The sequence below is a fragment of the Sphingopyxis sp. YF1 genome, assembly GCF_022701295.1.
Taxonomy (GTDB): domain Bacteria; phylum Pseudomonadota; class Alphaproteobacteria; order Sphingomonadales; family Sphingomonadaceae; genus Sphingopyxis.
Genome location: NZ_CP033204.1, coordinates 1466476 through 1522462, shown reverse-complemented (window position 1 = coordinate 1522462; position 55987 = coordinate 1466476). Strand labels below are relative to the sequence as shown.

The 55987-nt window shown below is 65.8% G+C and carries 55 protein-coding genes, 1 tRNA gene and 1 pseudogene (2 of these 57 running past the window's edge); 26 read left to right on the top strand and 31 right to left on the bottom strand.

Annotation, left to right across the window (positions count from 1 at the left end; all coding sequences use genetic code 11):
* The 6 genes in view from glmS to glmU are tightly spaced (at most 30 nt apart) and all read right to left on the bottom strand, a layout consistent with a single transcriptional unit that may run on beyond the window.
* Positions 1-209, bottom strand: partial view of a glutamine--fructose-6-phosphate transaminase (isomerizing) gene (gene glmS, locus EAO27_RS07395; RefSeq protein WP_242778968.1) — the 5' end (the start) only. The gene continues 1615 nt to the left of window position 1, outside the view; only the first 209 of its 1824 coding nucleotides appear in the window; its start codon is at positions 207-209; its stop codon lies beyond the left edge, outside the window.
* 14 nt (positions 210-223) lie between these two features.
* The gene (locus EAO27_RS07390) at positions 224-592 is read right to left on the bottom strand and encodes a PIN domain-containing protein (protein ID WP_242778964.1); all 369 of its coding nucleotides are present in this window, start codon (positions 590-592) and stop codon (positions 224-226) included.
* The gene (locus EAO27_RS07385) at positions 589-813 is read right to left on the bottom strand and encodes a ribbon-helix-helix domain-containing protein (RefSeq protein ID WP_242778961.1); all 225 of its coding nucleotides are present in this window, start codon (positions 811-813) and stop codon (positions 589-591) included. Before EAO27_RS07385 ends, EAO27_RS07390 begins: the two co-directional genes overlap by 4 nt.
* A 30-nt stretch (positions 814-843) precedes the next feature.
* Positions 844-1158, bottom strand: a complete 315-nt coding sequence (locus EAO27_RS07380; RefSeq protein WP_242778958.1) for a hypothetical protein — start codon at positions 1156-1158, stop codon at positions 844-846.
* The gene (locus EAO27_RS07375) at positions 1155-1694 is read right to left on the bottom strand and encodes a GNAT family N-acetyltransferase (protein WP_242778955.1); all 540 of its coding nucleotides are present in this window, start codon (positions 1692-1694) and stop codon (positions 1155-1157) included. Before EAO27_RS07375 ends, EAO27_RS07380 begins: the two co-directional genes overlap by 4 nt.
* 2 nt (positions 1695-1696) lie before the next feature.
* Positions 1697-3043, bottom strand: coding sequence for a bifunctional UDP-N-acetylglucosamine diphosphorylase/glucosamine-1-phosphate N-acetyltransferase GlmU (gene glmU / locus EAO27_RS07370; protein ID WP_242778952.1), 1347 nt, complete (start codon positions 3041-3043; stop codon positions 1697-1699).
* A gap of 161 nt (positions 3044-3204) precedes the next feature.
* On the opposite strand from glmU, the gene EAO27_RS07365 reads away from it, so the two are divergent.
* Positions 3205-3870: an HAD-IA family hydrolase gene (locus EAO27_RS07365; RefSeq protein ID WP_242778949.1), complete on the top strand. Its 666-nt coding sequence runs from the start codon at positions 3205-3207 to the stop codon at positions 3868-3870.
* Positions 3871-3910: 40 nt separating this feature from the next.
* On the opposite strand, the gene EAO27_RS07360 is transcribed toward EAO27_RS07365, so the two are convergent.
* The 8 genes from EAO27_RS07360 to EAO27_RS07325 are packed head-to-tail and all read right to left on the bottom strand — an operon-like array spanning position 3911 to position 11533.
* The gene (locus EAO27_RS07360; protein ID WP_242778946.1) at positions 3911-4924 is read right to left on the bottom strand and encodes a nucleotidyltransferase family protein; all 1014 of its coding nucleotides are present in this window, start codon (positions 4922-4924) and stop codon (positions 3911-3913) included.
* Complete coding sequence (locus EAO27_RS07355) at positions 4921-5787, bottom strand: HprK-related kinase A (protein WP_242778943.1); 867 nt, start codon at positions 5785-5787, stop codon at positions 4921-4923. Before EAO27_RS07355 ends, EAO27_RS07360 begins: the two co-directional genes overlap by 4 nt.
* Positions 5784-6065: an HPr-rel-A system PqqD family peptide chaperone gene (locus EAO27_RS07350; RefSeq protein ID WP_242778938.1), complete on the bottom strand. Its 282-nt coding sequence runs from the start codon at positions 6063-6065 to the stop codon at positions 5784-5786. The genes EAO27_RS07355 and EAO27_RS07350 overlap by 4 nt, the downstream gene beginning before the upstream one ends.
* A complete protein-coding gene (locus tag EAO27_RS07345) occupies positions 6058-6504 on the bottom strand; it encodes a MarR family transcriptional regulator (RefSeq protein ID WP_242778935.1) in 447 nt (148 codons plus the stop codon). Before EAO27_RS07345 ends, EAO27_RS07350 begins: the two co-directional genes overlap by 8 nt.
* A 52-nt stretch (positions 6505-6556) precedes the next feature.
* Positions 6557-8647: a TonB-dependent receptor gene (locus EAO27_RS07340; protein WP_242780487.1), complete on the bottom strand. Its 2091-nt coding sequence runs from the start codon at positions 8645-8647 to the stop codon at positions 6557-6559.
* Complete coding sequence (maiA, locus tag EAO27_RS07335; RefSeq protein ID WP_242778932.1) at positions 8647-9291, bottom strand: maleylacetoacetate isomerase; 645 nt, start codon at positions 9289-9291, stop codon at positions 8647-8649. Before maiA ends, EAO27_RS07340 begins: the two co-directional genes overlap by 1 nt.
* Positions 9292-9299: 8 nt before the next feature.
* Positions 9300-10328, bottom strand: a complete 1029-nt coding sequence (locus tag EAO27_RS07330; protein ID WP_242778929.1) for an SO2930 family diheme c-type cytochrome — start codon at positions 10326-10328, stop codon at positions 9300-9302.
* The gene (locus EAO27_RS07325; RefSeq protein WP_242778926.1) at positions 10325-11533 is read right to left on the bottom strand and encodes a parallel beta-helix domain-containing protein; all 1209 of its coding nucleotides are present in this window, start codon (positions 11531-11533) and stop codon (positions 10325-10327) included. The genes EAO27_RS07330 and EAO27_RS07325 overlap by 4 nt, the downstream gene beginning before the upstream one ends.
* A gap of 122 nt (positions 11534-11655) precedes the next feature.
* On the opposite strand from EAO27_RS07325, the gene EAO27_RS07320 reads away from it, so the two are divergent.
* The gene (locus EAO27_RS07320; protein ID WP_242778922.1) at positions 11656-12072 is read left to right on the top strand and encodes a DUF2147 domain-containing protein; all 417 of its coding nucleotides are present in this window, start codon (positions 11656-11658) and stop codon (positions 12070-12072) included.
* Between the two features lie 88 nt (positions 12073-12160).
* Positions 12161-12541, top strand: coding sequence for a hypothetical protein (locus EAO27_RS07315; RefSeq protein WP_242778919.1), 381 nt, complete (start codon positions 12161-12163; stop codon positions 12539-12541).
* Between the two features lie 464 nt (positions 12542-13005).
* Here EAO27_RS07315 and EAO27_RS07310 read toward each other — a convergent pair whose 3' ends face one another.
* The 3 genes from EAO27_RS07310 to cysD are packed head-to-tail and all read right to left on the bottom strand — an operon-like array spanning position 13006 to position 16582.
* On the bottom strand, positions 13006-13752 hold the full coding sequence (locus tag EAO27_RS07310) for a 3'(2'),5'-bisphosphate nucleotidase CysQ (RefSeq protein WP_278190157.1): 747 nt from the start codon (positions 13750-13752) through the stop codon (positions 13006-13008).
* A gap of 2 nt (positions 13753-13754) precedes the next feature.
* Positions 13755-15656, bottom strand: coding sequence for a sulfate adenylyltransferase subunit CysN (gene cysN, locus EAO27_RS07305; protein ID WP_242778913.1), 1902 nt, complete (start codon positions 15654-15656; stop codon positions 13755-13757).
* Complete coding sequence (gene cysD, locus EAO27_RS07300) at positions 15656-16582, bottom strand: sulfate adenylyltransferase subunit CysD (protein WP_278190136.1); 927 nt, start codon at positions 16580-16582, stop codon at positions 15656-15658. The genes cysN and cysD overlap by 1 nt, the downstream gene beginning before the upstream one ends.
* Positions 16583-16816: 234 nt before the next feature.
* Here cysD and EAO27_RS07295 point away from each other — a divergent pair, with 234 nt between their 5' ends.
* The 4 genes from EAO27_RS07295 to EAO27_RS07280 all read left to right on the top strand — a co-directional run bounded on the left by EAO27_RS07295 (position 16817) and on the right by EAO27_RS07280 (position 19639).
* Positions 16817-17986: an isovaleryl-CoA dehydrogenase gene (locus tag EAO27_RS07295; RefSeq protein WP_242778909.1), complete on the top strand. Its 1170-nt coding sequence runs from the start codon at positions 16817-16819 to the stop codon at positions 17984-17986.
* 28 nt (positions 17987-18014) lie between these two features.
* Positions 18015-18869 carry a hypothetical protein gene (locus EAO27_RS07290; protein ID WP_242778906.1) on the top strand — a complete coding sequence of 285 codons (855 nt, stop codon included), beginning with the start codon at positions 18015-18017 and terminating at the stop codon, positions 18867-18869.
* Between the two features lie 135 nt (positions 18870-19004).
* On the top strand, positions 19005-19355 hold the full coding sequence (locus tag EAO27_RS07285) for a hypothetical protein (RefSeq protein ID WP_242778903.1): 351 nt from the start codon (positions 19005-19007) through the stop codon (positions 19353-19355).
* Positions 19352-19639, top strand: a complete 288-nt coding sequence (locus EAO27_RS07280; RefSeq protein ID WP_242778900.1) for a hypothetical protein — start codon at positions 19352-19354, stop codon at positions 19637-19639. Before EAO27_RS07285 ends, EAO27_RS07280 begins: the two co-directional genes overlap by 4 nt.
* A gap of 15 nt (positions 19640-19654) precedes the next feature.
* On the opposite strand, the gene EAO27_RS07275 is transcribed toward EAO27_RS07280, so the two are convergent.
* Entirely contained in the window at positions 19655-21736 is a 2082-nt protein-coding gene (locus EAO27_RS07275) for a M13 family metallopeptidase (RefSeq protein ID WP_242778897.1), read from the bottom strand.
* Between the two features lie 217 nt (positions 21737-21953).
* Between EAO27_RS07275 and EAO27_RS07270 the strand changes: the two genes are divergently transcribed.
* The 6 genes from EAO27_RS07270 (at position 21954) to EAO27_RS07245 (ending at position 28865) form a co-directional block, all read left to right on the top strand.
* Positions 21954-23558 carry an AbgT family transporter gene (locus EAO27_RS07270; protein WP_242778894.1) on the top strand — a complete coding sequence of 535 codons (1605 nt, stop codon included), beginning with the start codon at positions 21954-21956 and terminating at the stop codon, positions 23556-23558.
* Positions 23558-25156: a carboxyl transferase domain-containing protein gene (locus tag EAO27_RS07265; RefSeq protein WP_242778891.1), complete on the top strand. Its 1599-nt coding sequence runs from the start codon at positions 23558-23560 to the stop codon at positions 25154-25156. Before EAO27_RS07270 ends, EAO27_RS07265 begins: the two co-directional genes overlap by 1 nt.
* Positions 25153-25602 (top strand): hypothetical protein, encoded by a 450-nt coding sequence (locus EAO27_RS07260; RefSeq protein WP_242778888.1) that lies wholly within the window; start codon positions 25153-25155, stop codon positions 25600-25602. The genes EAO27_RS07265 and EAO27_RS07260 overlap by 4 nt, the downstream gene beginning before the upstream one ends.
* 17 nt (positions 25603-25619) lie before the next feature.
* Positions 25620-27458, top strand: a complete 1839-nt coding sequence (locus EAO27_RS07255; RefSeq protein ID WP_242778885.1) for an acetyl/propionyl/methylcrotonyl-CoA carboxylase subunit alpha — start codon at positions 25620-25622, stop codon at positions 27456-27458.
* A gap of 103 nt (positions 27459-27561) precedes the next feature.
* Complete coding sequence (locus EAO27_RS07250) at positions 27562-28014, top strand: MaoC family dehydratase (RefSeq protein WP_242778882.1); 453 nt, start codon at positions 27562-27564, stop codon at positions 28012-28014.
* Entirely contained in the window at positions 28014-28865 is an 852-nt protein-coding gene (locus EAO27_RS07245) for a CoA ester lyase (protein ID WP_242778879.1), read from the top strand. Before EAO27_RS07250 ends, EAO27_RS07245 begins: the two co-directional genes overlap by 1 nt.
* A gap of 34 nt (positions 28866-28899) precedes the next feature.
* Here EAO27_RS07245 and EAO27_RS07240 read toward each other — a convergent pair whose 3' ends face one another.
* The 5 genes from EAO27_RS07240 to hisI form a co-directional block, all read right to left on the bottom strand.
* Positions 28900-30399, bottom strand: a complete 1500-nt coding sequence (locus tag EAO27_RS07240; RefSeq protein ID WP_242778876.1) for a phospholipase D-like domain-containing protein — start codon at positions 30397-30399, stop codon at positions 28900-28902.
* Between the two features lie 410 nt (positions 30400-30809).
* On the bottom strand, positions 30810-32612 hold the full coding sequence (locus EAO27_RS07235; RefSeq protein ID WP_242778873.1) for an acyl-CoA dehydrogenase C-terminal domain-containing protein: 1803 nt from the start codon (positions 32610-32612) through the stop codon (positions 30810-30812).
* Between the two features lie 55 nt (positions 32613-32667).
* Positions 32668-33099 (bottom strand): MerR family DNA-binding transcriptional regulator, encoded by a 432-nt coding sequence (locus tag EAO27_RS07230; protein ID WP_242778870.1) that lies wholly within the window; start codon positions 33097-33099, stop codon positions 32668-32670.
* Positions 33100-33165: 66 nt separating this feature from the next.
* Positions 33166-33693 carry a hypothetical protein gene (locus tag EAO27_RS07225; RefSeq protein WP_242778867.1) on the bottom strand — a complete coding sequence of 176 codons (528 nt, stop codon included), beginning with the start codon at positions 33691-33693 and terminating at the stop codon, positions 33166-33168.
* Positions 33680-34060: a phosphoribosyl-AMP cyclohydrolase gene (gene hisI, locus EAO27_RS07220; protein ID WP_242778864.1), complete on the bottom strand. Its 381-nt coding sequence runs from the start codon at positions 34058-34060 to the stop codon at positions 33680-33682. Before hisI ends, EAO27_RS07225 begins: the two co-directional genes overlap by 14 nt.
* Before the next feature lie 119 nt (positions 34061-34179).
* Between hisI and purF the strand changes: the two genes are divergently transcribed.
* The 3 genes from purF to EAO27_RS07205 all read left to right on the top strand — a co-directional run bounded on the left by purF (position 34180) and on the right by EAO27_RS07205 (position 36833).
* Complete coding sequence (gene purF, locus EAO27_RS07215) at positions 34180-35637, top strand: amidophosphoribosyltransferase (protein WP_242778861.1); 1458 nt, start codon at positions 34180-34182, stop codon at positions 35635-35637.
* A 4-nt stretch (positions 35638-35641) separates the two neighbouring features.
* Positions 35642-36376, top strand: a complete 735-nt coding sequence (locus EAO27_RS07210; RefSeq protein WP_242778857.1) for an SDR family NAD(P)-dependent oxidoreductase — start codon at positions 35642-35644, stop codon at positions 36374-36376.
* Between the two features lie 61 nt (positions 36377-36437).
* Complete coding sequence (locus EAO27_RS07205) at positions 36438-36833, top strand: hypothetical protein (protein WP_242778855.1); 396 nt, start codon at positions 36438-36440, stop codon at positions 36831-36833.
* A gap of 31 nt (positions 36834-36864) precedes the next feature.
* Here EAO27_RS07205 and EAO27_RS07200 read toward each other — a convergent pair whose 3' ends face one another.
* Together EAO27_RS07200 and EAO27_RS07195 are read right to left on the bottom strand one after the other, a co-directional pair.
* Positions 36865-37935 carry a serine hydrolase domain-containing protein gene (locus EAO27_RS07200; protein WP_242778852.1) on the bottom strand — a complete coding sequence of 357 codons (1071 nt, stop codon included), beginning with the start codon at positions 37933-37935 and terminating at the stop codon, positions 36865-36867.
* A gap of 119 nt (positions 37936-38054) precedes the next feature.
* A complete protein-coding gene (locus EAO27_RS07195; protein WP_242780483.1) occupies positions 38055-39335 on the bottom strand; it encodes a cyclopropane-fatty-acyl-phospholipid synthase family protein in 1281 nt (426 codons plus the stop codon).
* A gap of 97 nt (positions 39336-39432) precedes the next feature.
* Here EAO27_RS07195 and EAO27_RS07190 point away from each other — a divergent pair, with 97 nt between their 5' ends.
* Positions 39433-39846: a hypothetical protein gene (locus EAO27_RS07190; protein ID WP_242778849.1), complete on the top strand. Its 414-nt coding sequence runs from the start codon at positions 39433-39435 to the stop codon at positions 39844-39846.
* Here EAO27_RS07190 and EAO27_RS07185 read toward each other — a convergent pair.
* The 5 genes from EAO27_RS07185 to EAO27_RS07165 form a co-directional block, all read right to left on the bottom strand.
* On the bottom strand, positions 39836-41212 hold the full coding sequence (locus EAO27_RS07185) for a deoxyribodipyrimidine photo-lyase (protein WP_242778846.1): 1377 nt from the start codon (positions 41210-41212) through the stop codon (positions 39836-39838). The two genes, EAO27_RS07190 and EAO27_RS07185, sit on opposite strands and share 11 nt — an antisense overlap.
* Positions 41209-42165, bottom strand: coding sequence for a metal-dependent hydrolase (locus tag EAO27_RS07180; protein ID WP_242778843.1), 957 nt, complete (start codon positions 42163-42165; stop codon positions 41209-41211). The genes EAO27_RS07185 and EAO27_RS07180 overlap by 4 nt, the downstream gene beginning before the upstream one ends.
* An 81-nt stretch (positions 42166-42246) precedes the next feature.
* Positions 42247-42642, bottom strand: coding sequence for a GxxExxY protein (locus EAO27_RS07175; protein ID WP_242778840.1), 396 nt, complete (start codon positions 42640-42642; stop codon positions 42247-42249).
* Between the two features lie 65 nt (positions 42643-42707).
* The gene (locus tag EAO27_RS07170) at positions 42708-43745 is read right to left on the bottom strand and encodes a 2-oxoacid:ferredoxin oxidoreductase subunit beta (RefSeq protein ID WP_242778837.1); all 1038 of its coding nucleotides are present in this window, start codon (positions 43743-43745) and stop codon (positions 42708-42710) included.
* A 33-nt stretch (positions 43746-43778) separates the two neighbouring features.
* Complete coding sequence (locus EAO27_RS07165) at positions 43779-45641, bottom strand: 2-oxoacid:acceptor oxidoreductase subunit alpha (RefSeq protein ID WP_242778834.1); 1863 nt, start codon at positions 45639-45641, stop codon at positions 43779-43781.
* 185 nt (positions 45642-45826) lie between these two features.
* Between EAO27_RS07165 and EAO27_RS07160 the strand changes: the two genes are divergently transcribed.
* The gene (locus EAO27_RS07160; protein WP_242778831.1) at positions 45827-46774 is read left to right on the top strand and encodes an alpha/beta hydrolase; all 948 of its coding nucleotides are present in this window, start codon (positions 45827-45829) and stop codon (positions 46772-46774) included.
* Positions 46771-47247: an RNA pyrophosphohydrolase gene (locus EAO27_RS07155; RefSeq protein WP_242778828.1), complete on the top strand. Its 477-nt coding sequence runs from the start codon at positions 46771-46773 to the stop codon at positions 47245-47247. Before EAO27_RS07160 ends, EAO27_RS07155 begins: the two co-directional genes overlap by 4 nt.
* A gap of 43 nt (positions 47248-47290) precedes the next feature.
* Here EAO27_RS07155 and EAO27_RS07150 read toward each other — a convergent pair whose 3' ends face one another.
* A complete protein-coding gene (locus EAO27_RS07150; protein ID WP_278190156.1) occupies positions 47291-47947 on the bottom strand; it encodes a uracil-DNA glycosylase in 657 nt (218 codons plus the stop codon).
* 23 nt (positions 47948-47970) lie between these two features.
* On the opposite strand from EAO27_RS07150, the gene folK reads away from it, so the two are divergent.
* From folK to EAO27_RS07115, 7 genes and pseudogenes are all read left to right on the top strand, one after another.
* Positions 47971-48504: a 2-amino-4-hydroxy-6-hydroxymethyldihydropteridine diphosphokinase gene (gene folK, locus EAO27_RS07145; protein ID WP_242778822.1), complete on the top strand. Its 534-nt coding sequence runs from the start codon at positions 47971-47973 to the stop codon at positions 48502-48504.
* Positions 48505-48545: 41 nt separating this feature from the next.
* Positions 48546-48621 (top strand) — tRNA-Lys (locus tag EAO27_RS07140).
* A 281-nt stretch (positions 48622-48902) separates the two neighbouring features.
* Positions 48903-49007, top strand: a pseudogene (locus EAO27_RS07135) (arsenate reductase); the annotation flags it as partial.
* Positions 49008-49185: 178 nt separating this feature from the next.
* Positions 49186-49734: a sigma-70 family RNA polymerase sigma factor gene (locus EAO27_RS07130; protein WP_242778819.1), complete on the top strand. Its 549-nt coding sequence runs from the start codon at positions 49186-49188 to the stop codon at positions 49732-49734.
* Positions 49731-50687: a FecR domain-containing protein gene (locus tag EAO27_RS07125; RefSeq protein WP_242778816.1), complete on the top strand. Its 957-nt coding sequence runs from the start codon at positions 49731-49733 to the stop codon at positions 50685-50687. Before EAO27_RS07130 ends, EAO27_RS07125 begins: the two co-directional genes overlap by 4 nt.
* Positions 50688-50723: 36 nt before the next feature.
* Positions 50724-54239 carry a TonB-dependent receptor gene (locus EAO27_RS07120; RefSeq protein ID WP_242778813.1) on the top strand — a complete coding sequence of 1172 codons (3516 nt, stop codon included), beginning with the start codon at positions 50724-50726 and terminating at the stop codon, positions 54237-54239.
* A 486-nt stretch (positions 54240-54725) separates the two neighbouring features.
* Positions 54726-55987: the 5' portion of a heavy metal translocating P-type ATPase gene (locus tag EAO27_RS07115; RefSeq protein WP_278190135.1), read on the top strand. Its footprint extends 1066 nt past the window's final position; 1262 of the gene's 2328 nt are visible here — the first part of the coding sequence; the start codon lies at positions 54726-54728; its stop codon lies off the right edge, out of view.

Below are 55987 nucleotides of genomic sequence, written 5' to 3'. Positions count from 1 at the left end.
GCGATGCCGACAAGGCCCGGCGCGGGGTTGCCCGCAAGTTCCTTCACCAGATTGTTCAGCTTGCCCTCGGCGCGGCGGCGAACGAGCTGGCCGTCCTGCACCGTGCAGACGCCCGCCGAATCATAGCCGCGATATTCCATGCGCCTGAGGCCATCGACGAGGCGATCCGCGACCTGGTCCTTGCCGACGATTCCGATAATTCCGCACATGGATTCTGCTTTCTTTAGAGCGTGTAGGGAACGCGAATACCCGGCATCGCTGCCGGAAACACCTTGATATTGCGTGTAACGAGAATGCGCCCCGAAATCTGCGCCGTCGCGAGCACCAGCGCGTCGCAGAGCGTCAGCCCCTTGCGCTCGGCACGCAGCGCGGCGGCGCGGCGCGCGACGGCATCGCCGACCTCCTCGACCGCAAAGCAGCCGAGGAAGGCCTCGACCGCCTTCACCGACGCGGGGTCGGCGGCGGTCATCACCTCGGTCCAGCTGATCCGGCTGACGCTCTTGCGCCCCGCGCGTCGGATTTCGCTGCGCGCCGCCTCGACGCCGTTCAAGGCGTCGATGAGGATGTCGCTGTCGAACTGCGCGTCGATCATTCGCGCTTGCCCCGCAGGCGGCGCTGATATCTGAGGCCATCGCCGATGTCGGCGCGGTCACGCCAGATGCCGAAGGCATTGTCGATCGCACCGCCCGAGGCTTCGGCGCGATAGGATGCGACCGCGCGGCGCACGAGTTCGGCGCGCGAAACGCCCTGCTCGGCCGCGAGCGCGTCAAGCCATTCGACGTCGGAGTCGGGGATGTCGGCAAGGAAGCGCACGCAGCGTTGATATCATGCCATGATATCAAATCAAGCGTTGCCGAAATTCCGGTCGACGTAGATCATCGCGAACTGCACCGGATCGGCAGGCCTTCCGTTCGCCTGCTCGAAGCGTGCCTTGCCGTCTTCCCAGATCTTGCGGACCTGCGCGGGCAGGTCGGGGCCGAATTTCATCTGGCGCGCGACGATCGCCGGCCAGCTGCCGGTCGTGCCGAAGCTCTTGTGGAGTTGCGGCTCCATCGCCTTGCAATAGGTCGCGGTGGCCGCGTCGAGATGGCCGATCGCCTGAAGCACCCAGGCGTCGACGAAGCGCAGGAAGGGCTTGTCGGTATAACGGTCGGTCACGCGGGTTTCTCCATCGTCCATTCGTCGCGCAGCAGTCCGAAGATCAGCGAATCGCGAACGCCGATATGCGTTTCCCACTCGCCGCGCAGATGCCCTTCGCGCCGGAATCCCAGCCGTTCGAGCAGGCCAATCGAACCGCTGTTCTCGGGATCGGTGTCGGCGAAGATGCGGCGCAGGCCCTGTTCGGCAAAACCATAGTCGATCACGCGCGCCACTGCCTCGCGCGCGATACCGCTGCCCCAGCGATCGCGGTGCAAGATATAGCCGATCTCCTTCACGGCGGGTTTGCCGTCGACCAGGATCACCCAGCCGAGCGCGGCGTCGTTTTCCATCGTGATCGCCCAGCACAGAAAACCCTGCCCTTCGGCGGCGTTGCTCGCGACATAGGCTTCGGTCTCGGCGAGCGACACGTGCGGCCCGCTCGACCACCAGGTCATCAGTTCGGCGTCGGACAGCACGGGAAACAGCGCCGCGGCATCGTCGGCGCGGATCTGGCGCAATACCAGCCGCCCGGTGGTCAGCGTCGGTGCGGTCAAGGCTATTTCCCCGCCTTCTTCTTGCGCATCGTGTCGTGGAAGCGGTCGGCCCAGCCCGGCTTGATCAGCTGCTCGGCGCGGACCATGCGCAGGTCGCCGTCGCCGACGTCGCGCGACACCGCGCTGCCCGCGGCGACGATCGCGTCGCGGCCGATGGTGACGGGGGCGATCAGCGCGCTGTTCGATCCGATGAAGGCGTTTTCGCCGATCACCGTCTGATATTTGAAATAGCCGTCATAATTGCAGGTAATCGTGCCCGCGCCAATATTGGCGCCCGCGCCGACGATCGCATCGCCCAGATAGGTGAGATGGTTCGCCTTGGCGCCCTTGCCGAGCACCGCCTTCTTGGTTTCGACGAAATTGCCGATCTTGGCTTTCTCGCCGAGCACCGTTCCGGGGCGGAGGCGCGCGAAGGGACCGACCTCGCAGCCCGCACCGATGACCGCGCCCTCGATATGGCTGTTGGCGCGGATCTTGACATGGTCGGCGACGGTCACGCCGGGGCCGAAAAAGACATTGGGCTCGACGAGCACGTCGCGGCCGAGCACCGTATCCCACGCGAACCAGACGGTTTCGGGGGCGATCAGGCTGGCACCCTCGGCCATCGCGGCCACGCGCCGCCGCGCCTGCCACTCGCCCTCCATCGCCGCGAGCTCGCCGCGGCTGTTGATCCCGGCCACGTCGTAGGGATCGGTGACGACCACCGCGCAGTGCCGCCCGTCGGCATTGGCGATGTTGACGATGTCGACGAGGTAGAACTCCTTCGCCGCATTGGCATCGGTGACGCGCGCGAGCAGCGCGAACAGGTCGGCCGACTTTGCCGCCATCAGCCCCGAATTGCACAGCCGCACCGCGCGTTCCTCGGGCGTCGCATCCTTGTGCTCGACCATCCTGGTCACATAGTCGCCGTCGGTGATGACGCGGCCATATTGCTGCGCGTCGTCGGGTTCGAAGGCGAGCACGACGACCGCGGGGGCGTCGGGGGCGTTCAGCCGGTCGATCATCGCGCGCATCGTCGCAGCGGGAACGAAGGGCACGTCGCCATAGAGGATCAGCACGTCGCCATCGAAGCCGGTCAGCGCCCCCTCGGCCTGCTGCACGGCGTGGCCGGTCCCGAGCTGCGGCTCCTGCACCGCGAGGTCGGCGCTGCCCGCCAGCGCCTTTTCGAGCTGATTGGCCTTGTCGCCGACGATCACGACCTTCTTCGCGGGTTCCAGCTCGTCGACGCTCGCCATCAGGTGCATCAGCATCGGGCGCCCCGCGATCGGGTGCAGCACCTTGTGCAGATCGGACTTCATGCGGGTGCCCTTGCCCGCGGCGAGGATGACGGCGGCGATCGGATTACTCATGGCCAGCGCCATGCCAGCAAATCATTGCGGTTTCCAGCACATCGCGCCATGCGAGCCCTTCACACCCGTTCGCATCGAGCGAAGTCGAGATGCCCAGCGATCGCGCACGGCTTCGTGTGTCTCGACTTCGCTCGACACGAACGGAAAGAGAGGTTCGCCGCATGTCTTTCCCCTTCGCCATCGTCGGCTTCGATCTCGACGGCACGCTCGTCGACAGCCTCGACGACCTCACCGCCGCGCTCAACCATGCGCTGGAGCTTGCCGGCCGCGCACCGGTGCGCGCACCCGAGGTCCGTTCTATGATCGGACGCGGTGCGCGGCACATGCTCGACCGGGCGCTGGCGACGGGCGGCGGAGTCGCGGACGACGAATTTCAGCGGCTCTACGACGAGCTGATCGCTTATTATGAAGCGCATATCGCGGTGCACAGCACCCCTTACCCCGGCCTGACCGCCGCGCTCGACCGGCTCGACGCGCTCGGCGTCCGGACCGCCGTGGTCACCAACAAGAACGAGCGGCTTGCGCGCCTCCTGCTCGGCGAACTGGGCCTCGCCGACCGCATGGCGACGATCATCGGCGGCGACACGATGGGGCCGGGCAACGCCAAGCCGTCGCCGGTGCCGATCCATGCGATGATCGAACGCTGCGGCGGCGGCCCCGCCGCTTTCGTCGGCGACAGCAGCTTCGACATCATGGCGGCGAAAAACGCGGACGTGCCCAGCATCGCGGTCAGCTTCGGCTTCCCCAACCAGCCGGTCGGCGAACTCGGCGCCGACCATGTCATCGACCATTATGACGAGCTGGTGCCGCTGCTCGAACGGCTCTAGCCGCAACTCTGGACCGCCCGCCGCCCGCTCCGCGCGACGGTCAGCGCTTGCGCCACTTGGTCCACAGATGCTTCGCGAGCATCAGCGGCGGCATGCGCAGCCAGTGCGAGCGGACATAGAAGGCCTGCTGGAGCAGGAAGCGGGTCGGATGCCCCCAATCGTCGCGCGCCAGCAGGCGGCGGCGGAACCAGATGTCGCTCGCCTCGTGCCCGTCCCAGCCTTCGGGCAGGACACTCCCGTACAGGTCGCGCGCCAGCCGCGCGGCGCGGTGCACCGCGGCGCGCAGCCCGTGCGTATCGGCGCGGCCGTCGAGCCGCCCCCAGAACCCCGGATCGGCGGCGGCAAAATCGCGCGTCAGGCAATGGAAGTCCCACAGGTTGCGCAGCCCGCCCTGCAGATCGCCATCGGCGATCAGATGCGCGGCGCAATGGCACACCATATCCTCGGGGTTGAACACGCGAAAACCGCCGGGCGTGCGAACCGCGTCGCCGACCAGCGCCAGCGCGTCAGGCGTGATGCGGTGGGTGCGCGGCAGGATCGTGTGGTGCACGTCGATCATCCGGTCGCGCTCCTTGTGGATCAGCGGCGGCAGCTCGTGCATATGGTCGCGGTAATAGGCGTCGTCATAGGCGTCCTGCTTCAGCCATTCCCACCCGTCGATCAGCGCCAGGTTTTCGGCGCGGCCGATGTCGTGCCAGGGCACCAATATGTCGAGGTCGCCGATCTGGCGCCCCGCGGCGCACGACAGCCCCGCCGCGGCATAGGCGGTGCCCTTGAGCAGCACGAATTCGACCCCCGCGGGATCGAGCGAGCGGCGCGCCATTTCGGCCTCCCACAGCGCCTGCGCGGTTCCCACCGCCGCCGCGGCGCGCTGGTCGGCGAACAGCGCGGCGACCGCCGGCGGCAGCACCGCCAGCGCAAGATGATGCGCCAGCGTCGCCAGCAGCGTTTCGGCGCGCGCGACGCTGATCACCCCGTCCCAGTCGCGCGGGGCGAGCGACTGCGGATCGCGGCGCCCCGCCAGCAGGTCGACGACCGTCTGCACCGCGCTCATCGCACCGCCTCGGCCCATAATTGCTCCGCCAGCGCGATGCCGGTCGCACTATCGGGATAGGAGATGGCGAAGGCGGGGGTCTCGCGCACCAGCCGGACCAGCGCCGCAAACCCCGTCTCGCCGAGCGCGATATAGTTGGTCGACGCCTCGGTCAGCCGGACGAATGCCTCGGCCTCGCCCATCCGCTCGACTGCGGCCTCGCCGCCGAAGCGCGGAAAGAGCAGCAGCGCCGGGCACACCGGTTCGTGCATCGCCGCGACCGCTTCCGGCCGCGGGATCAGATGGCGGATGTCGCCCTTCGGTGTTCCAGCGAGCAGCGGTCCGAGCCGTTCGGGCGCGACGCGTGCTGCGAGTTCGGCGATCGCGTCGTTCTTCAGGCTCACCGCGCGGGGAAAGGCCAGCGCGTCGCCGCCGCCGGGTTCGATCAGCGTGAACTCGTCGCCCATCAGCCGCCACTCGCCCTCGCCGAGCAGCGCCGCGAGCGTCGACTTGCCCGATCCCGACGCGCCCGACAGGATGATCGCGCGCCCGTCCTTCGCCACCGCGCTGGCGTGGAGCAGCAGGTGCCGCCGCCAGCCGAGCGCGACCTGCAAGTTCATCCCCATTTCGGCGGCGAGCAGCCCCATCGACAGCGGCAGCGGCAGCGCGTCGGGGATGATGAAATCGCCGCCGATATGCACCGACGGGCGCAGCCGGCGGCGCCAGGGACGCGCCGCGAACAGCCGCACCGTCGCGTCGGCGGGGCGCTGCATATCCTTGGGATAGCCGGCATAGAGCCGGTCGAGCGCCGCGACCGGGCCGGGCCAGTCGCTGCCGATGCGAAACTGGACGGGACCGACGGCGATGCGGGTGCTGTGCCTCACGCGGGTTCCACCAGCCCCATTGCCGCGAGCTCGCGCAGCCGCGCAGCGAGGATCGGCGCCGGATCGCCATCGCCTTCGAGGTCGAAGACGTCGGCAAGGCGCGCGGCGAGCGCCGCGGCGTCGCACGGTCCGGCGTCGAGTGCAGCGAGAATTTCGGGCATCGGCGCCGCGACGAGGTGCGTCTGCATCGAGCGGCGATCGAAAAGCGCGGTCAGCGCGCCCAGCGGCTCGATGCGCAGCGCCCCCGCGGCGGCCGCGCGGTAACGACGATCAGCCATAATCTTCGGCGGCGGCGGTCAGTTTGGCGAGGATCGCGAGCAGCGTCGCGCGCTCCCCGGCGCTGATGTTCGATTCGAGCCGCGCCTCGCTCGCCAGCGCGGCGGGCACGATGGCGTTGTACAATTCGCGGCCGGTCTCGGTAAGTTCCAGATGATGCGAGCGCCCGTCGGCCTCGTGCGCCTGTCGCGCGATCAGGTTGCGGTCGGCGAGCGCCTTTGCGGCGCGGTTCACCGTCACCTTGTCCATCCGCGTCGCATCGACCAGATCGCGCTGGGTCAGCGGCGTGCCCTCGCCCAGCACCGCCATCAGCCGCCATTCGGGGATCTTGAGCCCGAACCGGTTCTGATATTCGGCGGCGATCCGGCTCGACAGCGCGTTCGAGGCGATCGACAGGCGATAGGGCAGGAAATTGTCGAGGTTGAGCGTCTTGGCGGCCATGCGTTGTTCATATCGCCTGTTCGCCGCCTGTGAAGGGCGCGATGCGGATTTTTCAGAAGGCGACGCGCACCCCGGCCCAAAGGGTCCGCGGCGTGGCGCGCTCGACGATGCCCGCCGACGAAATCGCCGCGGGGACCAGTTCGTCGAACAGATTCTCACCGCGTGCCTCGATGCTGACCGTCCTCGCGACACGCCACGCGATCCCGGCGTCGAGCGTCAGCGCGTCGCCGAGCACCTGCTGGCCCAGATCATCCTCATTCTGCCTGCCGACATAGCGCAGCGTCGCAAAGCCGCCGAGCGGCCCCGCGCGATTGCTGCGCAGCGACAGGCTGCCGCCGTGCTTCGCGATCTGCGCCGGGCGGCGCCCGTCGAGCGCGGCGGCGCTTCCCGACGCGTCGACCGTCGCATCGGTAAAGGCCCAGGTCGCGCGCAGGGTCACCGGTCCCGCCACCTGCTCGGCGGCGAGTTCGATCCCCCTGGCGTCGATCGCGTCGAGATTCTCCCGCCGGCTGTAGCTCGCCCCCGCCGCGACGAAGCCGACGCCGGGGAAATTGCCCGGCCCCTGCCCCAGCGTGACGTTGGCGATCGCGTTCGACAGGCGGTTGACGAACAGCGTCGCCGACAATCGGGTGCCGCCGCCTTCCCAGTCGGCCCCGACCTCGCCGCCCCACAGGCGTTCGGGCGCGAGCGCCTCGTTCGCCGCGGTCGCGTCGGCGCCGACGCGGAACGGGCGATAGAGTTCGTTGAGCGTCGGCAGGCGCCAGCCGCGATAGCCCGCAGCGCGGATCGCGAAGTCGTCCGACTTCCAGCGCACGCCGACGCGCCCGCTACCCTCCCAGCCGCCGCGCGCCGCGAAACGCGCGTCGGCGATCGTGCTGCCGCCGATATTGACCTCGCGCCGGTAGCCCGCGCCGATCCACCAGCGGTCGACGCGGCCGCTCGCGGTCCACAACAGCCCCTGATCGCGATCGCCCGACGCCCATTCGGCGAAGGCGCCCACCGTGTCGCTGCTGCCCCCTGCGATGCGGTGGCGGCCCGGAACCAGTCCGGCGAAGAAATAATCCTCCTGGGTGCGTCCCGTCGTGCGGCGCCAGTCGGCACCGACGCGCAGCGGGTTTTCACCGTCTATCTCGGGGCGGATTTCGAAGCGCGCGCCGAGCCCGGTCGCCGGGACGCGCTGGAACAGCGCCGGCGCAACGCTGTTGCGGTTCGCCGCAACGCTCGCAAAACCGCTCTCGAAGTCGCGGAGCTGGACATAGGCGAGCGCGAGCCATTGGGTCGCGGCGGCGGGATCGTGGACGAAACGCAGGCTGGCATCGACCCCGTCGACGCGGCTGTCGGTGAAATCGACCCCGCGGTCGCGGCGGTCGGTGAAACCGCGCAGGCTCGCCTCGACCCGGCTGCTGTCGCCCGCATCGAAGCGCATCCGCACGCCGAGACCGCCCATCTCGTAAGGCGCGGCGCGGTCGACCGACCCGCGCTGGCCTGCGACGGTCGGAACGAAACCGTCGCCGCGGCTGTAGCGGCCGTCGATCGCGACCTGCCCGCCGCCGAGCCGCGTCCCCGCGCTCAGCGTGGCGTCCCAGGCGTCGCGGCTGCCATGGGCCGCGCTCGCCGTCACGCCGCTGGTCATTTCGGAATGGAGCCCGATCGTTCCCGCGAGCGCTCCGGGGCCGTCGGCGCCGCTGCCGCCGCCGCGCGCGATCACCGCGCCGCCGAGCGCGATCGCGTCATAGGCGCTCCACGCGACCCAGCCGCCGAAGGGGTCGGCCTGCGGCACCCCGTCGAGCGTCACCAGCGCGCGGCTCGACGCATTGCCTCCGAGCCCGCGCAGCGTCACGCCCTGGCTCGTCGGATGCGCGCTGCGCCCGTCGCTGCGGCGGAACTGGACGATGCCGGCTTCGTCGCGCAGCCGGTTCTCGATCCGCGCGCCGAGACCGGGGTCAAGGTCGCGCAGGACAGCGGAACCCTGCACCGCGTCGCCGTCCGACGGGCGCAGCGACCCGGCCCCGGTCACGACGATGATCTCGGGCGGCAGCTTGCCGACATTGCACAGGCAATAATCGGGGTCGTCGCCCTCGATCGGCTGCGCCATCGCCGCCGCCGGCATCGCCAGCAGCGCGGCTCCCGCGAGCCACCGCATCACGCGGGCTTGACCGCGTCGGGATGCGCCTTCTGGAAGGCATCCAACTCCATGCACGCCGCGTCGATTTCCACGAGCCGCGGATAGGCATCGAGCGGCACCTCGAAGCGCCGCGCATTATACATCTGCGGGACGAGGCAGCAGTCGGCGATCCCCGGCGTCTCGCCGCCCAGATAACGCCCGTCGCCCGCCATGGCTTCAAGAGCGTCAAACCCCTGCGCGATCCATGTCGCGATCCAGCGGTCCTTGGTCTGCTCGTTGAGCCCCAGATCGCGGGTCAGATATTTGAGTATGCGCAGATTGTTGAGCGGGTGGATATCGCTCGCGATCACCTGCGCCTGCGCCAGCGCGACCGCGCGCGGCATCGGCGCGTCGGGGATCAGGCGCGGTTCGGGATAGGCGCGGTCGAGCCAGTCGATGATCGCGAGGCTCTGGATGATCGGCTCGCCGTCGACGACGAGCATCGGGACGAACCCCTGCGCATTCTGTTCAAGATAGGCATCGCTGCGCTGTTCGCCCGCGATCAGGCTGATCTCGACGCGCTCGTAGGCGAGTGACTTGAGGTTGAGCGCGATGCGCACGCGATAGCTGGCCGAGGAGCGGAAATAATCGTGGAGGACGAGTTGGGGCACTGGCTGGGTCATGGCGCCATCTAATGCGATGCTTTCGGCATCTCGGCAATCCATTGCCGGAGCAGCGCCGCGCCCTCCCGGTGCACCGTCGAGCGCCCGACCTCGGGCATCGCTATGCCCGGGTCGGTGCTCTCGAGGCGATAGATCAGGAAGCTGCGTTCGGGATCGCCCGGCGCCACCGCGAAATCCATGCCGCCGCTGCCGCGCCCCGCCGCGGTCGGGCGCTTGCCGATGCCGTAATTGACGCCCGCGGGATCGTCGGTCCAGCGCAGGAACAGTCCGCTGTTCGACGCGCTGCCCGCGGGATTGTGGCAATGCGCGCAATTGGCATCCAGATAGGCGCGCGCGCGGGTTTCGACGCTGCCCGACTTCGCGTCGTCCCATATCGGCATCGCCGTTTTCAGCGCGTCGGGATTCTCGAAATACCAGCTGCGCTGTTCGGGCAGCCAGTCCGACGGGAGCACGAAATTGCGCGCCTTGGGCCCGATCGGCACGATCTCGCCGTTCAGGCTGTGGCATTCCTTGCACTGGTTCTTGTTGGGCACGGCATAGCGGATGCTGTGCGTCTCGCCGTCGGGGCTCCTGAACGTCACGGGAACACGCCGCCCGCCGAGCGCGAGCGTCGCGTCCCTGCCGTCGGCATCCCAGATATAGGGCAGCGCGATCCAGCCCGCGGCGCGACGGATCAGCAGGCGCGTCTCGACCGGGCGCCCGTCCGCGACGTCGCTCCAGCCGAAGCTCTTGACCAGCACCGTACCGACCGGGAAATCGATCGTCCCGTCGGCCAACACGCGCGCCTTCTTTCCGGCGGGGATCGAAACGAAACGATGCTTGTCGGCATAGTCGCTGAACAACGGCGTGCGCAGCGTGTAGGGAAAGCTGCCGAGCGGCACCTTGGGGTTGCCAAAATGGAACAGGCCGAACGCCGACAGCTTCTGCGGGATCGCGTCGCTGTCGATCACTTCCTGATGGACGCCGGGCAGCGGCACGCCGCTCGCGCCGCTTGCGCACAGCAAGGCCGCCGCCAGCGCGGCGAAGACGCGCCTCACTGGACCTTCGCCTCCATCGCCGCGGGCAGCGTGATGCCGGGCAGCGCCGCGGGCGGGGTGCCCTTCGACAGGTCGGCGGGCGACGGTTTCGCGGCGCTCTGCGGCGTCGCGACGTCGGGCAGGTTCAGCGACAGCACCCCGACCTTGTCGAGCACGATCGCATCGCCCGCGCCGTCCCACAGCACCGGCGGGATCGATCCCCCCATCGCCGCCGCGATCTCGGCTCCGCCCGGAAAGGCAGGCGCGAAACCCGCGCGACCATGCTCATTGTCGCGCACCACGATCGCTCGCGGCAGCGGCTGGTATTTGGGATCCTTGTGTTCGTAGCGATAGCCGACGATCATCACATTGGCGGTGCCGTTCTTCTCCATCACATTGTCGAAAATCTCGACGTTGCGGTTCGCCATCACCAGCACCCCGGTCCCGGTCGGCACGCTCGCGACGATATTGCCCTTCGGCGCGAAATTCGGCGTGTCGTTCTCGACGATGATATTGTCGAAGACGCGGACATTGTGCCCGCCCTGCATCGGCAGGCTGGGCAGGTCGAACACCAGGATGCCGCCGGTATTCTTCGTCGCCAGATTGTCGTGGACGTCGGCATCATAGCTGTTCTCGATCTCGATGCCCGCGACATTTTCCTTCGCGATCGAATCGCGCACGACGATATTCTTCGACTGGCCCACATAGATGCCCGCGTCCGACGCGCCGCGCACAAACACGCTGTCGATCAGCACGTCGCTGCTCTCGACCGGATAGATGCCGTAGGCGCCGTTGGTCTCCTTCGGGCCCGCGGTCCATTCGACGCGCAGCTTGTGATAGACGATGCGGTCGGCGCCCTTCGACTTGATCCCGTCGCCCTTGGTGTTGAGCACCGCGAAATTGGTCAGGAACACGTCATCGCTAGTGACGAGCAGCCCCTCGCCCGCCCCCTGCTGCCCCGCAAAATCGAGGATCGAGCCGCTGCCGTCCTCGACCCCCGCACCGCGGATGGTGACCCCGGCGACGTCGAGCGACAGCCCGTCAGCCAGCGCCCACGTCCCCGCACCCAGCTCGACGATATCACCCGGTTCGGCCACGATCAGCGCTTCCTGCAATTTCTCGTTGGCGTCGACGCCGCCCGCCTCGACCCGGATCGTCTTGGCGGTCGCCGGGACGGCAAGCAGCAGCGCGGCGGCCAGCGGCGCGGCGAAACGATGGATTGGCATCAGACTCTCCCTTGTTTTTTGCGAGCATGCTGCAAGACTGCGCCGATGCCAAGCCATGTTGCTGACATGGCTGTAGCTAAAGGGCCGGGGTCGCAGCTCCGCCTGAACCGGGGGAGACTATCATGCGTCGTTTTATCGTCGCGGCATTGGCCGCGCTCGTCACCGTGCCGGCTACCGCCGCCGCGCCGCAATCGATCACGGGCCGCTGGGCCACCGACGACGGCAAGGCGATCGTCGATATCTATGCGTGCGGCGCACGGCTGTGCGGCAAGGTCCACAAGCTGCTCTTCACCCAGCCAGCCGGCGGCCAGCGCGACGAACGCAACCCCGACAAGGCCAAGCGCGCACGCCATGTGTCGGGCCTGCAAATCTATTGGGACCTCGCCGCCGACGGCGCTGCGTGGAAGGGCGAAGGCTACAGCCCCGAGGACGGCCGCTATTACAAGGCGAACCTGCGCGCCGCGGGCAACAAGATGACCATGAAAGGCTGTGTCAGCGTCTTCTGCAAGACGGTGACGTGGACCCGGATGAGCCAGTAGCGCGGATCTGGCGGGCTTCGATACGAGAGCCGCTTTGGGGTGGAAGGCGGACGTTGTTCCACCAAACCGAAAAAGCTAGAATAGGTAAATGACAAAAATCAGTCGTCGGCAAGTTCTGGCTCTGCGTATCGGCGTTGCGCATTTTGTTGGGTTGTTAGTTGTCGGCTTTTACGGCACGATCGGAACGTCGGGCGGCTTCGGAGCGGGAGCATTCGTCGGAAGCTTTCTCGGCGCGATAATATCGCTTCCTTGGATCGCGGCGATCCTCGCAATCGTTTGGTTTAAAGCAGATGCTCTGGACCGACATATCATTCCATTTTGCATCATCGGACCGATAATTGTCTGCGGCAGTTGGTTGGCGATTGTTGGCACTAGCTTGCTCGATGCCGTTGCTTTGTCCTGTATCACGTCCAGCGTATGCGTGCTCACCCTGACCTTGTTTGAACGGCGCAAGATTCTCGCTGGCTGAACTTCTGCTATCGGTCGTGAGCGGATATCTAAATCCTCCCTGTGGCGAAGCCATGGGGAGGGGGACCGCCGCCGCAGGCGGTGGTGGAGGGGCCGCGAGATCGCGTCCTTCGCCCCTCCGTCAGCGCTGCGCGCTGCCACCTCCCCATGGCTTCGCCACAGGGAGGAGCGAGCGGCCGCAACCGGTCGAAAGCGGTCATTCGTGCCAATCCAGATCGAATGACCGGAAATGACCGAATCCAGCCCTCCGTGCACCCCGGCGAAAGCCGGGGTCCATTGCAGAAACACGCCGGGTTCGCGTCGGCCTTCTGGGCCCCGGCTTTCGCCGGGGTGCACATCTCCAACGCCCGCAACCGACCGTTTCCTAACCTTCGTCACCCCGGACCCGATCCGGGGGCCATTGCTGCAACGACGCGGCCATCACCCCCGGATCGCGGCCGGGGTGACGATGAAAGCCGTGTCGCCTTATGCCGCAGGGACGAATTCGCCGGCCAGCCGCAGCGCCTCGTCGGCGAACTCCTTCCGGCAGATCAGCAGGTCGGGCAGATAGGGATTTTCGCAATTGTAGACGAGCGGCGATCCGTCGGCGCGGCTGACGTGCAGCCCCGCCGCCGCCGCGACCGCCGCGGGGGCGCAATTGTCCCATTCATACTGGCCGCCGGTGTGGAGGTAGATGTCGGCCTCGCCGCGCACCACCGCCATCGCCTTGGCGCCGGCCGATCCCATGCCGAGCAGTTCGGCGCCCATCCTCTCCGCGACGAACACCGCCTCCGCGGCGGGGCGCGTGCGGCTGACCAGCATCTTCGGCGGCTGGTTCGCGGCTTCGAGCGGCCTCGGCGCGCCCGAGGTCAGCGTGATCCCCAGCCCCGGCAGCGCGACCGCGCCGACGACCGGGACGCCGTCGATCGCCAGCGCGACATGCACCGCCCAGTCGCTACGCCCCTCGCCATATTCGCGCGTGCCGTCGAGCGGATCGACGACCCACACGCGGCTGAACGAGCAGCGCGTCGCGCTGTCCTTTTCCTCTTCGGACAGGATCGCGTCGCCGGGACGCGCGGCGCGCAATTCGCGCATCAGCATCGCATTGGCGCGCTCGTCGCCCGCCTTGCCCAGCGCCTTGCCCTCAAATTCGCCCGCCGTGCGCAGGTCGAGCAGGATACGCCCCGCTTCTGTCGCCAGTCGCTCGGCCAGTTGTTCGTCGCTCTCGGTCATACTCATCCCAGCAAATGTTCCACGATCAGGTCCGCCGCCGCTTCGGGCGTCATCGCGGTGGTGTCGATCCGGATCTGCGGATTCTCGGGCGCCTCATAGGGGCTGTCGATCCCGGTGAAATTCTTGAGTTGCCCGGCGCGCGCCTTTTTGTAGAGGCCCTTGACGTCGCGCTTCTCGGCCTCGGCAAGCGGGGTATCGACGAAGATCTCGACGAACTCGCCCGCGGGCAGCATCGCGCGCACCATTTCGCGTTCGGCCTTGAACGGGCTGATGAACGCGGTGATCACGATCAGCCCCGCGTCGGTCATCAGCCGCGCGACCTCGCCGACGCGGCGGATATTCTCGATCCGGTCGGCCTCGGTGAAGCCCAGATCCTTGTTCAGCCCGTGGCGGACATTGTCGCCGTCGAGCAGGAAGGTGTGCCGGTTCATCCGGTGCAGCTTCTTTTCGACCAGATTGGCGATCGTCGACTTGCCCGACCCCGACAGGCCGGTGAACCACAGCACCGCAGGCTTCTGGTTCTTGAGGTTCGCGTGCGCCTCGCGGCTGATGTCGAGCGCCTGCCAGTGGACGTTCTGCGCGCGGCGCAGGCTGAAATGCAGCATGCCCGCCGCGACCGTCGCGTTGGTCAGCTTGTCGATCAGGATAAATCCGCCCAGCGTGCGGTTGGTGTCATAGGCTTCGAACACCACCGGCTTGTCGGTCGACAGTTCGGCGACGCCGATCGCGTTGAGCTCCAGCGTCTTCGCCGCCAGATGCTCCATCGTGTTGACATTGACCTGATATTTGGGCGCCTGCACCGTCGCCGACACCGTCTGCGTCGCCAGCTTCAGCCAATATGCGCGCCCCGGAATCATCGGTTCGTCGGCCATCCAGACCAGCGTCGATTCGAAGCGGTCGGCCACTTCGGGCGGCGCGTCGGCCACCGCGATCACATCGCCGCGCGAACAGTCGATCTCGTCGGCGAGGCAGATCGTCACCGACTGCCCGGCAACCGCTTCGTCAAGGTCTTGATCGAGCGTGACAATCCGGCTGACGGTCGAGGTCTTGCCGCTCGGCAGCACCCGCACCGCGTCACCCGGCCTGACCGATCCGCCCGCGATCAGCCCGGAAAATCCCCTGAAGTCAAGGTTCGGGCGATTAACCCATTGAACCGGCATGCGAAACGCCGCTTCGCCGTCACGCTCCGCGGCAACTTCGACAGCTTCCAGATGCTCGACCAGCGCCGGCCCCGTGTACCAGGGCGTGTTCGCCGACAGCGCGGTGATATTGTCGCCCTTGAACCCCGAAATCGGGATCGCGGTGAAGTGGGTGATGCCGATCTCGGTCGCGAAGGCGCGATAGCTCAGCAGGATGCGCTCGAACACCGCCTTGTCATAATCGACAAGGTCCATCTTGTTCACCGCCAGCACGATATGCCTGATGCCGATCAGGTGCGCCAGATAGCTGTGCCGCCGCGTCTGCGTCAGCACGCCCTTGCGCGCATCGACAAGGATCACCGCGAGGTCGGCGGTCGAGGCGCCTGTGACCATGTTGCGCGTATATTGTTCGTGCCCCGGTGTGTCGGCGACGATGAACTTGCGCTTTTCGGTGGTGAAGAAACGGTAGGCGACGTCGATCGTGATCCCCTGCTCGCGCTCGGCGGCAAGGCCGTCGACGAGCAGCGCGAAGTCGATCTCCTGCCCCTGCGTGCCGACCCGCTTGCTGTCGGCCTCGAGCGCGGCGAGCTGGTCCTCGAAGATCATCTTGCTGTCGTAGAGCAGCCGCCCGATCAGCGTCGACTTGCCGTCGTCGACCGATCCGCAGGTGATGAAGCGCAAGAGCGATTTCTGCTGATGCTGCGCCAGATAGGCGTCGATATCCTCGGCGATGAGCACGTCGGTGACGTAAACGGGGTCGGTCATCAGAAATACCCCTCCTGCTTCTTCTTTTCCATCGACGCGTCGCCGCCATCCTTGTCGATCGCGCGGCCCTGCCGCTCGCTGGTCGTCGTCAGCAGCATTTCCTGGATCACCTCGGACAAGGTGGCCGCCTCGCTCTCGACCGCCCCGGTGAGCGGATAGCAGCCGAGGGTGCGGAAGCGGATCGAGCGCTCGACCGGCACCTCGCCGGGCGCGAGCGGGAACCGCTCGTCGTCGACCATCAGGAGCAGGCCGTCGCGCACCACCGTCGGACGCGGCGCCGAGAAATAGAGCGGAACGATCGGGATATTCTCGCGCGCGATATATTGCCAGATGTCGAGCTCGGTCCAGTTCGAGATCGGAAAGACGCGGATGCTCTCGCCCTTCGCTTTCCTGGCATTGTAGAGATTCCACAGCTCGGGACGCTGCTTCTTCGGGTCCCAGCCATGGCTCGCGGTGCGGAAGGAGAAGATGCGCTCCTTGGCGCGGCTCTTTTCCTCGTCGCGCCGCGCGCCGCCGAACGCGACGTCGAAGCCGTGGAGGTCGAGCGCCTGCTTCAGCCCCTCGGTCTTCCACATGTCGGTGTGCAGCGGACCGTGGTCGAACGGGTTGATCCCGCGTTCCTTGGCCTCGGGATTCTGATAGACGATCAGCTCCATCCCGCTCTCGGCCGCCATGCGGTCGCGCAGCGCATACATGTCGCGGAACTTCCACGTCGTGTCGACGTGGAGCAGCGGGAATGGCGGAGGCGACGGGTAAAAGGCCTTGCGCGCCAGATGCAGCATCACCGCGCTATCCTTGCCGACGCTGTACAGCATCACGGGCTTGGCGGCATCGGCCATCACTTCGCGCATGATGTGGATGCTCTCGGCCTCCAGCCGGTCGAGATGCGTCAGGTCGGGCGAATTCTGCGGCGTGGGAGACGACAAGCTCCGATTCCTTTTAATTCCATGGCAGGAAAAGGCGGCATAGACGCCCATCCTGCGTAAAACATTCCCAAATGGGAGTCAGGCGGAAGACCATCCGCGCCGACCGGCCCTAGCCACTCGGCCTGCCGACAGGCAAGCAGTATGGGCTTTGCTGCAAAATAGTCTGGCTTGTGCATCCCCTTCAACTTGCGGCACCTTCCTGCTAGTCGCAAATCAACGAGTAAAGAGGACCCCATGCGCGCCACCCCCGATTTCGATTTCGCACTCGGCGACAATGCCGAGATGATCCGCGAGACCACCGCCCGCTTCGCCGACGAGAAGATCGCCCCGCTGGCCGCCAGAGCCGATGCCGAGGACTGGTTTCCGCGCGACGAGCTGTGGACGGCGATGGGCGAACTCGGGCTGCACGGCATCACGGTCGAAGAGGAATGGGGCGGGCTCGGGCTCGGCTATCTCGAGCATGTCATCGCGGTCGAGGAGGTGTCGCGGGCATCGGGCGCGATCGGGCTCAGCTATGGCGCACATTCGAACCTGTGCGTCAACCAGATCCGCCGCTGGGGCAATGCCGAGCAGAAGGCCAAATATCTTCCCAGGCTCATCTCGGGCGAACATGTCGGCAGCCTCGCCATGTCCGAGGCCGGCGCGGGCAGCGACGTCGTGTCGATGAAGCTCAAGGCCGAGAAGGTTCAGGGCGGCTATGTCCTCAACGGCACCAAATTCTGGATCACCAACGCGACCTGCGCCGATACGCTGGTCGTCTATGCCAAAACGTCGCCCGACGCGGGTTCGCGCGGCATCACCGCCTTCCTGATCGAAAAGGACATGCCGGGTTTTGCGATCGGGCAGAAGATCGACAAGGTCGGCATGCGCGGCTCGCCGACCGCCGAACTCGTCTTCACCGACTGCGAGGTTCCCGAAAGCCAGGTCATGGGGCCCGAGAACGGCGGCGTCGGCGTGCTGATGTCGGGGCTCGACTATGAACGCGTCGTGCTTGCGGGGCTCCAGCTCGGGATCATGCAGGCCTGCCTCGACACCGTCATTCCTTACGTGCGCGACCGCAAGCAGTTCGGCAAGGCGATCGGCGGCTTCCAGCTGATGCAAGCCAAGGTCGCCGACATGTATGTCGCGCTCCAGTCGGCGCGATCCTATGTCTACAACGTCGCCAAGGCCTGCGACGCCGGCCAGACGACGCGCTTCGACGCCGCGGGCTGCATCCTCCTCGCCAGCGAAAGCGCAGTGAAGGTCGCAGGCGAGGCGATCCAGGCCCTGGGCGGCGCGGGCTATACCAAGGACTGGCCGGTCGAACGCTACTGGCGCGATGCGAAGCTGCTCGACATCGGCGCCGGAACGAACGAAATCCGGCGCATGCTGATCGGCCGCGAACTGATAGGCGCGGCGGGTTGAACTGCGGCTTGTTGCAGGAAATTCAGCGATGGCAGATCAGATTTTCCCTTTCCCGGCCCCGGGCATCGCGCAACATGAGCTGGCCGGGATCGATCTTGACCGCCTTCCCCTGACGCCTCCGGATCCGCTCCGCGAATATTACCAGCCAATGGCGTCGGGGGCCTGGTCGCTGCGAAGCCTGCCGACGATCATCTGCATGGGATATTGGGGCCAATTGCAGATCGCTCAAGCCATTATCGTGCTGATGCGTGGTCAAAAAACATGGATGTCGACCGCGCCGATGGAAATCGAGAGCCAGCGGATCGGCGTCGATTTCGCGCGCGGACATGTCGTAATATATGGTCTCGGCATGGGCTGGACTACGGCGATGAGCGCGCTCAAGCCCGAGGTCGAGCAGGTTACCGTCGTCGAAATGGACGCCCAAGTGCTGGACCTGCACGCAAATCTCAAATTGTTCGATCGGCTACCCGACGGGGTGGGCTCAAAAGTGCGGATCGTCCATGCCGATGCGCTGGAATGGAAACCGGACAGCCATGTCGATTTGCTGATGCCCGACATATGGATCGATATGGTCAGCTGGGAGCGGGCCGAGGAAGTGCACGACATGCAGGCGAATGTCGGCGCCGACATGATCTATTTCTGGGGCCAGGAACTGGAACTGGCGCGCCATGCGGTGCGGCTGAACCGACCGCTGGACGACGCCGGGCTTGCCGCGACGGCCGCTCAATTCGACCTGCCACTGGTGGGACTCGACACCCCCGACTATGCCGCGCGCACCCGCGCAGCCGCGCGGGCGTGGATGAAGGGCCGCTGGCTGGAAGGAACGCTCGTGCCCGACGATTTGCGCAGCGCCGCCGATAACGTCGCCGTGGGCCAAATCTGACGCGACATTGCTCGATATCGGCGCGAGGAGGAACGAGATTGCGGCATGTCGAGGGGACGTGATCTGATAAGCGCGGGCTGACGCGCGAACCGTAGGGGGGATTATGGGGGCTAAAGACGCCGGGCCGGGCCGGACATGAACTGGTTGTGGCTCGCCGCCGCCGCGATGACGGCATCCGCCCTCACCCATTCGTTCCTAGGTGAGAAACGGCTGATCCAGCCGCTTCTCCGCATCAAGCGCGGCATCCTCGGCACCGACCTGCCGCGCCGGGTGTTCCGTTTCGCCTGGCATGCGATGGCGGTGCTGATGCTGCTGTCCGCCATCACCGTGGCCTGGCCCGATACCCCGCGCGGCCTGATCGTCGTCATCGGGATCGGCTGGCTGGGAACCGGACTGGTCAATGCGGCGTGTACCAAGGGCCGGCACATCATCTGGCCCTTCCTTGCCGGATCCGGCGTGCTGGCCCTGATCGGAGGATGGGCTTGAGCGACGCGCTGCTCACCACATTGCAATATTATGGCGCCGGCGCCGCCACGCTCGCGGCGCTGATCGTGTCGCTGAATCTCGGGCGGCGCTGGACCGGGTGGGCCTTCGTCGTCTTCGTCACCAGCAGCCTCGCACTGATCGCCTGGGGTTTCCTCCAGCCCGACAGCGAGGGCATCGGGTGGCAGAATATCGCGCTGCTGATCATCAACGCGATCGGCGTCTATCGCTATCTGATCCTGAAAGAAAAACCGGCGGGCCCGGCAAAGGAAAACGGGGCGGCCTGACCGCCCCGCCCTTCCTTAACCCCACACACGAACGCGTTTGTCGGGCGCGAGGTAGAGCTTGTCGCCTTCCTTGACGTCGAACGCCTTGTACCAGGCGTCGAGATTGCGGACGGTCAGCGCGCGGTACATGCCCGGCGCGTGGCCGTCGGTCGCGACACGCTGGCGCAGCGCCTCGGCGCGCATCTTGGTCGCCCAGGTCTGCGCATAGGCGATGAAGAAACGCTGGTCGCCCGTGAAGCCGTCGATCACCGGCGCTTCCTTGCCGCCCAGCGACGCGCGATAGGCGTCATAGGCCGCCTGCAGCCCCGCGACGTCGGCGATATTCTCGCCCAGCGTCAGCTTGCCATTGAGCGCGAGGTCGGGGAACGGCTTGTACCTATCGTACTGGGCCGCCAGCGCCGCGCCGGCTTCCTCGAACTTCTTGAGATCGGCGGGCGTCCACCAGTTGCGCAGGGCGCCGGTCGAATCGAACGCGGCGCCATTATTGTCGAAGCTGTGGCTGATCTCGTGCCCGATCACCGCGCCGATCGCGCCGTAATTATAGGCAGGATCGGCCTTGGCGTCGAAGAAGGGCGGCTGGAGGATCGCGGCGGGAAAGTTGAGCGCATTCTGCACCGGCAGGTTCACCGCATTCACCGTCTGCGGCACCATCCACCATTCGCCCTTGTCCATCGGCTTGCCAATCTTGGCGAGTTGGTGCGCGGTCTCGGCCTTTTCGCCCGCGACGACATTGGCATAGGGATCGGTCGCGCTGAGCGTATAGGCGCCATAGTCGCGCCAGGTGTCAGGATAGCCGACGCCGACGGCGATCGTCTCGACCTTGCGGATCGCTTCCTTCTTGGTCTCCGGCGCCATCCAGTCGATACCCTCGACCCGCTTGGCGAAGGCGGCCTTGATGTTCGTCACCATGTCGCCGACTTCGGCCTTTGCCGAGGCAGGGAAATATTTGTCAGCATAAGCCTTCCCCACCGCGTCGCCGAGATAGAGATCGATCGCGTCAAGCGCGCGCTTCTCGCGGCTGCGCTGCTGCGGCGTACCCGACAGGGTGGTGCCGTAAAAAGCGAAATGCGCGCTGTCGAGCGCCCCCGGGAGCACCTCGGTGTGGGTGTTGATCTGGTGAAAGGCGAGCCAGTCTTTCCACGCATCGAGCGGTTCCGACGCGACCAGCGCCGACAGGCCGGCAATCGCACGGGCATGATAGGCGCCGAACTTGGGTGCGCCGTCGAGCTTCGCCGCGCCGAAGAAAGCCGGCCAGTCGATCCCCGGCGCCTTTTTCGCGAAATCGGCCTGCGTCCAGACATCGGCCGATTTGGTGAAGTCCTCGCTCTGTTCGCGCGTCGCATGCGCGCGGGCGATCTTGACCTCGAGGTCATAGATGCGCTTCGCCCTGGTCGCGGCGTCGGGCTGTCCGGCCGCGGTCAGCAGCTTGGCGATATAGGCCTGATAGGCGGTGCGCAGGTCCGCCATCTTGGGATCGGCCGAAAGATAATATTCGCGCTCGGGCAGACCGAGTCCGCCCTGCAGCATATAGGGGATTACCTCGCCGGGGGTCGCGAGCCCCTGCGTTACGAAGACACCGAAGAGATTTTCGGTGTTATAGTCGGTTGCATTCAGCGGATCGACGTCGGCGCGAAGCTGCTCGCCGAGCACCTTCGACAGCGCCGCCTTGTCGCCGATCGCCGCGAAGCGCGCGAGATCGGCCGCCACGGGCTTCATGCCCGCGGTATCGATCGCCTTCACGTCCATGAAAGCCTTGTAGAAGGCAGCGATACGGCCTTCGTTGGTATCGGCCGCAGCATCGCCCTTGACGATCGCATCGATCAGTTCCCGGTTGCGCTTTTCGGTCTCGAGCTGCGCGACGTAAAAGGCGCCGATCGACGAGCGATCGGCCGGAATCGGCGTCGCCTTGTCCCAATTGCCGTTGGCATAGGCATAGAAATCGTCGCCCGGCTTGGCGGTCGCATCCATCGCCGCCTTGCTGATCCCGATTTCGGTGCCGACGGTGTAGCTCGCCTCCTTGTCGGCGCTGGTGCAGGCGACCGGACCGCCGAGGATCGCGGCGGTCGACAGGAGGATGGCGAGGACGGGATGTTTCATCGATCGAACCTAACTTGCTCAGAAAATATGCCGAAGCGATAGGCCTGTGTGCCGATGGTTTCAACGCCAACCATTTTCGGCCTGCGGCGCTTTCCAATCGACGAGCGACCGGCTACCCCCGGCCGGACAAAGGGAGAAACATGGACGTTATCGCAAGATTTCCGGCAACCGCGAACGGCCGCGCCACGCGCTGTGGCCGCACGCAAGGGGCCGCCGAATGAACAGCGCGAGCGCCCGCCCCGACCGCCAGCGCGGCTTTCTGGGTTTTGTCGAGCGCGCGGGCAATCTGCTGCCCGACCCGACGATCATCTTCATCTATCTGATCTTCATCCTGATGCTCGTCTCGGCGCTCGGCGCGGCGATGGGCTGGTCGGCGTCGCTGCCCTATCCGGGCGAAAAGGCGCCCGAGCATGCCGAGCTGGCGAACGGCGTGCTGACCTATCGCGCGTCGAGCCTCTTTTCCGAGGCGAATATCGCGCGGCTGTTCACCGAAATGCCGCGCACCTTTGCCGGCTTCGCGCCGCTCGGGCTGGTGCTGACGATCATGATGAGCGCCGCGGTCGCCGAGCGGTCGGGGCTGTTCTCGGCGCTGATCCGCCTGTCGCTGCGCAACGCGCACAAGGCCTTGCTGACCCCGATCGCCGCGGTGATCGGCATGGTATCGCACCACGCCTCCGACGCCGCCTATGTCGTGTTCATCCCGCTCGCGGCGATCATCTTCGCGGTCGCCGGGCGCCACCCGCTCGCCGGGCTCGCCGCCGCTTTCGCCGCGGTGTCGGGCGGCTATGCCGGCAATCTGATGCCCGGGCAGATCGACGTGCTGCTGCTCGGCTTCACCCAGGAAGCCGCGCGTATCGTCGAACCCGGCTGGACGATGAACCCGCTCGGCAACTGGTATTTCATCCTGGGGATCGTGGTCCTGTTCACCCCGATCATCTGGTGCGTAACCGACCGCATCGTCGAGCCGCGGCTCGGCGCCTGGAACGGCGTCGTCGATGCCGACCTGCGCGCCGACCTCGACAAGACCGAGGTGACGCCGGACGAACGCCAGGGCCTGCGCCGTGCCGGGCTTGCCGCGCTGCTGCTGATCGCCGGTTTCGCCGCGCTGGCGCTGTGGCCGGGCTATACCCCCTTCATCAACGAGGAGGCCGAGGGCACCGCCCGGCTCCAGCCGCTCTATGCCTCGCTGATCGCGGGCTTCTTCCTCCTCTTCCTGCTCACCGGCACCGCCTTTGGCCGCGCCGCGGGGACGGTGAAATCGGCCGCCGACGTGATGGACATGATGCAGCACGGCGTCCGCACCATGGCACCCTATCTGGTCTTCGTCTTCTTCGCCGCGCATTTCGTCGCGATGTTCAACTGGTCGCGGATCGGCCCGATCATCGCGATCAACGGCGCCGAGACCCTCGCCGAGCTGGCGCTGCCCGCCGCGCTGCTGCTGGTCAGCGTGCTGCTCCTCTCCTCCTTCCTCGACCTGTTCATCGGTTCGGCCTCGGCGAAGTGGAGCGCGCTGTCCCCGGTCGTGGTGCCGATGTTCATGCTGCTCGGCATCAGCCCCGAGATGACCACCGCGGCCTATCGCATGGGCGACAGCTACACCAATATCATGACCCCGCTGATGAGCTATTTCCCGCTGATCCTCGCGTTCAGCCAGCGGTGGGACAAGTCGATGGGGGTCGGCTCGCTGCTCGCGCTGATGCTGCCCTATGCACTGATTTTCATGGTCGCCGGCATATCGATGACGGTCGGTTGGGTCATGCTCGACCTGCCGCTCGGCCCCGGCGCGCAGGTCCATTACACCATTCCCGTGGAGAGCAATTGATGTCCGCTCCGGTCCTTTCGACCCAGTATAACCCCGACGACCCGCAGGTGCAGGCCCGCGCGGCGCACAATCGCGCGCTGCGCGACGCGCTCTACGCGCGCGTCGCCGAAGCCGGGCTCGGCGGCAACGCCAAGTCGCGCGAACGCCACACCAGCCGCGGCAAGCTGCTGCCGCGCGAGCGCGTCGAACGGCTGCTCGATCCGGGCTCGCCCTTTCTCGAGATCGGCCAGCTCGCCGCGTGCGACATGTACGAGGGTGAGGTTCCAGGCGCGGGCATGATCGCGGGCATTGGGCGCGTGTCGGGGCGGCAGGCGATGATCGTGTGCAACGACGCGACGGTGAAGGGCGGCACCTATTACCCGATGACGGTGAAGAAGCACCTGCGGGCGCAGGAGATCGCCGAGGCGAACCGCCTGCCGTGCATCTACCTCGTCGACAGCGGCGGCGCGAACCTGCCGCATCAGGACCAGGTCTTTCCCGACCGCGACCATTTCGGGCGCATCTTCTTCAACCAGGCGAATATGTCGGCGAAGCGTATCCCGCAGATTGCGTGCGTGATGGGAAGCTGTACCGCGGGCGGCGCTTATGTTCCCGCGATGAGCGACGAGACGGTGATCGTCCGCAACCAGGGCACGATCTTCCTTGCCGGCCCGCCGCTGGTCAAGGCCGCGACGGGCGAGGAGATCAGCGCCGAGGATCTGGGCGGCGGCGACCTGCACGCGAAGAAATCGGGCGTGGTCGACCACCTCGCCGAGAATGACGAGCATGCGCTGACGATCGTGCGCGACATCGTGTCGCACCTCGGCGCCGACGACGGCTTCGCGGTCGCGGTGAAGGAACCGCGTCCGCCCAGATATGATCCGGCAGAACTCTACGGCATCATCCCCGACGATGTCCGCGCGCCCTATGACGTGCACGAAGTAATCGCACGGATCATCGACGGCAGCGAGTTCCACGAGTTCAAGGCAAATTACGGCGCATCGCTGGTGTGCGGCTTCGCGCACATCTGGGGCATCCCCGTCGCGATCCTCGCCAACAATGGTGTGCTGTTCAGCGAGTCTGCGGTCAAGGGCGCGCATTTCATCGAGCTGGCGCAGCAGCGGCGCATTCCCCTGCTCTTCCTCCAGAATATCTCGGGCTTCATGGTCGGCGGCAAATATGAGGCCGAGGGCATTGCGAAGCATGGCGCAAAACTCGTCACCGCGGTCGCCACCGCGACCGTGCCGAAGATCACCGTGCTGATCGGCGGCAGCTTCGGTGCGGGCAATTACGGCATGTGCGGGCGCGCCTACAGCCCACGCTTCCTGTTCACCTGGCCCAATGCGCGGATCAGCGTGATGGGCGGCGAACAGGCGGCGTCGGTGCTGGCAACCGTTCACCGCGACGCCGACAAATGGACGCCCGAAGAGGCCGAAGCCTTCAAGGCGCCGATCCGCCAGAAATATGAGGATGAGGGCAATCCGTACCACGCCACTGCGCGCCTGTGGGACGATGGCATCATCGACCCCGCGCAGACACGCGACGTGCTGGGGCTGGCTTTCGCGGCAACGCTGAACGCGCCGGTCGAGGACCGCAGCTTCGGCGTGTTCCGGATGTGATGGCGATGTCCCGACCTTCAAAGCCGGTTCTTTACGCCCTGCTGCTCGGGTCGCTGGGCGCGATGTCGCCCGCCGCTCATGCCTCCGCCTTCACGCCCGCAACGCTAACCATCATCACCACCGACGGGACCAGTCGTGAAATCAGCGTTCGCAGCGCGCAGCAGCTCAAAAAAGCGATCCAGCCCTGTTTCGGCAAGGTTCAGTGCGAGGAAATCAGCGTCGAGACATGCGATCGATGCTTCATCACCGCCGAAGCCGTGCTTGGCGGCTATCTCGTGCAGTCACGATCGGGACCGCCCGGACCGCTCTATGACATCATCGACGACAGGCCCGGACGGCAGAACACCGCAACGTTCAGCCTGAAGGACCTGACGACCATTTTCGTCGACTATCTGACCGACAAGAAAAGCATTCCGCTGGCCTGGCGCGACACCGGACAGATTTGAAAGGCGCATTGGACAACATGATCACCTCCCTCCTCATCGCCAATCGTGGCGAGATCGCCTGCCGTATCATCCGCACCGCACGCGAGATGGGCATTCGCACCGTTGCGGTCTATTCGGACGCCGATGCCAGGGCATTGCATGTGCGCGAGGCCGACGAGGCGGTGCATATCGGGCCGTCGCCGGCGCGCGAATCCTATCTGATCGGCGAGAAGATCATCGCCGCCGCCAAGGCGACCGGCGCCGAGGCGATCCATCCGGGCTATGGCTTCCTGTCGGAAAATGCCGAATTTGCACAGGCGGTGGCGGACGCCGGGCTCATCTGGGTCGGGCCGAAACCTTCGTCGATCACGGCGATGGGTCTCAAGGACGCCGCCAAGAAGCTGATGGCCGAAGCCGGCGTGCCCGTGACGCCGGGCTATATGGGCGAGAATCAGGACCCCGCCTTCCTTGCCGAACAGGCGGCCGGGATCGGCTACCCGGTGCTGATCAAGGCCGTCGCGGGGGGTGGCGGCAAGGGGATGCGCAAGGTCGATGCCGCGGCCGACTTCGCTGACGCGCTCGCCTCGTGCCAGCGCGAGGCGGCTGCGTCGTTCGGCAACGATCATGTGCTGATCGAGAAATATATCCTGACCCCGCGCCATATCGAGGTGCAGGTGTTCGGCGACACGCACGGCAACGTCGTCCACCTGTTCGAGCGCGACTGCTCGCTCCAGCGCCGCCACCAGAAGGTGATCGAGGAAGCCCCTGCCCCCGGCATGGACGAAAAGACGCGCGCCAAGCTCTGCGCCGCCGCGGTCCGCGCCGCGAAGGCGGTCGATTATGTCGGCGCAGGCACGATCGAGTTCATCGCCGACGCGTCGGAGGGCCTGCGCGCCGACCGCATCTGGTTCATGGAAATGAACACGCGGCTGCAGGTCGAGCATCCGGTGACCGAAGAGATCACCGGCGTCGATCTCGTCGAATGGCAGCTGCGCGTTGCGTCGGGCGAGCCGATCCCGTTGACGCAGGAGCAGCTCGCGATCAACGGCTGGGCGATGGAAGCGCGGCTCTATGCCGAGGATCCCGCCAAGGGTTTCCTGCCGTCGATCGGCACGCTCGAGCTGTTCCAGCTTCCCGAGCACAGCGGCCGGGTCGACACCGGCGTCTATGAAGGCGCCGAGGTGTCGCCCTTCTATGACCCGATGATCGCCAAGGTCATCGCCTGGGGCGAAGACCGCGAGGAGGCGCGTGAGCTGTTGTCGGAGATGCTCGCCGACAGCGCGATCTGGCCGGTGAAGAGCAATTCGGCGTTCCTGATCAACGCGCTCGATCATCCCGATTTCGTCGCGGGCAGCGTCGACACCGGCCTCATCGGCCGCGACGGCGACAGCATGACCGCCGAGCCCGAACCGTCGGTGCAGGCGCTGACCAACGCAGCAATGGCGATGACGCCGCGTTCATTGCAAGCGGGCTTCCGCCTCAACGCGCCCGACGTACGCGTTGCGCCCTTCCTGCTCGACGGCAAGCGTGTCGAGGTGACGCTCCACGGCCCCGGCGCCGAACAACCGGCCCCCGCGATGCTCGTCGCGGAAAGCGGCTCGGTATGGCAGCTCATGCCTTGGCGCGCCGAAGGCGGCGCTGGCGGTGCGGGCGGCGACGGGGCGATCCTCTCGCCGATGCCGGGCAAGGTCATCGCGGTCGAGGTCGCGGCGGGCGACCGGGTAACCAAGGGGCAGAAATTGCTCACGCTCGAAGCGATGAAGATGGAACACAGCCTGACCGCGCCGTTCGACGGCGTCGTGGCCGAACTCAACGCGGTCGCCGGCGGACAGGTGCAGGTCGAGGCCTTGCTGGTGCGGATCGAGAAGGAAGAGTGATTTCCTTTCCCCGGTCGTGCTGAGCTTGTCGAAGCACCGTCCTTTCTTCTAATCTTGCAAGACAGAACAGCCCTTCGACAAGCTCAGGGCGAACGGAGTCCATATGGCCGGCAAATATTTCGACGAATGGACCATCGGCGACACGCTGACGCACGACATCCGCCGTACCGTCACCGAGACCGACAATCTGCTGTTCACGACGATGACGCACAATCCGCAGCCCCTGCACCTCGACATCGAGGCGGCGAAGGCGTCCGAGTTCGGGCAGATCCTCGTCAACGGCACCTTCACCTTCAGCCTGATGGTCGGACTGTCGGTGGGCGACACCACGCTCGGCACGCTGGTCGCGAACCTGGGGTACGACAAGCTCGTGATGCCGAAACCGGTATTCATCGGCGACACGCTTCGCGCCGAATCCGAGGTCATCGGTCTCAAGGAGTCCAAATCGCGGCCGAATGCGGGTATCGTGACCTTCCTCCACCGCGCGATCAACCAGCGCGATGAAATCGTCTGCCAGTGCGAACGCTCCGCGCTGCTCAAGAAGAAAGTCGCCTGATGCGCCTTCGCTCGCTCCTTTTCGTCCCCGGCGACCGCCCCGAACGCTTCGCCAAGGCCGCGGCGTCGGGCGCCGATGCAATCATCCTCGACCTCGAGGATTCGGTGTCGCCCGCCAACAAGGAAGCCGCGCGCCATGCGGTGGCCGACTATCTGGGCGGCGAGCGCGAGGTGATCACGCTGGTGCGCGTCAACCCGCTCGACGGGCATCTGACCGCCGCCGACGTCGCGGCGATCGTCGGTGCGCGGCCCGACGCGATCATGCTGCCCAAGGCCGAGGGCGCACCGAGCATCCAGCAACTCGACACGATCCTGCGCAGCGAATCGGCGGCCGATGCATCGCTCCCGGCGATCCTGCCGATCGCGACCGAGACCCCCGCGGCGATCTTCACGCTCGGCAGCTACCGCGACGTGAAGGACCGGCTGATCGGCCTCACCTGGGGCGCCGAAGACCTGCCTGCGGCGATCGGGGCGACGACGAGCCGCGAGGCCGACGGCCGCTATACCGAACCCTATCAGGTCGCGCGCGCGCTGACGCTTTTCGCCGCGCACGGCGCGGGCGTCGCCGCGATCGACACCGTGTTTCCCGCGATCAAGGACGAGGCCGGGCTCGCCGCCTATGCCGCGCGGGCTCGCCGCGACGGCTTTACGGGCATGATGGCGATCCATCCGTCGCAGGTCGCACCGATCAACGCGGCCTTCACCCCGGCCGCGGACGAAGTCGCGCAGGCGCAGGCGATCGTCGATGCCTTCGCCGCCAACCCGGGGGCGGGTGTGCTCCAGATCGACGGGAAGATGATCGACGCGCCGCACCTGAAGCAGGCACGGCATATCCTGTCGCTGGCGGATTGAACGTCCAGCTCCGGGCTCCGCTTGTGTCGGGGGTTTAGCCCGCATTCCGCCTGAAAGGCCGGTGCCGGCGCATCCACGCCTTGCCGCGATGCCAGTTCTTCCTCAGCCCGCGTTCGGGGATATTCTCGAACATCGCATCGGGGCTTTCGGGATCGAGCAGCTCATGCTCGGCGATATATTGATCGAACGGCCCCGGTTCGATCAGATCGAGGCGTTCGAGCGAGCGGCCGTCGCCGCGCAGCGCCTCGATCGCGTCGATCAGCGAGCCGGTCGCTTCATATTGCCGGCCCACCGCCACCGGCTCGACGCCCAGATGTTCGGCGATCAGCGATTCGCGTAGCCGCCTGATCGTCGGCTCGACCCCGGTGTTGGCCGGCAGGGCGGCGTCGATCGTGACATCGCATTCGCTGTCGAGCCCCATCGAGCGATTGTTGAGGTTCGCCGATCCGACGCGGATCAGGCGATCGTCGACGATCGCGGTCTTGGCGTGGACATAGATGGCCTCGCCCTCCGCTGTATGCGGGACATAGACGCACAGGCGATTGCCGTGTCTGGCCTTCGCGACCGCACGCACCAGTTGCACCCGCGCGGCATCCATCGCCATCTGTTCGAGCCAGCCGTCGGCTTGCCTGGGCATCACCATGACGAATTCGGGCGGATCATCCTCGTCCAGCCGCTCGGCGATCGCCGCCGCGATCTTGGCCGAGGTGAAATACTGGTTTTCGAAATAGATGAAGCGATCCGCCGCGGCGATCATGTCGAGATAGAGCTGTTCGATCTCGCGGACTTCCGCATAGCCGCCATATTCCGCACGGGTCCGCGAGATGGCGACATCGACGCCGAAGAAATCGGGCTCCAGTCCCTCGGGCCAATTCTCGCCGTCGCCCTTCACCTCACGCAACGGCTTCTTCGTCGCGCGCTGCCAGCGCTCGTTTCCGAGTTCGGCCAGCGCGCCGCCCACCGCGCCCGCCAGAATCATCGTCGAGTCATGCCACGGCATATAGGCTTTGCCGTCGGGGCCGGTGCGGCGCGCATCGCCGTCCAGATGATCGCGCGTATCCCAGCGCTGGGCCGCAACGTCGATGCCGCCGCACACGGCGAGATGATCGTCGAACACCGCCACCTTCTGATGGTGGCTGCATCCGAAGGGATGCGCGCTGTCCATCCGAAAGCTGATCGCGCGCGTCACCTTCCAGCGCAGGATCATCGCGACGATGGCGGGCGAAAGATATTGTTTCAGCCCGCCGAAATTCCAGCGGAGGATGTCGATATCGCGTTTCGGGCGCTCGTGCGCGAGCCGGAGCAGAAAATGGCCCAGCGCCTCGCCCTTCCCCTCCGCGTCGGGACAAAGTGCGATGCGCGGGTCGAAATCCCATCCGATCAGCAGGATGCGCTCCCTCGCGCCCTCCATCAGATCCTTGAGCAGCGCAAAATAGTCGCACGCATCGACGATCATCCGTGCCTTGTCGGCGCGTTCGATCCGCCAGCAGTTGCGGCCCTCGACAACGATCGGGGTGAGTTCGCCCTCGCTCATGCCCGCTGAGACGCGCCGCGGCAGATTTGGTTGCGGGTCGCCCGTGCCGGATCCCAAAATGCCCTTAAGGAGAAAAAAGATACGGACGCACGCATCCGGAATGTCTCCTTTGTCGCTTCAGGCGGGGAGCAACGAGGTCGCGTTGAACGGCGATTCTGCGGTGTTGGCGACCTTGTCATCGCGCAGGGTAGATCATGCCGGGATTTATTAGGAAAGGACTATTTGCCAGGCCGGTTGAACCGCGGGTTTCGGGCGAACGCAGGCACAATCCTCCTTGTGGCGAAGCCATGGGGGGGTAGCGGAGGGGCAAGGACGCGACGTCGCAGCCCCTCCACCCTCATTCGCTGCGCGAACGCTCCCCCTCCCCGTCGCTACGCGACAGGGAGGATATTTCCGGTCGGGCGCCGCCGTCAGGCCGCGTGGAATTGTTCCGGGCTGAGCGCCATCATCGCGTCGCTTCCGGCCTCGATCTTGCGGCGCAGCGCACCGGCATCGGGCATGAAGCGTTCGCCGAAATGGCGCGCCGTGACCAGCTTCGCTTCGAGGAAAGCCTTGTTGCCGCGCCCCTCGTCGAGTGCCTTTTGCGCCGCCTCGGCCATGCGCAGCCACATCAGGCCCAGCGCGACGATGCCGGTGAGGTGCATATAGTGATGCGCGCCCGCGCCGACATTGTTGGGATTGGTCATGCCGTTTGCCATGAACCACATCGTCGCCGCCTTGAGTTCGCCGTTCGCCTTTTCGAGGCGTCCCGCGAGGTCGGCGAAGGCGGGCTTGTCCCTGGCCGCCGCGGCTTCGCCGTCGACGACCGCAAAAAAGGCCTGGATCGCGCGGCCGCCATTCTGGGCCAGCTTGCGACCGACAAGATCCATCGCCTGGACGCCGTTCGCGCCTTCGTAGATCATCGTGATGCGGGCATCGCGGACATATTGGCTCATGCCCTGTTCCTCGATGTAGCCGTGGCCCCCGAAGACCTGCTGCGCGTTGGTCGCGACGTCGTAGCCCTTGTCGGTGCCATAGCCCTTGATGACGGGCGTGAGCAGGCTGACAAGGTCGTCGGCCTGTTGCCGCGCTTCCTCGGTCTCGGCGACGTGCGCGAGATCGACCTGAAGCGCGCCCCAGACGCAGAGCGCACGCAGCCCTTCGACGGTCGCCTTGGCATCCATCAGCATGCGGCGCACATCGGGGTGGACGAACAGCGGATCGGCCTTTTCCTGCGGATCCTGCGGCCCGGTCAGCGCGCGGCCCTGCCGGCGGTCCTGGGCATATTGAACGGCGTTCTGGAAAGCGATGTCGGCCTGCCCCAGCCCCTGGATGCCGACGCCGAGGCGCGCGGCGTTCATCATGATGAACATCGCGGCGAGCCCCTTGTTCTCCTCGCCGACCATCCAGCCCTTCGCGCCGTCGTAGTTCATCACGCAGGTCGCGTTGGCGTGGATGCCCATCTTGTGCTCGATCGATCCGCACGACAGCGTGTTGCGTTCGCCGGGCGTACCGTCGTCGTTGAGGATGAACTTGGGCACGATGAACAGCGAGATGCCCTTGACGCTGTCGGGTGCGTCGGGGGTCTTGGCGAGAACGAGATGAATGATGTTCTCGGCCAGGTCGTGCTCGCCCGACGAGATGAAGATCTTGGTGCCCGTCACCGCATAGCTGCCGTCGCCGTTCGGAACCGCGCGGGTGCGGATGAGGCCGAGGTCGGTGCCGCAATGCGGCTCGGTCAGGTTCATCGTGCCGGTCCATTCGCCCGACACCATCCTGGGCACATAGGCCGCCTTCTGCTCGTCCGATCCCTTGACGAGGATCGCGGCGGTCGCGCCGCTCGACAGGCCGGGATACATCGCAAAGGCCTGGTTGGCGGCGTTGCGATATTCCTCGACCGGAAAGCCGATCACGTGCGGCAGTCCCTGACCGCCGAATTCCTCGGGCGCGGTCAGCAGCCCCCAACCGGCGTCGCAATAGGCCTTATAGGCTTCCTTGAAGCCCGCCGGGGTCGTCACCGACCCATCCTCGTGGCGGGTGCAGCCTTCCTGATCGCCCGAATAGTTGATCGGGAAGAGCACTTCCTCGCAGAATTTTCCCGCCTCGCTCAGCACCGCCTCGACCATGTCGGGGGTCGCGTTGGCGAAACCGGGCAGATTGGCGTAGCGCTCGATGCCGAGCACGTCGTTGAGGAGAAAGAGCGTGTCCTGCACGGGAGCGCGATAGACGGGCATGGGGTATCCTTTTGAGAAGCGGGGTCCAGCAATCGATCTTTGCCTGGGGAGAGGCTCAGCCGGCTTCGTGGCCGGCATCGACTTCCTTCACCATATCGATGAAGCGTGACAGCTCATCTACAGCGCTGTCAATATCGTCGCGCTGACGGCGCAGCAAGGCAATGCGTTGCTGGCACTTTTCGATCGTCACCTGCCGTTGAAGCTTGCGGTTGTCGCCGACGTCGTACAGGTCGATCATCTCGCGAATGTCGGCGAGGCTGAATCCCGTGCGCTTGGCGCGCAATATCCAGGCCAGCCGCGCGCGATCGCGCTTCGAATAGATGCGCGACAGGCCCTTGCGCGAAGGGCTGATCAGCCCCTCGTCCTCGTAGAAACGGAGCGCGCGCGCGGTGACGCCGAACTCGGTGGACAGGTCGGTGATGCTATACTGCTCGCGCCCCAGATGATCGGGCGTGTCGATATGGGCGTGGCCGTAATCGTCGGTCATGGCGGACAGGATTAGTTTCCGTTGACGTGAACGTCAAGGCCGCCGGTTTTGCGGAATCCGCCCCGATCAGCTTCCGCAGGGCGTCGCCATATTGCCGTCCTTGTCCTTCATCTGCAAGTGTCTTGCATCGGCCGCAGCCCAGCTCGCGCGCGGCAGGCGCAGTCCCGACAACGACGCCCGGTTCGGACACAGCTTCTCGCACTGCGGCGGCAGGCGCCCGGGCAGGCGCAATTCGTCCTCGTCTTCGTGCACCACGGCGCTGCACCCTTCGGCACCGGCGAAATCGAGCCGCCACCCCTGCCCCTCGCGCACCGCGCTGCCGCGCGCCTCGCACGACAGGCCGGGGCCGTAGGATGCGGTCAGCGCAAAGCGCCAGCGCCCCGCCCCGTCGGGCACGACGCACATCGCATCGCGGCCGATGTCGTGCCGCCGCTCGAACACCCCGGTGAGATCGGCGGATTCGGAGCGGACGATACCGCGCTCGCGCGCCGCCAGTTCGAGCGGATTGTCCTCGTCGACCGCCTTCGCCTCGGGCGCGGGGCGTCCGCAACCGGCGAGCAGCAGGATGAGCAGCGCCGCGCTAGCCCTGCGCATCGTCGGCCAGAAAGGTCAGCGTCCCGTCGGCCTCGATACGGCGATAGAAGCACGACCGGCGCCCGGTATGGCACGCGGGGCCCGCGGGCCGCACGCGCAGCAGCAGCGCGTCCTGGTCGCAATCCACACGCATCTCGGTCACGCTCAGCCCGTTCCCCGATGTCTCGCCCTTGCGCCACAGCGACTGGCGCGACCGCGACCAGAAATGCGCCTGCCCCGTTTCCTGCGTCAGCCGGATCGCCGCGTCGTTCATATGCGCGACCATCAGCAGGATCGACGTCTCCGCATCGACGACGATGGCGGTGACGAGACCCGCGGCGTCGAAACGCGGGTCGAAACGGTCGGAACTGTCGCGCGGATCGGTCATGCCCGACGCCTTAAACCAGCCGCGACGCCGCTGTCACGCAAGAGTCCCATTTGGGGGGCGACAATTGCATTTCCCCTCCCTATATGCGCCGCAGTCACTGCCCCCGAAGCTGGACCCCGATGCTCACCACACACCCGTTCGACGACGACAAGCTCCGCGAGGAGTGCGGCGTCTTTGGTATTCATGGCGCGGACAGCGCCGCAGCCGTCGTGGCACTGGGGCTCCATGCGCTCCAGCACCGCGGCCAGGAGGCCGCGGGAATCACTGCCTTCGACGGCAGGGATTTCCATACGCACCGCGCGATGGGCCATGTCGCGGGTAATTTCGACCGCGACGACATCATGCGCCAGCTCGCCGGGCCCTCGGCGGTCGGCCATGTCCGCTATTCGACGACGGGCGAGACCGCGCTGCGCAACGTCCAGCCGCTGTTCGCCGACCTGTCGACCGGCGGGTTCGCGATCGCGCACAACGGCAATATCTCGAACGCGACGGCGCTGAAGAAGATTCTCGTCCGCCGCGGGTCGATCTTCCAGTCGACCAGCGACACCGAAGTGATCATCCACCTCGTCGCGACGTCGAACTATCGCACCCTGCTCGACCGCTTCATCGACGCGTTGAAGCAGGTCGAGGGCGCCTATTCGCTGATCTGCCTGACCGCCGAAGGCATGATCGGCTGCCGCGATCCGCTCGGCATCCGCCCGCTGGTGATCGGCAAGCTCAACGATGCCTTCATCTTCGCGTCCGAATCGGTGGCGCTCGATGTCGTCGGCGCGCAGTTCGTGCGCTCGGTCGATCCGGGCGAGCTGGTGATCATCCGCGACGGCCAGCTCACGTCGCACCGCCCCTTTGCCGAACGCGCGGCGCGCCCGTGCATCTTCGAATATGTCTATTTCTCGCGCCCCGACACGATCGTCGACGGCACCAGCGTCTATTCGGTGCGCAAGGCGATCGGCGCCGAACTCGCGCGCGAAAACGGCGTCGAGGCCGACCTCGTCATCCCCGTCCCCGATTCGGGCACGCCCGCCGCGATCGGCTATGCGCAGGAATCGGGAATCCCCTTCGAACTCGGGATCATCCGCTCGCACTATGTCGGGCGCACCTTCATCCAGCCGGGCGACAAGGTCCGCCACCTGGGCGTCAAGCTGAAGCATAATGCGAACAAGGCGCTGATCGCGGGCAAGCGGGTCGTCCTGATCGACGATTCGATCGTGCGCGGCACGACGAGCCTCAAGATCGTGCAGATGATGCGCGATGCCGGCGCGGCCGAGGTGCATATGCGGATCGCCAGCCCGCCGACCCAGCACAGCTGCTTCTATGGCGTCGACACGCCCGAGCGCGCGAAACTGCTCGCCGCGCAGATGACCGTCGGCCAGATGGCGAACTTCATCAACGCCGACAGCCTCGCCTTCCTAACGATCGATGGCCTCTATCGCGCGCTGGGCGAAGCCGAACGCATCGACGCCGGGCCGCAATATTGCGACGCCTGCTTCACCGGCGATTATCCGACGACGCTGACCGATTTCGACGAGAACAGCGTCGACGATCAATTTTCCCTGCTCGCCGAACGGGTTGTCTGACATCATGTACATAAAATCGGAAGAACTGGCGGGGCAGGTCGCGCTCGTCACCGGGGCGAGCCGCGGCATCGGCGAAGCAATCGCCGAAGCGCTGGCGGCACGCGGCGCGCATGTCGTGATCACCGCGCGCACCCCGGGCGGGCTCGAGGAACTCGAGGATCGCATCCACGCCGCCGGGGGCAGCGCGACGATCGCGCCGCTCGACCTGACCGACGGCGACAGCATCGCGCGGCTCGCGAGCGCGATGGCCGAGCGCTGGCAGCATCTCGACATGCTCGTGCTCAACGCCGCGATGCTCGGCACGCTGACCCCGGTCGCCGCGATCGACGGCAAGGAATTCAACCGCCTGCTGACGCTGAACCTGATCGCGCAGCAGGCGCTGATCGCCAATTTCGACCCGCTGCTGCGCCGCGCCGCGAAGGGGCGCCTGCTCGCGCTGTCGAGCAGCGTCGCGCGCGAGCCGCGCGCCTATTGGGGGGCCTATGCGGCTTCGAAGGCGGCGTTCGAGACGCTGGTGACGAGCTATGGCGCCGAAATGCGCAATATTTCGACGCTGCGCACCGCGATCCTCAACCCGGGTGCGACGCGCACCGCGATGCGCGCGCGCGCCTATCCGGGCGAGGATCCGCAGAGCATCAAGGATCCCGCCGCGGTCGGCGCTTTCGTCGCGCAGCTGATGGTCGACGGGTTCGACAGCACGGCGTTCCACGAACTGCCCAAGGTGATGGCGGACGCTTAACGCGATCTTTGCAAAACTGTGCCAATTGCAGGCATAATCCCGTTTTCGCAAAGGCATCGGAATGAAAACCACTATCCTGCGATCCGCGATTGCCGCCGTGGTCGGCATCGTCGTGGCCTTCGGGCTCGTCTGGCTGTTCCAATATGCCGGCAGCAACCTGACCCCCGACGAATATGACCCCGCGACCGGCGAGGTGCTGATCCCGATCGGCTCGACGATCGCGCTGATCGTCGGCTGGTTCGTCGGCACCTTTGCGGGCGGCTGGCTGGCGATGCGCGTATCGGGGGGCAGCGGCCCGGGCTGGGTCGTCGCCGGCGCGGTGATCGGCGCCGCCTTCTACCGCGCCGCGACGCTCGCCGACGCCTGGTGGATCATGGCACTCGCGCTCGTCGTGCCGGTCGCCGCCGCGGCGCTCGCCCAGCGCGCGACGGGAACCGCGGTGCCAGCGACGGCCTGACCGCCGCCGGCTCCGCTACCCGGGCGGGACGCTATCTGGTTTCCCTGTCGACCGCCGCCTGCACCGACTTGTAAAAGGCCTCGCGCGCAGCGCCGACGCCTTCGGGATCGGTCGCGGTCGGCCAGTTGCCGTTCGACGCGATCACCAGCTTGCGCTTGGAATCGATGAAGATGCCCTGCCCGAAAATGCCCTGCGCGGCGAAGCTGCCATCGTCGTTGGTCCACCATTGATAGCCGTAGCCGCGGCCGGGAATGTCGATGCCCGCCTGCTTGGTCGTCGCCGACGCGAGCCAGTCGTCGGGCAGCACCTTGACCCCGCCGGCGACCCCGCCATTGAGGATGAACTGGCCGAAACGCGCATAATCCTTGAGGCTCGCCGACATGCAGCAACCGCTGATCTCGTGCCCCGTCGGCCCGAGCATCCACACCGCATCCTGCTCCATGCCGAAGGGTTTCCAGACCTTTTCGGACAGATAGGCTGACAGCGTCTTGCCGGTCGCGCTCGACACCAGCACGCCGATCAGATTGGTCTCGCCCGTCTTGTACACCCACTTCGACCCGGCGGGCGCTTCGCGCGGCAAGGTCTTCATATAGCTGACGGTGATATCCTCGCCCGCGACGGGCTTCTGCAGGTTGAACTGCGCAACGTCGGATTTGGGATCGGTATAATCCTCGTTCCATTTGACGCCCGAGGTCATCGTCAGCAGCTGCTTCACCGACACATCGTCATAGGCCGAGCCCTTGAGCCCGGGGATATAGGCGGTGACCTTGTCGTCGAGGCTCTTGATATAGCCGTCCTTCACCGCAGCGCCGACGAGCGTCGAGGTAAAGCTCTTCGCGACCGAAAAGCTCGTCCAGCGCCCCGCCGCGCCGTAACCCAGCGCATATTTCTCGAGCCGGATCTTGCCGTCCTGGAGGATGATCAGCCCGGCATTGCGCTGCTTCGCCATATAGGCGTCGACGTCGCTGCCCACGTCGAGCGGCTTGCCCTGCGGCAGGGGATAGACGGTGCCCCCCGCCGCGACGGTGTTGACGACGACCTTGGGAACCGTTTCCATCGTGCGGAAGGCTGCGTCGCGTTGGTCCTGGGTCCAGAAGAGCACATTGAGATCCTTTGGCAGCGTGTCGTTCGTCGGTTGCGCGGGGGACGTGCATCCCGCCGTGGCGCACAATAGCGCGGCCGCCAGAAGTCTTCGCATCTTCACCCTCTCCCTCTTTGTTTTCAGATTGTTTTTTCGAGCGTAACCTGCGCGACGTCGATGCCGCCGCCGCGAAAACCACCCTCGCAATATTGCAGATAGTAGCGCCAGAGCCGGACAAAGCGCTCGTCGAAGCCCGGGGGCAGCTGATCCGCGGCGACCGCCGCGTCGAAGCGTTCGCGCCAGAGCCGCAGCGTTTCGGCATAATCGCGGCCAAAACGCCGCTGGTCGCGCCACGCGAGCCCGCGCGCCTCGGCGAGGGCGCGAAAGCGGCTTTCGGAGATCAGGCAACCACCCGGGAAGACATAGGCCTGGATGAAGTCGCTGCTCGCGGCATAACGCTCGAACAGCGCGTCGTTGATCGAGATATACTGGATCGCGGCACGACCGCCGGGGCGCAGGAGCCGCGCGATCGCGTCGAGATAGGCGGGCCAATAGGCCTGCCCCACCGCCTCGACCATCTCGACGCTGGCGATCGCGTCATAAGGGCCCCGCGCGTCGCGATAGTCGCACAATTCGATCGCGCCGCGTCCCGACAGGTCGACCGCCGCGAGCCGCGCGTCGGCCACCTCGGCCTGCGCCGGGGACAAAGTGATGCCGGTATAGAGCACGTCGTGACGCTCGACCGCGCGCTCGGCCAGCGCCCCCCAGCCGCATCCGATTTCGAGCAGCCGGCTTCCCGAGCGCAAATCGAGCCGGTCGAGGATCGCGTCGAGTTTCGTCGCCTGCGCTTCTTCGAGCGACTGCCCCGGATCGGCGAACAATGCGCTCGAATAATTCATGCCGGCATCGAGCCACAAGCGATAGAAATCATTGCCCAAATCATAATGGGCGTGGATGTTCCGCTTCGCGCCGTTGCGGCTGTTGCGATTGAGGAAATGCGCCGCGCGGTTTGCCCAGCGCCACGGCCCGCGCGAACGGCCGGCATTGCCCAGCGTCTCGCCGTTGCGCATGAACAGGTCGAACAGCGGCACCGGGTCGGACGACGACCATTCGCCGCGGTCCCACGCGCGGTACCAGCCGACCGATCCCGACAGCGCGAGACGGACGAGCGCGGCCCAGCTGTGCACATGGACGACCGCGACGGGGCCCTTGCCCCGCCCGCCGAGGATACGGACGCTGCCGTCGGGCAGATGCCCTTCGAGCGTCCCGAAATCGAGCCCCGCGTCGATGCGGTCGAGCCGCCGGTGAAAAAAGGCAGCGGGCGCATGCGCCATCAGGCGCGCAACGAACCCGCCCGAGCGAAAGGCCCGGTCCGCCTGAAGCAATTCGCCGCCGCGCTTCCGACTGACATGCGTGTTCATAATCATCTTGTCGCGCAAGGAAGGTTAAAGCGCAATCCGCCATATGCCGTTGCCGTCACCCGCCGACATGATTACCCTGCCCGCGGGAGGGTCGCATATGAAAAATCCGATCGTTCGCGCGGTCGTCGCGGTTGGAGCGGGCGTTTTTGCCGCCGGCGCCATCGTCATCCTGTTCGAGATGCTCGGCCATATGCTGTTTCCGCCGCCGCCCGGCATCGACCCCACCGATCCCGACAACCAGGCCCGGCTGATGGAGCTGATCCCGACAGGCGCCAAGGTCGCGGTCGTTGCGGCGTGGTTCTGCGGCGCGCTGGCGGGAAGCGTGGTCGCCGCCAAAATCGGCCGGAAACCGCTCTACGCCTGGATCATCGGCGCGATCATGGTCGCGTTGAGCGTCGTGACCACCATGATGTTCCCGCATCCGGCGTGGATGGTGATCGCCGCTGTCGTGCTGCCGGTCGTTGCCGCGGCCATCGCCATCCCCCTCGCGCGGCCGCGCTTCACCCTCTGATCGCGGCATAGGCCGCCAGCGCGCGCTCGCGCGCCTCACGGTGGCCGATGCGTTTTGCGGGATAGGCGGGCGGGCGCACGCCGTGGGCGTCGGGATCGTGTATGACGGCATCATCCAGATGCGCGAGTTCCGGCACCCATGTGCGGACATAGGCGGCCGCGTCGAATTTCTCCGACTGGACGAGCGGCGCCATGATGCGCGGGAACATGTTCGAATCGATCCCCGTGCCCGCGACCCACTGCCAGTTGACCGCATTATTGGCATAATCGGCGTCGACCAGCGTGTCCCAGAACCATTGTTCGCCGCGGCGCCAGTCGATCAGCAGATGCTTGATCAGGAAACTCGCCGCGATCATCCGCACGCGATTGTGCATCCATCCGGTGGCCCAGAGCTGGCGCATCCCGGCATCGACGACCGGATAGCCGGTGCGGCCCCGCTGCCAGGCCGCAAGATCGGCGTCGGCGGCATCGCCATTGCGCCATGGAAAGGCATCGAACGCCTCGCGCGCGTTGCGTCCGCCATAATCGGGGAATTGCAGGATCACATTCTGGGCATAGTCGCGCCAGCCGACCTCCGACAGAAAGACATCGACCGAGCCCCCGGCATCGGCAACGCCGTGCCAGACCGCCGCGGGCGAAATCTCGCCGAAATGGAGATGCGCCGAAAGCCGCGAGCATCCCTCCTCCGACGGGAGGTTCCGGCGGTCGCCATAATCGGCGGCGACGTGCGCGAAATCGGCGAGGCGCCCGCGCGCGCCCGCCTCGCCCGGCGCCCATTCGGCAGCGAGGCCGCCGGCCCAGTCGGGCTTCACCGGCAGCAGGTCCCAGTCGGCGAGCGCATCCGACGCCGGCCACGCGTCCGGCGCAGCCATTGCAGGCAGATCACCACACGCGGGCAGCGGCGGCATGCGCTCGTGCAGCGCACGCCAGAAGGGCGTGAAAATCTTGTACGGCAGGCCGCTGCCCGTCGTGACCGATCCGGGCGGGGCGAGGTAATTGCCGTCGTGACGCAGGAGGTCGAGCCGTTTCGCGACCGCACGCTCGGCGTTCCGCCACCAGGGTTCGTAATGGCGCAGGCAATGCACCTGCCCGGCGCCGCATTCCTCCGCAATCCGCGCGAGTTGCGCGTCGCACCGGCCGCGGCGCAGGATGAGGCGCGATCCCGCCGCACGCAGGTCGGCATCGAGCGCCGCGAGGCTGTGATGCAGCCACCAGCGCGAGGCGGCGCCCATCGCACGATGCTGTGGCGTGTCGTCGTCGAGGACATAGACCGGAATCACCGGTCCCGCCGCCGCCGCGGCCGCAAACGCCGCCTGATCCGAAAGCCGCAGGTCGCGGCGCAGCCAGACGATGACGGGGGCGCTCATTCGGGCGGATGGGTCGCGGTGTCGGGAGCGGTGACGCGCACCATGAAGCGGTCGCGCGCGAGCGGGTGCATGAAACGCTGGTCGCGCAGGCGGATCGCGTCGCCATCGGCCTCGGCGACCGGCATCCGCGCCCAGAAGAGAAAGGCGCGCGCCGCCGGGTCGGCCTTGACCCAGGTGGCGAGCCGCGGGTCGTCCATTCCTGTCGGATGCCCGCTGATATCGACGTCGCCCCCCGCGCCGAGATCGAAGCTCGCGCTGCCGTACCGGTCGGCGGTGCGCCAGAAGGCGTCGCGTTTCCAGAAGGTCAGCGGTGGCGGGCTGGCGACGACGAGCGCGTCGGCATGCCCCGCTCCGCGCAGCACCGCGGCGATCTCGCGTTCGGCAGTCCCGGTGATCGCGCCGTTGAACAGGATATAGCCGCACACGGCGGTGAAACCGACCCACGCGGGCCGCGTCCACGCCGCGACCCGCGCCCGCTCACGCCGCAGCGAAAGCCAGATCGACAGGCCGAGCGCGATCCAGATCCACAGGTCGATGATGAAGATGCTGTCGCCATAGAACCAGCGGGGACTGAACGGTTCAAGCAGGCGGATGCCGTAATTGTTGAGCCAGTCGAGCGCCGGATGGCTGAGACAGCCGATATAGGCAAGCGCGAGCAGCCAGCCCTTGTGCACCGGCAGGCGATCCGCCGGCCGCTTGCCGCGTCGCGCTTGCCAGCGGTCGAAGGCGAGCATCAGCGCCCACAGGAGCAGCGGCAGGATCAGCAGCGCGAGCGGCCCATGGGTGATCCCGCGCCGCATCGACAGCGACTCGATACCGTAGATGGCGCAGGTCGCGTCGATATCGGGCAGGTTTGCCGCAAGGATCAGCGTCGGGACCGCGAGACCGGTCTTCTTCTTGAGCCCCATCTGGCCGAGGACGCCGCCGACGAGGCTGTGGGTCAGATTGTCCATAATTTCTGCCGCTGGAGAATAAAAAGAAGAAGAAGAAACTGTTTCGCGCAAAGACGCAAAGACACAAAGAAGAAAGGAAAATCAGGTACCTGGGGCATAGTTGTTCACGACGCGGCGAACGCCTTCCTTGAAGGTGGCCGTACCGAAATTCATGAGCAATCCAAGCGGCAAGCGCATCAGTCGCAGATAGGTGAGTAGCTGCTTCGCATGAACAGGGGCGTGCTGCTCGGTCGATTTGATTTCGATGAGCAGCGTTCGCTCGATGATCAAATCGGCTCGAAAGGCATTGTCGATGACAATGCCATTGGCGCTGAGCGGAACCGAAACCTGACGCTCGACCGACAATCCTCGCGAGGCAAGGCTTTCAGCCAGTAGCAATTCGTAAGCCGATTCGAGCAACCCCGGCCCGATGTCGCGTTGGATATGAAAACCGCAATCGACCGCGACATTCGCCAAGGACTCGATGTCGGCCGGCAACCCCCACCCCCTTCTTCGTGTCTTTGCGTCTTTGCGTCTTTGCGCGAAACTTTTCGCGCGCGACGCTACAGTTCGGGACCGCCCTCGGTCACCGTCCACGTCTGCCCCTTCTTGAGCAGCCCCTGGAGGTCGGCGGTCTTGCCCTCGGCGGCCGCCTTGTTCTGGCGCCACACATCGGCCTCGAAGGTCGGGCGCGGGTCGTCGTAGAGCACGCCGAGCGCCATCGGAAACTCGCCGAAGCGCATTTCGACGAGCATGTGCGCGACGCTGCGGTTGGTGACGTCATGGACGATCACGCCCGCCGACTGCCAGTCGCCGCCCTCCACGTCGACGACCTTCAAATGCAGTTCGTCCTTGTCGAGCGCGATGCCCTTGGTGCCCTTGGCGAACAGCATGGGCTCGCCATTTTCCAGCCAGAGCTGGCGATCCTCGGCGCCCTTGGGCGCGGCGAAATCCTCGAACACATCCTTGTTGTAGACGATGCAGTTCTGGAAAATCTCGATGAAGGCCGCGCCCTTGTGGGCATGCGCCGCCTTGAGCACGTCGGGCAGTTTTTTCGACACGTCGAAACCGCGCGCGACGAAGCGCGCCCCCGCGCCGAGCGCGAAGGCGGCGGGCTGCGCCGGGCGGTCGACCGAGCCGTAGGGGGTCGAGGGGCTGTTGGTGCCGACGCGACTGGTCGGCGAATATTGCCCCTTGGTCAGGCCGTATATCTCGTTGTTGAACAGCATGATCTGGCAATCGAGATTGCGGCGGATCAGGTGCATCGTGTGGTTGCCGCCGATCGACAGCCCGTCGCCGTCACCGGTGACGATCCACACGTCGAGGTCCGGATTGGCGAGCTTCAGCCCCGTCGCGAACGCCGGGGCGCGGCCGTGAATCGTGTGGAAGCCATAGGTTTCCATATAATAGGGGAAGCGCGACGAGCAGCCGATGCCGCTGATGAACACGGTATTCTCGGGCGCGGTGCCGATCTCCGGCATCGTCCGCTGCACCGCCTTCAGGATCGCATAGTCGCCGCAGCCGGGACACCAGCGGACTTCCTGATCGGTTTCCCAATCCTTGAGCGTCGTCGTGCGCGCGATGGTGGTCATTTCGTTCATTGCATATCCTCTCGGGGCAACAACGCTGCCGCGTCAGCCCAGCGCCTCTTCGATGGCGGCTTCGATCTCGGCGATGGTGAAGGGCTGGCCCGACACCTTGTTCACGGGCTTGGCGTCGACCAGATACTGGTCGCGCAGCACGGTCTTGAGCTGTCCGGTGTTCATTTCGGGCACGATCACCTTGTCATAGCTCTTGAGCAGCTCGCCGAGGTTGGCAGGGAGCGGCCAGATGTGGCGGATGTGGACGTGGCTGACATCCTTGCCCTCGGCGCGCTTCCTCCGCACCGCCTGATGGATCGGGCCGAAGGTCGAACCCCAGCCGACCACCGCGAGCTTGCCGCCTTCGGCGCCGAGTTCGACGATCTGGTCGGGGACCTTGATGCCGTCGATCTTGTCCTTGCGGATGTCGGTCATCGCCTGGTGATTGGCGGGCGCATAGTTGATGTGGCCGGTGTCGACTTCCTTCTCGATCCCGCCGATGCGGTGGAGCAGGCCGGGGGTGCCGGGCCTGACCCACGGGCGCGCGAGCTTTTCGTCGCGGCCGTAGGGCTTGAAGCCGCCCTCGGGCACCTCGGTGAGGAATTGCACCGGGAAGGCGTCGTAGGTCGTCAGGTCGGGGACCGCCCATGGTTCGGCGGCATTGGCGATATAGCCGTCGGTGAGCAGCATCACCGGGGTCATGTACTGGACCGCGATACGGCACGCCTCGATCGCGCATTCGAACGCGTCGCCCGGCGAGCGCGCGGCGATCACCGGCATCGGCGCGTCGCCGTTGCGGCCATAGACCGCCTGATAGAGGTCCGACTGCTCGGTCTTGGTCGGGAGCCCCGTCGAGGGGCCGCCGCGCTGCGAATTGACGATGACGAGCGGCAACTCGGTCATGATCGCAAGCCCCATCGCCTCGCCCTTGAGCGCGATACCCGGCCCCGACGAGCTGGTGACGCCGAGCGAGCCCGCATAGCTCGCGCCGATCGCCGAACAGATCGCCGCGATCTCGTCCTCGGCCTGGAAGGTCGTGACGTCATATTCCTTGAGCCGCGACAAATGATGCAGGATCGCCGACGCCGGGGTGATCGGATAGCCGCCGAAGAACATCGGCAGCTTCGCGAGCTGCGCGCCCGCGACGAGGCCCAGCGCGATGCCCTCGGCGCCGGTCAGCGTGCGATAGAGGCCGGGTGCGACCGGCGCGGGATCGACATGATGCTGCTTGAGCGGGCCCGCGAGTTCGGCGGTCTCGCCGTAGGCGTGACCTGCGTTGAGCGCGGCGACGTTGGCGGCGGCGAGGTTCGGATCCTTGGCGAACTTGCCATTCAGCCAGTCGATCAGCGGCTGGCGGTCGCGGTCGAACATCCAGAGCGCGAGCCCCAGCGTCCACATATTCTTGCAGCGCAGCGCCTCCTTGTTGCCGAGCCCGAAGGGCTTGACCGCGTCCATGGTGAGCTGGCTGATGTTGAGCTTCAGGAGCTGCCATTTGGCGAGGCTGCCGTCCTCGAGCGGGTTGGCGTCATATTTCGCCTTGGCGAGGTTGCGGTCGTTGAACTCGCCCTCGTCGGCGATGATCAGCCCGCCCTGCTTCAGCTGCGGCACATTGGTCTTGAGCGCCGCTGGGTTCATCGCGACGAGCACGTCGGGCGCATCGCCCGCGGTGTCGATCGCCGAGGAACCGAAATTGATCTGGAACGCCGAGACGCCGAACAACGTGCCCTGCGGCGCGCGGATTTCGGCGGGAAAGTCGGGGAAGGTCGCGAAGTCGTTACCCGCGAGCGCCGACGAAAGGGTGAACTGACCGCCGGTCAGCTGCATCCCGTCGCCACTGTCGCCTGCAAATCTGACTACCACTGCATCCGAAAGGGGGGACTGCCGATCGTCGGCCCGGTCCTCTACCGCTGTCGCCATTTTATCTGTCTGCCTTTGAATCTTGCGAACCTGTGATGCTGGCCTAGGCCTGTGCGCGCATTGCCGCAATTCAGAAAAAATTGTGCGCCGCAAAGCAGGAAAGCACGATCGGTTTCGATTCGCGATTGAATTTGCATCGTCGATGCCGAATAGCGGACACGACAACATAATGAGGGATGAGCAGGATGAGCGACGGCACCACCCATTATACGCGCCCCGACGTGGCGGCATTTCTGGCCTTCCTGAACGCGCAGGACGGCCCGAAGACGGAAGACCTCCCCGCCGACGGCGCGCGCGAAATGTTCCGCGCGATGGCGCAGATGGCCGACAGCCCGCGCGGCGAGGTCGCCAAGGTCGAGGACCGGACCATCCCCGGCCCCGCGGGCGACATCGCCATCCGACTCTATGACAATCGCCCCGACCGCGAAACCGGTCCGGTGCTGGTCTTCTATCATGGCGGCGGCTGGGTGATCGGCGACCTGAACACGCACGACGGCTGGTGCGCCGAAGCCGCGCGCCAGCTCGACATGCCGGTCATCGCGGTCGATTACCGCCTCGCCCCCGAACACCCCTTCCCCGCCGCACCGGAGGATTGCGAGGCAGCGACGCGCTGGGTCGCCGACAATATCCCGTGCACGGGCCTTGTGCTCGCGGGCGAGAGCGCGGGCGGCAATCTGACGATCGTCACCGCACTGACGCTGCGCGACAATCCGGCATCGAAGCCGGTGATCGCGATCCATCCGATCTATCCGGCGGTCACGACGCACAATGACTGGCAGAGCTACCGCGATTTCGGCGAAGGCCATCTGCTGACCGAGGGCAGCATGACGTGGTTCGGCAATCAATATGCCGCCGACCCCGCCGACTATCGCGCGTCGCCGCTCGATTTCCCCGCCGAAGGGCTGCCGCCGACGCTGCTGGTGACCGCCGGACTCGATCCGCTGCGCGACCAGGGACGCGCCTATGCCGCCAAGCTGGTCGAGGCAGGCGTCGCGACGACCTATCGCGAAGGGGCCGGCACGATCCACGGCTATATCAACCTGTCGCAGGCCATCCCGAGCGCGAAGGACGATATCCGCGGGGCGCTCGCCGTCTTGAAAGCGATCGTCGCCGAAGCTACCCGCACGGCATGATCGATCACAGCAAACTCCCCTATCGCCCCTGCGCGGGCGTCATGCTCGCCAATCGCGACGGCCGCGTCTTCGTCGGCCAGCGGCTCGATACGTCGAGCGAAGCCTGGCAGATGCCGCAGGGCGGGATCGACGAGGGCGAGGATGCCGAAACCGCGGCGATCCGCGAGCTCGGCGAGGAAACGGGCATCCACAGCGGGCTCGTCGAGATCATCGCGCGCAGCCGCGAGGAATATTTCTACGACCTGCCCGACCATCTGGTCGGCAAGATGTGGGGCGGCCAATATCGCGGCCAGCGCCAGCACTGGTTCCTGATGCGTTTCATGGGGCAGGACAGCGACGTCGACATCCACACCAGACACCAGGAGTTTCGCGCCTGGCGCTGGGCCGAACTCGGCGAGATCGAAAAGCTGATCGTTCCGTTCAAGCGCGTGCTTTATCGCGGACTGGTCGAGGAATTCGGACCGCTGGTATAGCCCAGCCCGTCATACGCTTCTCGCAATGACGGGCGCACGCTATTCAGACTTCGCGCAGTTCCAGAGCCTTGCGGAACACCTCGGCAAACATCGCTGCAGTCAGCCGCCCGGTGTTCGTATTGTAGCGCGAGCAATGATAGCTGTCGACGAGGCGGCGCCCGCCCGGCAGCTCGTGCACCGCGCCATGCGCAAAGGGGTGCGCCGCAAGGCGGAGCCCCGCCGCGCGCAGCACCGCGTCGTGCGCGATCCGCCCGAGCGCGATCACGACGCGCAACCCGGGCAATCTCGCCATCTGCGCCTCGAAAAAGGGTCGGCAATTGGCGATTTCCGCGGGCGTCGGCTTGTTCTGGGGCGGCAGGCATTTGACGCTGTTGACGATGATCGCGCCGTCGAGCGCCAGCCCGTCGTCGATGCGCGCATCATAATGCCCCCTGCTTAGCCCGAAATTGGCGAGCGTTTCGAACAGCAGGTCGCCCGCATAATCGCCGGTAAAGGGGCGACCGGTCCGGTTCGCGCCATGTTTGCCCGGCGCGAGTCCGGCAAGGGCGAGCCAAGCATCGCGGTCACCGAAGGCGTAGACGGGCGCGTTCCACCAGTCGGGATGCTCGGCCCGACACGCGCCGCGCAGCGCGACGAGCCGCGGGCAGCGCGGGCAATCGCGCGGCGGCTCGGTGCCGGGCAAGGGGCTGTCAATCGCCACCATCCTGCGATAGGCGCTGGACCATGCACGATGCAACGCCCCCGCGCGCGCCGCTGGCTCTCTATGCCATCGGTCTCGGCTCGAACCGCCGCCATGTCCGGCACGGCGACCCCCGCCGCGTGCTGCTCGCCGCACTCGCCGCGCTCGAAAGCGACGACATCGAACCCGTCGACGCGAGCCCGATCATTGCGAGCGCGCCGCTCGGTCCCTCGCGCCGCCGCTACGCCAATGCGGTCGCGCTCGTTGCCTCGCCCCTGCCCCCGCCCGACCTGCTCGAACGGCTGCAGACGATCGAGGCCAGCTTCGGCCGCCGCACCGGGCAGCGCTGGTGCGCACGGACGCTCGACCTCGACATCTTGCTGTGGTCGGGCGGCGCGTGGAGCGACCCCGCGCTGACCATCCCGCATCCCGCGATGGCCGAACGCGACTTCGTGCTCGGCCCGCTGCGCACGATCGTTCCGCGCTGGCGTCATCCGTTGCTCCGCCACAGCATCCGCCAGCTCGCCGCGCGGCTGGTGCAAGCAAAGCCGGTTGACCGCAGCGGATCGGCGCACTAGGGCGGCGACCTGTCCCGCGTCGGCCACCCCGGCGCCGCGATGGGCCCTTAGCTCAGTCGGTAGAGCAACTGACTTTTAATCAGTAGGTCGCTGGTTCGAACCCAGCAGGGCTCACCATATAATTCAACGATGTAGCATTACCTGTGCGGCTGACTTCCTTCCGGAAGCGAGCACGCGAAATGGCGCCCTGTGGAACGCCAGGAAAATTCGAACCCATGTATCACGCTGCATTGCAAACCTGCTTCCAAGAGCAATGGCGTTTTTCATTCCCTGCTTTTGATGAACGCCATAGCGCACGAACGCGTCACATCTTGGCAATGAGCAAAACGGACGCATCGCTCCCCTCATGTTGCCGCCGCCTTGTGAAAGGCGCGGCGCATCGCGCAACAGGCTCCGCGATGATCCGCAACGCCGGGATCGCACCGCATGTCATCGAATATCGGAAGACGCCGCGGTCGCGGGCGTTGCTCGAACAACTGGTCGCTCGCGTCAGTATCACGCCGCCTCACGCAGGATTTGAACATTTAGCCTGCCACGCGCGATTGCCCGCTGTCCGATAATTTTTGGCGGTCGAAAAAGGAAAAATCTCGCCGGTGGCTCTTGAAACCGCAAGACGATAATATCTCGGGAGAGGGAGGGAAGCCCACGACGAAGGGCGCCAAGTTCGAGCGGCGACGCCGCATGGCCGCGTGGGTGACCGAGCATGTCATTCCCCACGAACCCGCCGTGCGTGCCTGGCTGGCCCGCGCCCGCGCGTCGCAAGAGGATGTCGACGAGTTGATCCAGGAATCCTATTCGCGGCTGGCGGCGCTCGACAGCGTCGATCACATCGACCGCCCCGATGCCTATTTTTTCTCGATCGCCCGCAATCTCCTCATCCGCCGCTTGCGCCGGGCGCGGGTAGTTCCGATCGAGGCGATCGCCGAGATCGACGCCTATCGCGACGATATCCGCCCTTCGCCCGAGCGCGAGGCGAGCAGCCGACTCGACTATCGGCGCCTGCTCGCGCTGATCGACGCCTTGCCCGAGCGCCGTGGCCGGATCGTCCGGATGCGCAAGCTCGAAGGCTATTCGCAGCGCGAGATCGCGGCGGCGCTCGGGGTCAGCGAGAGCATCGTCGAAAATGAAATCCATCAGGGCGTGCAGGCGGTCCAGCGCGCCTGGCGCGACGGCGAGGCGGTGAGTGCGGCGCGCCTTGCCGCCTTTGAGGGCGGAGGAGGCGGCGCATGACGGATCGGCGCGCCGGGGACATCGATGCCGAAGCTGCGCGCTATGTCGCGCGGATGGATGGCGACGACTGGTCCGATGCGAATGAGGACGAGCTTGACGCCTGGCTGGCCCGCGACCCGCGGCATCCGGGCGCCTTGCTGCGCGCGCAGGCCGCATGGATGACCCTCGACCGTCCGTTTGCGGCGCATGCCGCGTCGCGCGACAGGGCCGCGCCTGCCCCGCGATTCAGTCGCCGGGGGCTGCTCGCCGGCGGCGGCGCGGCGATCGCGGCGTCGATCGCCGGGGTCGCGCTGCTGTCGGGCGGCACCAGCTACGCGACGGCGGTGGGTGAAATCCGGCGGGTGCCGCTGGGTGACGGTTCGATCGCCGCGATCAACACCGCGAGCGCCATCGAGGTGCGGCTGGCGGAGACGGGGCGCGACGTGCGGCTCGACCGGGGCGAGGCATGGTTCCAGGTCGCCAGCGACAGCAACCGGCCGTTCGTCGTCGCGGCGGGGCGCGCGCGCATCCGCGCGGTCGGCACGGCCTTTTCGGTACGGCGCGGCGACCGCGGCGCGCATGTGCTGGTCACCGAAGGTGTGGTCGAGGTGTGGGCCGACGGGGCCGAGGGACATCGCGTGCGGCTGGCGGCGGGATCGCGCGCCTTCGTTGCCGACGATGCCGCGATCGCGGAAACGCCCGCCGCGCCATCGGCGATCGACCGCGCGCTCGCGTGGCGCAACGGCAAGATCGACCTCGCCGGCGATCGGCTCGACGCCGCCGCCGCCGAGTTCAACCGCTACAACCGGCGCCGGATCGTCGTCGGCGATCCGGCGATCGCTGGCGAGCGGTTCGACGGGGTGTTCCGAACCGACGATCCGGAGGGTTTCGCCAAGGCCGTCGAGGTCAGCCTCGGCGTGCCCGTGGACCTGTCCGAGCCAACGCAGATCCGTATCGGCACGCCCGATCGTTGAGGCGATCTGCCCGGCCTGAAAAAGGAAATCGCGCACTTGAGGCTCTTGCTGGTCGGGGGCGAAAAAAGCGCCCGTCAGGGGAGAGACGGAATGGGGAATGGAATCGGGCGCGGCGCGCTTCTGGCATCGGTGGCAATCGTCTGGGTCGCGGCGGCAAGCCCGGCTTCGGCGCAGAGCAAGGCGTTCGAGGTGCCAGCGCAGGCGGCCGCCAGCGGCATCGCCGAACTCGGCCGGCAGGCCGATATCCAGATCGTCGCCGCTCGGCGTTATACGCAGAACAAGCGGGCCAATGCGGTCCGCGGCGCGATGACGGTGGAGCGTGCGCTGGCCGTTTTGCTCGACGGCACCGGGCTGGTCGCGCGGCGCACCGGCGCACAGACCTATTCGGTCGTTCCCGCAGCGCCCGCCGCCCCGCCACGCGAGGGAAACGCACCCCCGCCCGCCGCAGCCAGCCCTGCAATTGAAAGTGACAGCGAAATCATCGTCACGGCGCAGCGGAAGGAAGAGAAGATCACCGACGTGCCGATCGCGATGACGGCCTTGTCGGGCGATGCGCTCGACGATCGCAAGATCGAGGGCGGCCCTGAACTGCTGCGCGCCGTTCCGAACGTCAGCTTCACCAAGACCAATTTCTCGATGTATAATTTCTCGATCCGCGGCATCGGGACGCAGTCGATCTCGGCAACGAGCGATCCGGCGGTGGCGGTGAGTTTCAACTCGACGCCGCTTGTCCGTAACCGATTATTCGAAGCGGAGTTTTTCGATCTCAATCGCGTCGAGGTGCTGCGCGGGCCGCAGGGCACGCTGTACGGCCGCAACGCGACCGCCGGCGTCGTCAACATGATTCCGGCCCTGCCCGGCCCGACCTTTGGCGGCGAGTTGAAGGGCGAGACCGGCAGTTTCGAAACAAGGCGCCTGAGCGGGATGCTCAACGTGCCGATCTCCGATACATTGGGGGTCCGCGTCGCGGGGATGATGACCAAGCGCGATGGCTTTGATTATAACAGCTTTTTCGGAACGCGGATCAACGGACGTGACCTGTGGTCGACCCGTGCCACTCTGGCGTGGGAACCGAGCGATCGCTTCAAGGCCAATGTCATCTGGCAGCATTTCGAAGAAGACGACAATCGGTCGCGCTCCGCCAAGCAATTGTGCACGCCCGACCCGGGGGCTTCAAAAATTGGCAGTGTCGAAATTACCGACCCGGGGCTTCGCGGCCGTATCAGCCAGGGGTGCCTGCCGGGATCGCTTTATGACGATGCGGCCTATGGAAAGCCCAACAGCGCGGCGCTCGTGTATCTTTATTTCCCGAGCACATCGATGCGGGTTGGAAATCGGCTGGAGGGCCGCTTCACGCAGATTCCTGTACCCGCGGTCATCGCTGATCCGATGGGCGGCGGTACGCAATCGCGAAATTTGCGTGAAATTGAATCCAATTGGGACCCGATATTTCGCGCCAAAAATGATGTCGTCCAGTTTAACTGGGAATATAAGCCATCCGATACCCTGCAATTTATCTCGCAAACGGCTTATTCCCGCGATCGATTCTATTCGTCACAGGACTACAACCGATTCGTTACCGAACCGATGTTTTCAGATTCATCTGCAGGCCCTCTTTACTCAGGTACGAGGCCACTTGATCTGGAAAAATTTCCGGGACCGACGCCGGGTGGTGTTTTTTGCGATTACCAACTCGGTTGTTCCGATCGCATGGTATCGGCGGATTTAAGCCGATCGAGGAATCGGCAATGGTCTCAGGAATTCCGCCTGCAATCCAGTTTCGATGGGCCATTGAATTTTCTGGTCGGCGCCAATTATCTCGATTTCAAATCGCAAGATGATTATTATGTTTTCAACAATATGTTCACCTATGTCGCTCAATGGGAATTTAGCAGAGCTCCCATTATACCTGCGGCACCTAGTTATGCCGGGGATGGATGGATATTGCGACCCTGTGAATTGGGCAATGAAGATAGGGAGTGCCCCTATGTCGATACCAATCCGATCGACAGCCTGAACAATCAGGGGCACAATTATTTTCTCAGCCAGAACGGTGTTCGCATAAAATCGAAAGCGATGTTTGGCGAACTATATTGGAACATCAGCGAAGATCTGAAATTGACGATTGGCGCTCGTTATACAAAGGACAAGAAACGAGCAGATCAAATTCCTAGTCAACTGTTATTGGGTGGGGGGCGTAATAGTCCTAGCGTCATCGCTTCTGGCGGCCCCGATTCAGCACTGGGTAAGCAATACATAGGCGATATCACCGGTGGGCGCGTGAACAGCGGCTATCCGGCTCAGGATGATATCAATCTGTCCTGGGGGAAATTCACCGGGCGCGCGGTGCTCGATTGGAAGCCGGATATCAGCTTCACCGACGACAGCCTGATCTATGCGTCCATATCGCGTGGCTACAAGGGCGGCGGCGTCAATCCGCCCAGAATCGATTTCAACCCCAATGTGGTGCAGTTTCAATTCCTGCCGCAAACATTCCGTCCGGAATATGTCAATGCCTTGGAAATCGGCATGAAGCATAGCTTTGACGGTGGACGCTTCACCTTGAACACAACCGGGTTTTTCTATGATTACAAGGATTTCCAGGTTTCCCAGATCGTTGATCGCATTGCCTATAATGAAAATTTCAATGCGACGAGTTGGGGACTGGAACTGGAAGCGGCATGGCGCCCGTCGCGCGCGTTTCGGGTCGATGGCAATCTGGGCTATCTGCGGACGCGATTGGGCAAGGGCGCGCAATCGATCGACGTGATGGACCGGACGCAGGGGGATCCCGATTGGGTGGTCTTGCGGCCCTGGCTACAGGTTCCGTCCAACTGCATCGCCCCGCGCGCCTATGTCGAACAGATATTGAAGGCGAATGCCGGGGGATTGATTCCCAAAACGCCGGGCGAGACGGCGCTTATTTTGTCCAGCCTGTGCCCGGGTGCGGACCGTCTTGGCAGCTGGAATCCGGCGAGGCCCGTCAGAGTTACTGGCCTCAATTACTGGAATCCCACCCGAGGGAACGCGCTTATCAATCCGGCCTATGGTTTTACCTATGACCCCACGGCACCTTATGATCCCGCAAAGGTGGGAGCGCTGGTGCCCTATGATCCCGCCAATCCGCAGGCCTGGCTCGGGGGATCGAGCGGGGCTCCCAATGGTGGTCGCGGGTTCTATGCGGATCTTGAGGGGAATGAGCTGCCCAACGCTCCGCGCCTGACCGCAAATATCGGTTCACAATATACTTTCTTCCTCGAAGGCGGTGATTGGGAACTGACGTTCCGCGGCGACTATTATTTTCAGTCGAAAAGCTTTGGCCGCGTTTACAACACCGAGTTCGACAGGTTGCGGGCGTGGGACAATGTGAACGTCGCGGTGACACTGGCTCGGCCGGAATCGGACCTCAGCTTTCAGCTCTATGTCAAGAATCTGTTCAAGAAGATGCCGATCACGGGGTTCTTCGTGAACAGCGACGACAATGGCCTGACGACCAACGTGTTTACACCGGACCCGCGCATCATCGGGTTTAATGCGTCGTTGAAATTCTAAATCCTTTCTGCTCATCCCGCCGGGGACAAACTCCTGCCGACGTCTGCTTGCTCCCGAGCAAACATCGGCAGGAGTTTCAGGAAAAGGACGAGTTTCCGCTTTGTAGCGTAGTTTCCCCACTTCAAGCGAGCGCCGGTCGTCCTGTCGCGTGGGCACAGCCGATCGCTTATCTGTCCGAACGTCTGAGCGGCAGGCGGACGAAAGCTCACGCTTCCCTCTCCACGGGTCCCTCGCCCCTAGCCGACATCTCCAACTGTCGGCGCTCGTCAGCGAGGTGCTACCGCAGGAGATGGCGGCGCCCATTGGCCACCTGCCAAGAGCGGCCCGCCCGTTTCGCCTCCGTCGCCCGAAAATCCGCCAACGCAACCACTTCCCTTGCGGGGCCCTTGAGGGAAACACGCGGCTCGCGCGTATTTTCAGGGGACGAACGCAGAAGTCATGCTGCGACGAGACGGTGCGGCGCCTGCGAGCAGGAGGTTTCAGGCGATGGAGCACGAGCGTCAGCAAGGCAGCAGCAGCGGAGCACCGAAGGTCACCGACCCCGTTTGCGGAATGGCCGTCGATCCCGCGGCGACACCTCACTCCGTCACGCACGCCGGGGTTCACCACTATTTTTGCAGCGCCGGTTGCCGCGCCAGGTTCGAGGCCGATCCGGATCGCTATCACGGGGCGGGCGCCTCGGCGCCGGCCGAGGCGCCCGAAGGCGCAATCTGGACCTGTCCGATGCATCCCGAGATCCAGCGTCCCGGGCCGGGCAGCTGTCCGATCTGCGGCATGGCGCTCGAACCGGTGATGCCCGCCATGACCGACGGCCCGAGCCCCGAATATCGCGATATGCGCCGGCGTTTCCGCGTCGGCCTTGCCCTCGCGCTCCCCGTTTTCGCGCTCGAAATGGGCGGCCACCTGACCGGGCTGCACATGATGCTGGGCCGCCAGACGAGCAACTGGATCCAGATGCTGCTCGCGACCCCCGTCGTGCTCTGGGCAGGCTGGCCCTTTTTCGAGCGTGCGTGGCAGTCGCTGCGCAATCGCAGCCTCAACATGTTCACCCTGATCGCGATGGGGACCGGTGTCGCTTGGGGCTACAGCATGGTCGCCGCGCTCGCGCCGGCCATCTTCCCCGATGCCTTTCGCGCCGCCGACGGTTCGGTCGCGGTCTATTTCGAAGCGGCGGCGGTGATCACCGTGCTCGTCCTGCTCGGGCAGGTGCTCGAGCTGCGCGCGCGCGAAACCACGGGTGGCGCGATCCGCGCGCTGCTCGACCTGACGCCGAAACTGGCCCGGCGCGTCCGCTCCGACGGCAGCGACGAGGAAATCGCGCTGGAGGCGGTCGCCGTCGGGGACCTGTTGCGCGTTCGTCCGGGCGAGAAGGTCCCGGTCGACGGTATCGTGACCGAAGGGCGCGGGACGGTCGACGAATCGATGGTGACCGGCGAATCGATGCCCGTGACGAAGGAGCCGGGCGCGGCCCTGATCGGCGGCACGATCAACCAGACCGGCGGGCTGGTGATGCGCAGCGAAAGGATCGGCCGCGACACGATGCTGGCGCGGATCGTCCAGATGGTCGCCGACGCGCAGCGCAGCCGCGCTCCGATCCAGCGCCTCGCCGATTCGGTATCGGGCTGGTTCGTGCCGATCGTTATCGCGGTGGCGGTTGCCGCTTTCATCATCTGGTCGCTGGTCGGGCCGGCGCCGGCGATGGCCTATGGCCTGATCGCCGCGGTCTCGGTCCTCATCATCGCCTGCCC

Excerpts from the sequence above, each read along its gene's own strand:
- EAO27_RS07390 (WP_242778964.1), bottom strand. The coding sequence starts at position 592 with ATGATCGACGCGCAGTTCGACAGCGACATCCTCATCGACGCCTTGAAC.
- glmU (WP_242778952.1), bottom strand. The coding sequence starts at position 3,043 with ATGAGTAATCCGATCGCCGCCGTCATCCTCGCCGCGGGCAAGGGCACC.
- EAO27_RS07365 (WP_242778949.1), top strand. The coding sequence starts at position 3,205 with ATGTCTTTCCCCTTCGCCATCGTCGGCTTCGATCTCGACGGCACGCTC.
- EAO27_RS07360 (WP_242778946.1), bottom strand. The coding sequence starts at position 4,924 with ATGAGCGCGGTGCAGACGGTCGTCGACCTGCTGGCGGGGCGCCGCGAT.
- EAO27_RS07350 (WP_242778938.1), bottom strand. The coding sequence starts at position 6,065 with ATGGCTGATCGTCGTTACCGCGCGGCCGCCGCGGGGGCGCTGCGCATC.
- EAO27_RS07345 (WP_242778935.1), bottom strand. The coding sequence starts at position 6,504 with ATGGCCGCCAAGACGCTCAACCTCGACAATTTCCTGCCCTATCGCCTG.
- EAO27_RS07340 (WP_242780487.1), bottom strand. The coding sequence starts at position 8,647 with ATGCGGTGGCTCGCGGGAGCCGCGCTGCTGGCGATGCCGGCGGCGGCG.
- maiA (WP_242778932.1), bottom strand. The coding sequence starts at position 9,291 with ATGACCCAGCCAGTGCCCCAACTCGTCCTCCACGATTATTTCCGCTCC.
- EAO27_RS07325 (WP_242778926.1), bottom strand. The coding sequence starts at position 11,533 with ATGCCAATCCATCGTTTCGCCGCGCCGCTGGCCGCCGCGCTGCTGCTT.
- EAO27_RS07320 (WP_242778922.1), top strand. The coding sequence starts at position 11,656 with ATGCGTCGTTTTATCGTCGCGGCATTGGCCGCGCTCGTCACCGTGCCG.
- EAO27_RS07315 (WP_242778919.1), top strand. The coding sequence starts at position 12,161 with ATGACAAAAATCAGTCGTCGGCAAGTTCTGGCTCTGCGTATCGGCGTT.
- EAO27_RS07310 (WP_278190157.1), bottom strand. The coding sequence starts at position 13,752 with ATGACCGAGAGCGACGAACAACTGGCCGAGCGACTGGCGACAGAAGCG.
- cysN (WP_242778913.1), bottom strand. The coding sequence starts at position 15,656 with ATGACCGACCCCGTTTACGTCACCGACGTGCTCATCGCCGAGGATATC.
- EAO27_RS07295 (WP_242778909.1), top strand. The coding sequence starts at position 16,817 with ATGCGCGCCACCCCCGATTTCGATTTCGCACTCGGCGACAATGCCGAG.
- EAO27_RS07290 (WP_242778906.1), top strand. The coding sequence starts at position 18,015 with ATGGCAGATCAGATTTTCCCTTTCCCGGCCCCGGGCATCGCGCAACAT.
- EAO27_RS07285 (WP_242778903.1), top strand. The coding sequence starts at position 19,005 with ATGAACTGGTTGTGGCTCGCCGCCGCCGCGATGACGGCATCCGCCCTC.
- EAO27_RS07275 (WP_242778897.1), bottom strand. The coding sequence starts at position 21,736 with ATGAAACATCCCGTCCTCGCCATCCTCCTGTCGACCGCCGCGATCCTC.
- EAO27_RS07270 (WP_242778894.1), top strand. The coding sequence starts at position 21,954 with ATGAACAGCGCGAGCGCCCGCCCCGACCGCCAGCGCGGCTTTCTGGGT.
- EAO27_RS07265 (WP_242778891.1), top strand. The coding sequence starts at position 23,558 with ATGTCCGCTCCGGTCCTTTCGACCCAGTATAACCCCGACGACCCGCAG.
- EAO27_RS07255 (WP_242778885.1), top strand. The coding sequence starts at position 25,620 with ATGATCACCTCCCTCCTCATCGCCAATCGTGGCGAGATCGCCTGCCGT.
- EAO27_RS07250 (WP_242778882.1), top strand. The coding sequence starts at position 27,562 with ATGGCCGGCAAATATTTCGACGAATGGACCATCGGCGACACGCTGACG.
- EAO27_RS07245 (WP_242778879.1), top strand. The coding sequence starts at position 28,014 with ATGCGCCTTCGCTCGCTCCTTTTCGTCCCCGGCGACCGCCCCGAACGC.
- EAO27_RS07240 (WP_242778876.1), bottom strand. The coding sequence starts at position 30,399 with ATGAGCGAGGGCGAACTCACCCCGATCGTTGTCGAGGGCCGCAACTGC.
- EAO27_RS07235 (WP_242778873.1), bottom strand. The coding sequence starts at position 32,612 with ATGCCCGTCTATCGCGCTCCCGTGCAGGACACGCTCTTTCTCCTCAAC.
- EAO27_RS07230 (WP_242778870.1), bottom strand. The coding sequence starts at position 33,099 with ATGACCGACGATTACGGCCACGCCCATATCGACACGCCCGATCATCTG.
- EAO27_RS07225 (WP_242778867.1), bottom strand. The coding sequence starts at position 33,693 with ATGCGCAGGGCTAGCGCGGCGCTGCTCATCCTGCTGCTCGCCGGTTGC.
- hisI (WP_242778864.1), bottom strand. The coding sequence starts at position 34,060 with ATGACCGATCCGCGCGACAGTTCCGACCGTTTCGACCCGCGTTTCGAC.
- purF (WP_242778861.1), top strand. The coding sequence starts at position 34,180 with ATGCTCACCACACACCCGTTCGACGACGACAAGCTCCGCGAGGAGTGC.
- EAO27_RS07210 (WP_242778857.1), top strand. The coding sequence starts at position 35,642 with ATGTACATAAAATCGGAAGAACTGGCGGGGCAGGTCGCGCTCGTCACC.
- EAO27_RS07205 (WP_242778855.1), top strand. The coding sequence starts at position 36,438 with ATGAAAACCACTATCCTGCGATCCGCGATTGCCGCCGTGGTCGGCATC.
- EAO27_RS07195 (WP_242780483.1), bottom strand. The coding sequence starts at position 39,335 with ATGAACACGCATGTCAGTCGGAAGCGCGGCGGCGAATTGCTTCAGGCG.
- EAO27_RS07190 (WP_242778849.1), top strand. The coding sequence starts at position 39,433 with ATGAAAAATCCGATCGTTCGCGCGGTCGTCGCGGTTGGAGCGGGCGTT.
- EAO27_RS07185 (WP_242778846.1), bottom strand. The coding sequence starts at position 41,212 with ATGAGCGCCCCCGTCATCGTCTGGCTGCGCCGCGACCTGCGGCTTTCG.
- EAO27_RS07180 (WP_242778843.1), bottom strand. The coding sequence starts at position 42,165 with ATGGACAATCTGACCCACAGCCTCGTCGGCGGCGTCCTCGGCCAGATG.
- EAO27_RS07170 (WP_242778837.1), bottom strand. The coding sequence starts at position 43,745 with ATGAACGAAATGACCACCATCGCGCGCACGACGACGCTCAAGGATTGG.
- EAO27_RS07165 (WP_242778834.1), bottom strand. The coding sequence starts at position 45,641 with ATGGCGACAGCGGTAGAGGACCGGGCCGACGATCGGCAGTCCCCCCTT.
- EAO27_RS07160 (WP_242778831.1), top strand. The coding sequence starts at position 45,827 with ATGAGCGACGGCACCACCCATTATACGCGCCCCGACGTGGCGGCATTT.
- EAO27_RS07155 (WP_242778828.1), top strand. The coding sequence starts at position 46,771 with ATGATCGATCACAGCAAACTCCCCTATCGCCCCTGCGCGGGCGTCATG.
- folK (WP_242778822.1), top strand. The coding sequence starts at position 47,971 with ATGCACGATGCAACGCCCCCGCGCGCGCCGCTGGCTCTCTATGCCATC.
- EAO27_RS07130 (WP_242778819.1), top strand. The coding sequence starts at position 49,186 with ATGGCCGCGTGGGTGACCGAGCATGTCATTCCCCACGAACCCGCCGTG.
- EAO27_RS07125 (WP_242778816.1), top strand. The coding sequence starts at position 49,731 with ATGACGGATCGGCGCGCCGGGGACATCGATGCCGAAGCTGCGCGCTAT.